General features: G+C 67.6%; 44 protein-coding genes, 1 tRNA gene and 1 riboswitch (2 of these 46 only partly in view). Of the genes, 25 read left to right on the top strand and 20 right to left on the bottom strand.

Going from position 1 to position 56,490, the window contains the following annotated elements:
• Positions 1 to 1,298, top strand: the 3' portion of a protein-coding gene (gene mnmE / locus BS74_RS05925) for a tRNA uridine-5-carboxymethylaminomethyl(34) synthesis GTPase MnmE (protein ID WP_038056919.1). The gene continues 1 nt to the left of window position 1, outside the view; 1,298 of the gene's 1,299 nt are visible here — the last part of the coding sequence; its start codon straddles the left edge of the window (only 2 of its three bases are visible, at positions 1 to 2); the stop codon is at positions 1,296 to 1,298.
• Positions 1,299 to 1,304: 6 nt separating this feature from the next.
• Here the strand turns inward: mnmE and metX are convergent, their stop codons facing one another.
• Positions 1,305 to 2,447 (bottom strand): homoserine O-acetyltransferase MetX, encoded by a 1,143-nt coding sequence (metX, locus tag BS74_RS05920; protein WP_038056917.1) that lies wholly within the window; start codon positions 2,445 to 2,447, stop codon positions 1,305 to 1,307.
• Positions 2,444 to 3,709 carry an O-acetylhomoserine aminocarboxypropyltransferase/cysteine synthase family protein gene (locus tag BS74_RS05915; RefSeq protein ID WP_038056915.1) on the bottom strand — a complete coding sequence of 422 codons (1,266 nt, stop codon included), beginning with the start codon at positions 3,707 to 3,709 and terminating at the stop codon, positions 2,444 to 2,446. Before BS74_RS05915 ends, metX begins: the two co-directional genes overlap by 4 nt.
• A 121-nt stretch (positions 3,710 to 3,830) precedes the next feature.
• A riboswitch (SAM riboswitch) is annotated at positions 3,831 to 3,967 on the bottom strand.
• A gap of 114 nt (positions 3,968 to 4,081) precedes the next feature.
• On the opposite strand from BS74_RS05915, the gene BS74_RS05910 reads away from it, so the two are divergent.
• The 6 genes from BS74_RS05910 to BS74_RS05885 all read left to right on the top strand — a co-directional run bounded on the left by BS74_RS05910 (position 4,082) and on the right by BS74_RS05885 (position 9,458).
• A tRNA-Pro gene (locus BS74_RS05910) sits at positions 4,082 to 4,158 on the top strand.
• 40 nt (positions 4,159 to 4,198) lie between these two features.
• Entirely contained in the window at positions 4,199 to 5,689 is a 1,491-nt protein-coding gene (locus BS74_RS05905) for a Na/Pi cotransporter family protein (protein WP_038058936.1), read from the top strand.
• Positions 5,690 to 5,699: 10 nt separating this feature from the next.
• Positions 5,700 to 6,215, top strand: coding sequence for an RsmD family RNA methyltransferase (locus tag BS74_RS05900; RefSeq protein ID WP_038056913.1), 516 nt, complete (start codon positions 5,700 to 5,702; stop codon positions 6,213 to 6,215).
• Entirely contained in the window at positions 6,216 to 6,701 is a 486-nt protein-coding gene (gene coaD, locus BS74_RS05895) for a pantetheine-phosphate adenylyltransferase (RefSeq protein ID WP_038056910.1), read from the top strand.
• 19 nt (positions 6,702 to 6,720) lie between these two features.
• Entirely contained in the window at positions 6,721 to 8,310 is a 1,590-nt protein-coding gene (locus BS74_RS05890) for an aldehyde dehydrogenase family protein (RefSeq protein ID WP_038056907.1), read from the top strand.
• The gene (locus BS74_RS05885) at positions 8,307 to 9,458 is read left to right on the top strand and encodes a WD40 repeat domain-containing protein (RefSeq protein WP_038056903.1); all 1,152 of its coding nucleotides are present in this window, start codon (positions 8,307 to 8,309) and stop codon (positions 9,456 to 9,458) included. Before BS74_RS05890 ends, BS74_RS05885 begins: the two co-directional genes overlap by 4 nt.
• A 2-nt stretch (positions 9,459 to 9,460) precedes the next feature.
• Here the strand turns inward: BS74_RS05885 and BS74_RS05880 are convergent, their stop codons facing one another.
• The gene (locus BS74_RS05880) at positions 9,461 to 9,895 is read right to left on the bottom strand and encodes a hypothetical protein (protein ID WP_038056901.1); all 435 of its coding nucleotides are present in this window, start codon (positions 9,893 to 9,895) and stop codon (positions 9,461 to 9,463) included.
• Between the two features lie 49 nt (positions 9,896 to 9,944).
• Positions 9,945 to 10,313 (bottom strand): chorismate mutase, encoded by a 369-nt coding sequence (aroH, locus tag BS74_RS05875; protein ID WP_038056899.1) that lies wholly within the window; start codon positions 10,311 to 10,313, stop codon positions 9,945 to 9,947.
• A gap of 68 nt (positions 10,314 to 10,381) precedes the next feature.
• Between aroH and BS74_RS05870 the strand changes: the two genes are divergently transcribed.
• Complete coding sequence (locus tag BS74_RS05870) at positions 10,382 to 11,035, top strand: PIG-L deacetylase family protein (RefSeq protein WP_038058933.1); 654 nt, start codon at positions 10,382 to 10,384, stop codon at positions 11,033 to 11,035.
• Here the strand turns inward: BS74_RS05870 and BS74_RS05865 are convergent.
• The 7 genes from BS74_RS05865 to BS74_RS05835 form a co-directional block, all read right to left on the bottom strand.
• Positions 10,923 to 12,299, bottom strand: a complete 1,377-nt coding sequence (locus BS74_RS05865; RefSeq protein WP_185747705.1) for a chloride channel protein — start codon at positions 12,297 to 12,299, stop codon at positions 10,923 to 10,925. The two genes, BS74_RS05870 and BS74_RS05865, sit on opposite strands and share 113 nt — an antisense overlap.
• On the bottom strand, positions 12,299 to 13,408 hold the full coding sequence (locus BS74_RS05860; protein ID WP_038056898.1) for an amidohydrolase family protein: 1,110 nt from the start codon (positions 13,406 to 13,408) through the stop codon (positions 12,299 to 12,301). Before BS74_RS05860 ends, BS74_RS05865 begins: the two co-directional genes overlap by 1 nt.
• The gene (locus BS74_RS05855; protein ID WP_038058928.1) at positions 13,389 to 14,171 is read right to left on the bottom strand and encodes a GNAT family N-acetyltransferase; all 783 of its coding nucleotides are present in this window, start codon (positions 14,169 to 14,171) and stop codon (positions 13,389 to 13,391) included. The genes BS74_RS05860 and BS74_RS05855 overlap by 20 nt, the downstream gene beginning before the upstream one ends.
• Positions 14,144 to 15,253: an o-succinylbenzoate synthase gene (gene menC / locus BS74_RS05850; protein ID WP_038056897.1), complete on the bottom strand. Its 1,110-nt coding sequence runs from the start codon at positions 15,251 to 15,253 to the stop codon at positions 14,144 to 14,146. Before menC ends, BS74_RS05855 begins: the two co-directional genes overlap by 28 nt.
• A complete protein-coding gene (gene serS / locus BS74_RS05845; protein WP_038056896.1) occupies positions 15,244 to 16,512 on the bottom strand; it encodes a serine--tRNA ligase in 1,269 nt (422 codons plus the stop codon). Before serS ends, menC begins: the two co-directional genes overlap by 10 nt.
• A 2-nt stretch (positions 16,513 to 16,514) precedes the next feature.
• The gene (gene gatC, locus BS74_RS05840; protein WP_185747704.1) at positions 16,515 to 16,784 is read right to left on the bottom strand and encodes an Asp-tRNA(Asn)/Glu-tRNA(Gln) amidotransferase subunit GatC; all 270 of its coding nucleotides are present in this window, start codon (positions 16,782 to 16,784) and stop codon (positions 16,515 to 16,517) included.
• A 132-nt stretch (positions 16,785 to 16,916) separates the two neighbouring features.
• A complete protein-coding gene (locus tag BS74_RS05835; RefSeq protein WP_038056892.1) occupies positions 16,917 to 17,660 on the bottom strand; it encodes a DUF554 domain-containing protein in 744 nt (247 codons plus the stop codon).
• Between the two features lie 130 nt (positions 17,661 to 17,790).
• Here BS74_RS05835 and BS74_RS05830 point away from each other — a divergent pair, with 130 nt between their 5' ends.
• The 7 genes from BS74_RS05830 to mnmC2 all read left to right on the top strand — a co-directional run bounded on the left by BS74_RS05830 (position 17,791) and on the right by mnmC2 (position 33,280).
• Entirely contained in the window at positions 17,791 to 18,279 is a 489-nt protein-coding gene (locus BS74_RS05830) for a hypothetical protein (protein WP_038056890.1), read from the top strand.
• A gap of 17 nt (positions 18,280 to 18,296) precedes the next feature.
• Positions 18,297 to 20,939 (top strand): NEW3 domain-containing protein, encoded by a 2,643-nt coding sequence (locus tag BS74_RS05825; RefSeq protein ID WP_038056889.1) that lies wholly within the window; start codon positions 18,297 to 18,299, stop codon positions 20,937 to 20,939.
• Between the two features lie 150 nt (positions 20,940 to 21,089).
• Complete coding sequence (locus BS74_RS05820) at positions 21,090 to 23,489, top strand: hypothetical protein (RefSeq protein ID WP_245606086.1); 2,400 nt, start codon at positions 21,090 to 21,092, stop codon at positions 23,487 to 23,489.
• A complete protein-coding gene (locus BS74_RS12415) occupies positions 23,420 to 23,767 on the top strand; it encodes a hypothetical protein (protein WP_245606085.1) in 348 nt (115 codons plus the stop codon). The genes BS74_RS05820 and BS74_RS12415 overlap by 70 nt, the downstream gene beginning before the upstream one ends.
• Positions 23,764 to 29,184, top strand: coding sequence for a hypothetical protein (locus tag BS74_RS05815; RefSeq protein WP_051946777.1), 5,421 nt, complete (start codon positions 23,764 to 23,766; stop codon positions 29,182 to 29,184). Before BS74_RS12415 ends, BS74_RS05815 begins: the two co-directional genes overlap by 4 nt.
• A complete protein-coding gene (locus BS74_RS05810) occupies positions 29,181 to 32,627 on the top strand; it encodes a DUF7933 domain-containing protein (RefSeq protein WP_038056888.1) in 3,447 nt (1,148 codons plus the stop codon). The genes BS74_RS05815 and BS74_RS05810 overlap by 4 nt, the downstream gene beginning before the upstream one ends.
• On the top strand, positions 32,627 to 33,280 hold the full coding sequence (gene mnmC2, locus BS74_RS05805; RefSeq protein WP_038056885.1) for a tRNA (5-methylaminomethyl-2-thiouridine)(34)-methyltransferase MnmC2: 654 nt from the start codon (positions 32,627 to 32,629) through the stop codon (positions 33,278 to 33,280). Before BS74_RS05810 ends, mnmC2 begins: the two co-directional genes overlap by 1 nt.
• On the opposite strand, the gene BS74_RS05800 is transcribed toward mnmC2, so the two are convergent.
• Positions 33,189 to 34,370: a polysaccharide deacetylase family protein gene (locus BS74_RS05800; RefSeq protein WP_038056884.1), complete on the bottom strand. Its 1,182-nt coding sequence runs from the start codon at positions 34,368 to 34,370 to the stop codon at positions 33,189 to 33,191. The genes mnmC2 and BS74_RS05800 overlap by 92 nt on opposite strands.
• A complete protein-coding gene (locus BS74_RS05795; RefSeq protein WP_038056882.1) occupies positions 34,361 to 35,527 on the bottom strand; it encodes an MFS transporter in 1,167 nt (388 codons plus the stop codon). Before BS74_RS05795 ends, BS74_RS05800 begins: the two co-directional genes overlap by 10 nt.
• A gap of 14 nt (positions 35,528 to 35,541) precedes the next feature.
• On the opposite strand from BS74_RS05795, the gene BS74_RS05790 reads away from it, so the two are divergent.
• A complete protein-coding gene (locus tag BS74_RS05790; protein WP_038056879.1) occupies positions 35,542 to 36,225 on the top strand; it encodes a glycosyltransferase family 2 protein in 684 nt (227 codons plus the stop codon).
• On the opposite strand, the gene BS74_RS05785 is transcribed toward BS74_RS05790, so the two are convergent.
• From BS74_RS05785 to BS74_RS05775, 3 genes are read right to left on the bottom strand one after another with little or no spacing between them, the layout of a single operon-like run.
• The gene (locus BS74_RS05785; RefSeq protein ID WP_038056875.1) at positions 36,164 to 37,375 is read right to left on the bottom strand and encodes a glycosyltransferase family 4 protein; all 1,212 of its coding nucleotides are present in this window, start codon (positions 37,373 to 37,375) and stop codon (positions 36,164 to 36,166) included. The two genes, BS74_RS05790 and BS74_RS05785, sit on opposite strands and share 62 nt — an antisense overlap.
• Before the next feature lie 7 nt (positions 37,376 to 37,382).
• Entirely contained in the window at positions 37,383 to 38,558 is a 1,176-nt protein-coding gene (locus tag BS74_RS05780; RefSeq protein ID WP_038056872.1) for a lipid-A-disaccharide synthase-related protein, read from the bottom strand.
• Positions 38,555 to 39,133, bottom strand: a complete 579-nt coding sequence (locus tag BS74_RS05775; RefSeq protein ID WP_038056869.1) for a pyroglutamyl-peptidase I — start codon at positions 39,131 to 39,133, stop codon at positions 38,555 to 38,557. Before BS74_RS05775 ends, BS74_RS05780 begins: the two co-directional genes overlap by 4 nt.
• A 60-nt stretch (positions 39,134 to 39,193) precedes the next feature.
• Here BS74_RS05775 and BS74_RS05770 point away from each other — a divergent pair, with 60 nt between their 5' ends.
• Together BS74_RS05770 and mfd are read left to right on the top strand one after the other, a co-directional pair.
• On the top strand, positions 39,194 to 40,030 hold the full coding sequence (locus BS74_RS05770) for a DegV family protein (protein ID WP_038058924.1): 837 nt from the start codon (positions 39,194 to 39,196) through the stop codon (positions 40,028 to 40,030).
• A gap of 25 nt (positions 40,031 to 40,055) precedes the next feature.
• Complete coding sequence (gene mfd / locus BS74_RS05765; protein ID WP_038056867.1) at positions 40,056 to 43,001, top strand: transcription-repair coupling factor; 2,946 nt, start codon at positions 40,056 to 40,058, stop codon at positions 42,999 to 43,001.
• Here the strand turns inward: mfd and BS74_RS12980 are convergent.
• On the bottom strand, positions 42,998 to 43,132 hold the full coding sequence (locus BS74_RS12980; protein ID WP_281173169.1) for a hypothetical protein: 135 nt from the start codon (positions 43,130 to 43,132) through the stop codon (positions 42,998 to 43,000). The genes mfd and BS74_RS12980 overlap by 4 nt on opposite strands.
• A gap of 123 nt (positions 43,133 to 43,255) precedes the next feature.
• Between BS74_RS12980 and BS74_RS05760 the strand changes: the two genes are divergently transcribed.
• From BS74_RS05760 to BS74_RS05750, 3 genes are read left to right on the top strand one after another with little or no spacing between them, the layout of a single operon-like run.
• Entirely contained in the window at positions 43,256 to 45,547 is a 2,292-nt protein-coding gene (locus BS74_RS05760) for a 3-hydroxyacyl-CoA dehydrogenase/enoyl-CoA hydratase family protein (RefSeq protein WP_038056865.1), read from the top strand.
• 13 nt (positions 45,548 to 45,560) lie between these two features.
• The gene (locus tag BS74_RS05755; RefSeq protein ID WP_038056862.1) at positions 45,561 to 46,754 is read left to right on the top strand and encodes a thiolase family protein; all 1,194 of its coding nucleotides are present in this window, start codon (positions 45,561 to 45,563) and stop codon (positions 46,752 to 46,754) included.
• 9 nt (positions 46,755 to 46,763) lie between these two features.
• On the top strand, positions 46,764 to 48,497 hold the full coding sequence (locus BS74_RS05750; protein WP_038056861.1) for an acyl-CoA dehydrogenase family protein: 1,734 nt from the start codon (positions 46,764 to 46,766) through the stop codon (positions 48,495 to 48,497).
• Positions 48,498 to 48,599: 102 nt separating this feature from the next.
• Here BS74_RS05750 and cysS read toward each other — a convergent pair whose 3' ends face one another.
• The gene (gene cysS / locus BS74_RS05745; RefSeq protein WP_038056859.1) at positions 48,600 to 50,045 is read right to left on the bottom strand and encodes a cysteine--tRNA ligase; all 1,446 of its coding nucleotides are present in this window, start codon (positions 50,043 to 50,045) and stop codon (positions 48,600 to 48,602) included.
• A 36-nt stretch (positions 50,046 to 50,081) separates the two neighbouring features.
• Here cysS and hslO point away from each other — a divergent pair, with 36 nt between their 5' ends.
• From hslO to BS74_RS05730, 3 genes are all read left to right on the top strand, one after another.
• Positions 50,082 to 51,107 carry an Hsp33 family molecular chaperone HslO gene (gene hslO, locus BS74_RS05740; RefSeq protein WP_038056856.1) on the top strand — a complete coding sequence of 342 codons (1,026 nt, stop codon included), beginning with the start codon at positions 50,082 to 50,084 and terminating at the stop codon, positions 51,105 to 51,107.
• Between the two features lie 12 nt (positions 51,108 to 51,119).
• Positions 51,120 to 51,533 (top strand): universal stress protein, encoded by a 414-nt coding sequence (locus tag BS74_RS05735; protein ID WP_038056854.1) that lies wholly within the window; start codon positions 51,120 to 51,122, stop codon positions 51,531 to 51,533.
• 140 nt (positions 51,534 to 51,673) lie between these two features.
• Positions 51,674 to 52,912 (top strand): O-acetylhomoserine aminocarboxypropyltransferase/cysteine synthase family protein, encoded by a 1,239-nt coding sequence (locus BS74_RS05730; RefSeq protein WP_038056853.1) that lies wholly within the window; start codon positions 51,674 to 51,676, stop codon positions 52,910 to 52,912.
• 165 nt (positions 52,913 to 53,077) lie between these two features.
• On the opposite strand, the gene BS74_RS05725 is transcribed toward BS74_RS05730, so the two are convergent.
• Positions 53,078 to 54,304 (bottom strand): aminopeptidase, encoded by a 1,227-nt coding sequence (locus BS74_RS05725; RefSeq protein ID WP_038056852.1) that lies wholly within the window; start codon positions 54,302 to 54,304, stop codon positions 53,078 to 53,080.
• Positions 54,305 to 54,336: 32 nt separating this feature from the next.
• Positions 54,337 to 54,465, bottom strand: coding sequence for a hypothetical protein (locus BS74_RS12975; RefSeq protein WP_281173182.1), 129 nt, complete (start codon positions 54,463 to 54,465; stop codon positions 54,337 to 54,339).
• A 75-nt stretch (positions 54,466 to 54,540) separates the two neighbouring features.
• Here BS74_RS12975 and nifJ point away from each other — a divergent pair, with 75 nt between their 5' ends.
• On the top strand, positions 54,541 to 56,490 hold the 5' portion of the coding sequence (nifJ, locus tag BS74_RS05720; protein WP_038056851.1) for a pyruvate:ferredoxin (flavodoxin) oxidoreductase. Its footprint extends 1,554 nt past the window's final position; only the first 1,950 of its 3,504 coding nucleotides appear in the window; it begins with the start codon at positions 54,541 to 54,543; the stop codon falls past the right edge of the window.

Genomic DNA, 56,490 nt, shown 5'->3' with positions numbered 1-56,490 from the left:
TGACCCTGAGGGAACCCATCTGCGCCATCGCCACCCCCCCGGGGAAGGGGGCCATAGGGGTGGTGCGCCTCTCCGGGGAAGGGGCCTTGGAGGTGGCAAGCCGGGTGTGGCGGGGGAAGGACCCGAGGGGGCTTGGGGGTGGGCGGTTCACCCTGGGGGAGGTGGTGGACCCGGAAACCGGGGAGGTCTTGGACCAGGCCCTTCTCCTGGTCTTCCGGGCCCCCCGCTCCTACACGGGGGAGGATGCCTGCGAGTTCCAGACCCACGGCTCCCCGGCGGTGCTCCGGCGGGTTCTGGAGGCCCTGGTGAAGGCCGGGGCCCGCCTGGCCGGTCCCGGGGAGTTCACCTTCCGGGCCTACATGAACGGGAAGCTGGACCTGGCCCAGGCGGAGGCGGTCTTGGCCCTGGTGGAGGCGGAAGGGGACCTGGCCCGCCGCCAGGCCCTGAGGAGCCTCGAGGGGGGGTTCTCCCGGAGGATCGCCGCCTTGGAGGACCGGCTCCTCTCCCTTCTGGCCCACATCCAAGCCCTTTTGGACTACCCCGAGGAGGGGGTGGAGCCCCTGGAGGCCCGGCGGGTCATCGGGGAGGTCCTTAAAGAGGTGGAGGCCCTCCTGGCCCAGGCCCGCTCCTCCCGCCTGGCGCAAAGGGGAGCCCGGCTCGCCCTGATCGGGGCCCCCAACGCCGGGAAAAGCTCCCTCCTAAACGCCCTTTTGGGCTACGAGCGGGCCCTGGTGTCCCCCATCCCCGGCACCACCCGGGACTACCTGGAGGCGCCCTTGGAGCTCTTTGGCATCCCCCTCTTGGCGGTGGACACCGCGGGGATCCGGGACACCTCGGACCCCCTGGAGCGGGCGGGGGTGGAGCGGGCCCTGCGGATCGCCCAGGAGGCGGATTTGGTGCTCTACGTGGCCGACCGCTCCGCCCCCAAGCCTTCCCCCCCTCCCTTGCCCCCTAGGAGCCTAAAGGTGGCCACCAAGGCCGACCTTCCCCCCCTTTGGGAGGACCCGGGGTTTATCCCCGTGTCCAGCGTGACGGGGGAGGGCCTGGAGCGGCTGAAGGAGGCCATCCGGGAGGTGCTTTTGGGCAAGGAGGAAGGGGAGTACCTCCTCAGCGAACGGCAGCTCGAGGCCCTCCATCGCGCCAGGGAAAGGCTTCGGGAGGCCCTCTGCCTTCCCGAGGACCTCATGGGGATGGCCCTAGAGGAGGCCCTCAGGGCCTTGGCCTCCTTAAGGGGCAGGCGGGAGGTTTCCGAGGAGGTGGTGGCCCGGATCTTTGAGCGCTTCTGCGTGGGCAAATGAGGCCCCTCAGGGCAGGAAGGCGTCCAGGATGGCCTCCACCTGGTCGGTCTCAATCAGGAAGGCGTCGTGGCCGTGGGGGCTTCGGATCTCCCGGTACCGGCCCCCGCTAAGCCGGGCCACCTGCCGCACCTCCTCCGCGGGGTAGAGGAGGTCGGTGTCGATGCCCACAAACAGGGAGGGCAGGGGCTTCAGCCGCTTGAGGGCCTCCTCCACCCCACCCCTTCCCCGGCCCACGTCGTGGGTGTCCATGGCCCGGGAGAGGACCAGGTAGCTTTCCGCGTGGAAGCGCTTTAGGAACTTCTCCCCCTGGTGGTCCAAATAGGTCTCCCCCTTTTCGGGTTCCTGGCCCCAGCGGGCCTCAAAGCCCCTGGGCGCCCGGTAGCTCATCATGGCGATGCCCCGGGCCAGGGCCATGCCCCGGGGGGCGGGATGGCCCAAGTGGTACTCGGGGTCTAAGAGGATGGCCTGGCGGCTTAGGTGGTTGAAGGCCCGGGCCCAGGGCCCATGCCTGGCGGGGGCGGCCAGGACCACCAGCTTCTTGACCCTCTCCGGGTACATGAGGGCGAACTCCAAGGCCACCATCCCCCCAAGGCTCCCCCCGATGACCACCGCCTTCTCCACCCCCAGGTGGTCCAGAAGCCTCGCCTGGGCCCGGGCCAGGTCGCGGATGGTGAGGGGGGGGAAGCCCTGGCCGTAGGGCCTCCCCGTGCGGGGGTCGGGGGAGAGGGGCCCCGTGGAGCCGTAGCAGCTTCCCAAGTGGTTGGCGGAGATCACGTAGTAAAGGGCCGGGTCCAGGATGCGCCCCGGGCCCACCAGGGAGTCCCACCACCCTTGCCGGCCAAAGGCCCTCTCCAGGGGGGAGAGGCTTTGGAAGGTGGCCTCGTCGTAGGTGCCCGCCAGGTGGGCGCTGCCGGTGAGGGCGTGGAAGACCAAGACGGCGTTGTCCCTTAGGCGGGAGAGCCTCCCGTAGGTTTCAAAGCGGAGGCGCACCTCCGGCAGGAACCCGCCCAGCTCCGTGTAGAACCCCTCCCGCCTGGGGAAAAGCACCGCGGTCCGGGGTTTGGGCGGGGGGATGGAGAGGGGGGAGCGGGGGGGCTTGAGGATGAGGGCCTCGTGCTCCCCCCAGGTTTCCAGGGCGATCTCGCTCATCGGAGGGCCTCCTTAAGCTCCGCCTTCAGGTCCTCCACGTGCTCGAGGCCCACGCTGAGGCGCACCATCTCCGGGCTGACCCCGGCCAGGGCCTGCTCCTCCTCTGAGAGCTGGGAGTGGGTGGTGGAGGCGGGGTGGATGGCCAGGGTGCGGGTATCCCCCACGTTGGCCAGGTGGGAGATGAGGCGAAGGCGGGAGATGAAGCGCTTGGCGGCCTCGTACCCTCCCTTAAGGCCAAAGGTGAGGACGGCCCCGGGTTTCCCCCGGAAGTACTTCTGGGCGCGGGCGTGGTGGGGGTGTTCCGGAAGCCCGGGGTAGTTCACCCAGGCCACCTCTGGCTGTTCCCGTAGCCAGTGGGCCAGGTGCAGGGTGTTTTCCACGTGGCGCTCGGCCCTTAGGGAGAGGGTTTCCATCCCGAGGAGCACCACCCAGGCCTCAAAGGGGCCCAGGGCCTGGCCCTGGTCGCGTAGCCCATCCACCCGGGCCTTTACGATGAAGGCCAGGTCCCCGAAGGCTTCCACCAGCCTGAGGCCGTGGTAGCCGGGCTGGGGTTCGGTGAGGAGGGGATAGCGGCCATTGTCCCAAGGGAAGTTCCCCCCGTCCACGATGCCCCCGGCGATCACCGCCCCGTGCCCGCCCACCCACTTGGTGAGGGAATGGGTCACCAGGGCGGCCCCCCATTCCAGGGGCCTCAGGAGGTAGCCCCCCATGCCGAAGGTGTTGTCCACGATGAGGGCCACCCCCACCTCCCGGGCGGCCTGGGCCAGGGCCTCGAGGTCCGGGAGGTTCAGGGCGGGGTTGCCGATGGACTCCACCCACCAGGCCCTGGTCCTTTCGTCGGTGAGGGCCAAAAACTCCTCCGGGCGTTCCTCGCGGGAGGTGAAGCGCACCTCAATCCCAAGCCGCCTCAGGGTGACCTTGAACTGGTTGAAGGTTCCCCCGTAAAGGTTCGGGGTGGAGACGATGTTATCCCCCGCCTGGGCCAAGGTGGTGAGGGCCAGGAACTGGGCGGCGTGGCCCGAGGAGGTGGCCAGGGCCGCCTTGCCCCCCTCGAGGGCCGCCAGGCGCTTTTCCAGCACCTCCACCGTGGGGTTCATGATCCGGGAGTAGATGTTCCCGAACTCCTTCAGGGCGAAGAGATGGGCGGCGTGTTCCGGGCTCTTGAAGACGTAGCTGGTGGTGGGGTAGATGGGTACCTGACGGCTCAGCGTGGTGGGCTCGGGTTCGTAGCCGGCGTGGAGCTGCAGGGTTTCAAAGCGCATCCTTGGCCTCCTTTCCAAGAACCCGCCGGGGGCGCTTGGAAGGGGCCAATAAGAAGGCCCCTTCCAGCAAGAGGCACCGTTCTCTCGCCTGGAAGGGGTTGGGCGTGGCGCTTACCCCCCTCTCTTATCGTCCCCGGGTGTTTCCCCCACCCGGGCCGGCCTTGGCACCAGCCCCACCCGCATCCGGTTATGGGACGGAAGGGGTGGGAGGTTGCCGCGGTTTCACAGGGCCGTACCCTCCACCGCTCTGGATAAGAGAACGGGCTGGTTTTCGCCGCGCCCCGGCGCGGTTAAGGGTTAGTGTAGGAGGAGGGCTCCTTTCCGTCAACCCTTTGACCTTTTGGCCCTCCTCCCCTATACTGGACTCCGCTACGGGGAGTAGCGCAGCCCGGTAGCGCACCTCGTTCGGGACGAGGGGGTCGCTGGTTCAAATCCAGTCTCCCCGACCAGAGGGCCGGCCTTAGGGCCGGCTTTTCGTATACTCCTGCCGTGGGCTTTCTGGCGGGCCTCGCCCTTTTGCTTTTGGGGCTCCACCTCATTGGGGAGGGGCTTGCCTCCCTAAAGGGAAAGCGGTACCTGCTGGCGCGGGCCTTTTCCAGACCGGGGGGCCTTTTGCTCTCCGGCTTCCTGTTGGGGCTCCTTTCGGGTAGCGGGACGGGCCTCTCCCTCCTGGCCCTGGGGCTTTGGGAAGGGGGGATCCTTCTCCTGGGGCAGGCCGCCCTCCTTTCCCTGGCGGCCACCGCCGGGGCTTCCGCCTGGGTAGGGGTGGTGGCCCTGGCCCAGAGGGAGGTGGCCGAGGGGTTTTTGGTCCTCGGCCTTCCGCTTTTCCTTTTCCAGGGAAGCCGGGGTGGGGGGCTGGTTCTCCTGGGACTCGGCCTCCTTTTCCTGGGCTTTTTGGAGATGGGCCAAGGGGCTAAGGCCGTTGCGCCCCTTCTGGGCCTTTGGGATCCGGGTCCTTGGGCCTTGTACCTGGTGGGGATCCTCCTGGCCTTCTTCCTGGGGACCGCCAACGGGGTGGCGGCTTTGGCCTTGGCCCTGGCGCCCCTCTTAGGGCTTCAGGGAAGCATGGCCCTGGCCCTGGGGGCCGGGGTGGGGGTTTCCGGGGCCCTCTTCCTGGCGGCCCTAGGGGGCAGGCGGGAGGGGTGGGCCCTGGGGGCGGTGCTTTTGGGGCACCGGTTTCTCCTCTCCCTGCCCTTTTTGCTCTGGCTTGGGCGGCTGGAGGGGGTGGGGGTGGTGGGGCTCCACCTCCTAAGCCACGGGGCCTACGCCTTGGCCTTCCTCCCCTTGCAAGGGCATTACCTGCGCCTGGCCGACCGGCTTTTTCCCCGTCGCACCGTGAGCCCCAAATACCTCTCCCTCGAGGCTTTGGAAACCCCCAGCCTGGCCTACGCCCTGGTGCAACGGGAGCTGGGCCGGGTGGCGGATGCGGTGCGGAACATGCTGGCGCTGGCGGTGCGCATCCTGGCCCAGGAGGAGGGCGGCGAGGCGGAGCTTTCGGCCCTGGAGGAAAAGGTGGACCGGCTTACCCGGGAGGTGGTCCTCTACACCGCCGAGCTTTCCACCCGTACCCGGGACGAGCGGGCGGTTCGCTTCTTCGTGGCGGCCTCGGAGCTTGAGCACCTGGGGGATCTGGTGCGCCGGGTGGTGCGGCAGGCGGAGAAGCTTTGGGCCCAGGGCCTCACCTTTAGCCCTGAGGGCAAGGAGGACCTCCTGGAGGCGGGAAGGCTGGTGCTGGGCCGCTTGGAGCGCATGGCCGCGGCCTTGGCCACGGGGGACAAGGCCTTAGCGGAGGGGGTTTTGGCCGAGGAAGGGGAGGTGGGGGCTTTCCTGGATCGTCTGCGGCGGGCGCACCTGAGCCGTTTGGAAAGCGGCCGGGCGGAGAGCCGGGCCACCACCTTGGCCCACCTGGATCTCCTCATCACCCTGGAGGAGGTTTCCAACGGGGTGGACAGGCTTTGCCGCTTGGTCCGGGAGCTTTAAGCTAAGAGGCGTGGTGAGGATCCTGGGCGGCAAGGCCAAGGGGGTGCCCCTGAAGGTGCCGGCTTCGGCCCGGCCCTCCCCGGTGCGCCTGAGAAAGGCCCTTTTTGACTACCTGCGCCTCCGCTACCCCAAGCGGGGCCGGTTTCTGGACCTGTATGCGGGGAGCGGGGCGGTGGGCCTCGAGGCGGCCAGCGAGGGCTTTGAGGCCACCCTGGTGGAGAAGGACCAGGAGGCGGTGGCCCTTCTTAAGGAAAACCTCCGCCGCACGGGGCTAAGGGCCCGGATCGTGCCCCTTCCCGTGGAGGTCTTCCTCCCCGAGGCCAAGGCCCGGGGCGAACGCTACACCGTGGCCTTCATGGCCCCGCCCTACCCCATGGACCTGGTCCAGGCCTTCCAGGCCCTTTTGGAAAGCGGCCTGGTGGAGAAGGGAGGGCTTTACATCCTGCAACACCCCAAGGACCTGCACCTTCCCTTCGGGGAGCGGCGGGTTTACGGGGAAAACGCCCTCACCCTGGTGGAGGCTTAGATGCACGTGGTCTATCCGGGAAGCTTTGACCCCTTGACCAATGGCCATCTGGACGTGATCCAGCGGGCAAGCCGCCTCTTTGACCGGGTCACGGTGGCGGTGTTGGAAAACCCCAACAAGCGGGGGCAGTACCTCTTCACCGCTGAGGAGCGGCTGCAAATCGTGCGGGAGGCCACCGCCCACCTGCCCAACGTGGAGGCCCACACCTTTTCTGGCCTCTTGGTGGATTTCGTCAGGCGGGTGGGGGCACAGGCCATCGTCAAGGGCCTAAGGGCGGTTTCCGACTACGAGTACGAGCTCCAGATGGCCCATCTAAACCGCCAGCTCCTGCCGGGCTTGGAAACCCTTTTCATCCTGGCCGCCACCCGGTACTCCTTCGTGTCCAGCACCATGGTGAAGGAGATCGCCCGCTACGGGGGGGATGTCTCCAAGCTGGTGCCTCCCGCCACCCTAAGGGCCCTCAAGGCCAGGTTCGGCCAGGGGTAAAATCCCCTTGGAGGTTGCCATGAAGGCTTTCCCCAGCAAGTATGGAAATGCTTTGGAGTTGGGCCACCTGATCGGGGGGGAGGAGGTCTTTGAAGGGAAGGTCTTGGAGAGGCGGAATCCCTCGGACCTCGAGGACCTGGTGGCCCGCTTCCCCGAGGGCACCAAGGAAACCCTAAGGAAGGCGGCTTTTAAGGCGCGGGAGGCCTTTAGGGAGTGGAGCCAGACCCCGGCGCCCGTGCGGGGGCAGGTGCTTTTCAACCTGGCCAAGATCCTGGAGCGGGAGAAGCCCACCCTGACCCGGCTCATGGTGCGGGAGGTGGGGAAGACCTTCAAGGAGGCGGGCGGGGACGTGCAGGAGGCCATCGACACCGCCCTCTTCTTCGCCTCCGAGGGCCGGAGGCTTTACGGCCAGACCGTGCCCAGCGAGATGCGAAACAAGGAGCTCTTCACCTTCCGCAGGCCCCTCGGGGTGGTGGGGATGATCACCGCCGGGAACTTCCCCATCGCCGTGCCCAGCTGGAAGCTGATCCCGGCGGTCCTGACGGGCAACACGGTGGTCTGGAAACCCTCCGATGACTCCCCCGTCCTTTCCTATGTCTTCGTCAAGCTCTTTGAGGAGGCGGGCCTGCCCCCTGGGGTGATCAACGTGGTCTTTGGGGGCGGGAAGGACTCCACGGGCCAGTGGCTGGTGGAGCTTATGGACGAGGGCCTCCTCAACAAGTTCGCCTTCACCGGGAGCACCAAGGTGGGGCGCTGGATCGGGGAGGTGGCGGGCCGGAACCTGATCCGGCCCACCCTGGAGCTGGGGGGCAAGAACCCCCTGGTGGTCATGCGGGATGCGGACCTGGACCTGGCGGTGGAAGGGGCCTGGTGGAGCGCCTTCGCCACCGGGGGCCAGCGGTGCACCTCCGCGGGCAACATCATCGTGGACGCCCCCATCTACGAGGAGTTCAAAAGGCGCTTCCTGGAAAGGACCGAGGCCACGGTGGTGGGGAACCCCCTTCTGCACCCCGAGGTCACCTATGGCCCCTTCATCAACGAGCGCCTGTTCGCGCGATGGCTGGAGCACTACACCTGGGGGCGGGAGGATGGGGCCACCTTGCTCTTCGGCCAGGGCCGGATCACCCGGGAAAACCCCTACCCCCGGTTCCTGGGGGACCCGGAGGCGGGGCTTTTCGGCTGGCCCACGGTCTGGGAGGCCCGGCCCGGCATGCGCCAGTTTGGGGAGGAGATCTTCGGCCCCACCATCAACCTGGTCAAGGTGGACGGCATCGAGGAGGCCATAGAGGTGGCCAACAGCACCCCTTACGGCCTTTCCAGCGCCATCTACACCCACCACCGCCACTGGGCCTACCTCTTCAAGGTGGGGATCCGGGCGGGGATGACCAGCATCAACAACGCCACCGTGGGCGCGGAGGCCCACCTGCCCTTCGGGGGGGTGAAGGCCAGCGGCAACGGGGCCCGGGAGTCGGGGATCTGGGTCCTCGAGGAGTACACCTACTGGCACGCGGTGAACGAGGAGTACTCGGGCAGGCTCCAGCTGGCCCAGATGGACACGGGCTACGTGAGCCCCAAGGCGCCCACGCCTTGGGAGGAGGTGTTGGGATGAGGGCGCTGGGTCTCCTCTTCCTACTCCTTCCGGCCCTGGCCCAGACCCTCGCCCCGGCCTTTCAACTGGACTGCCGCTTCCGGGGAGAGGCCAGGCCCGCCCAGGTCTTCTGGGACAGTAGCCTCTTGGGGACCTGCCCCCTCGAGGTCCAGGCCGCCCCGGGCCGCCACCTTCTCCGCCTGCGCCTCGAGGAGCCTGGGGGGACCTACCTGGCCTACGAGGCCCGGGTGGAGGTGGGGGAAGGGGGCCTGGGGGCCTTCACCGCCGAACTCCTGCGCTATGACCCCCAGGGGGAAGCCCTTAAGGGAGGAAAGGGCTTGGTCTACGCCTTGGCCTACGGTCCCCAGGGGGTCTTGGCCCTGGGGGATGAGGCCGGGCAGGTCCGCTTCCTCCCCCCGGGTCGCCCCCCCCTGGACCTCAAGGGGCACGCCTCCTACGTGCGCGACCTGGCCTTCAGCCCCGACGGCCGCTACCTCGCCTCGGCCTCGGGGGATGGGACGCTGCGCCTTTACGATGCCCAGGGCCGTTTCCTCCGGGCTTTGGGCAAGGGGCCGGCTTTCCTCAAGGTGGGCTTTGACTCAAGGGGCCGCCTCTTCGGCCTCCAGCTCCGCGGAAACCTCACCCTGTTTGACCCTGCCACGGGAAAGGTCCTGGCCACTCGCTCCTTAAGCCCTTACCTCTTCTCCGCAGCCCAAAGCCCCGGGGGGAGGGTTCTCGGCTTGGGGCTTTCCGTGGGCCGGGTGGAGGTGTGGGACCTCACCCTCCCAGGGAAGCGGGGGGAGATCCGGGTCCCGGGAGGGCCGGTCTACGCCCTGGCCTTCCGCCCCGACGGCCGCTACCTCGCCGTGGCTTCGGCGGACGGGGGGGTGAGGCTTTTGGACCTCCTGGCCCCGGGCGGGCCTGAACCCCGGCTCCTCTACGCCCACAAGGACCTGACCTTGAGCCTGGCCTTCAGTCCGGACGGCCGTTACCTAGCCTCCGGAGGGCAGGACCGGGAGGTGCGCCTCTACGACCTCGAGGCGGGCCTTTTGGAGCGGGTTTACGTGGGGCATACCGGTCCGGTGTACGGGCTGGATTTCCACCCCCAAACCCCCACCTTGGCCACAAGTGGGGGGGAAGGTCGGGTCCTCCTCTTCCGTCTGCCCTAGGCCTACTGGCCCGCCTCCACCGCCTGGGCCTGGGCTGCCCAGCGCTCGGCCTCGGCCCGGTCCCCGCGCTGGTTGGCGTAGAAGGCCAGGGTCCGGGCCACCTTGGCCGCCGCCTGCCTGGCGGCCTCGTCCCAGGTGCCCCCCTTTTCCCGATAGTTCATCCAGGCCTCCCAGGCGCGGATGGCCCACTGGGTCTCGGTGTAGATCTCGGCCAAAAGACGGAGGGCCCGGAGGTCGTTGGGGTTTTGCTTCGCCAGGGCCTCCGCGGCCTCCAAGGCCCGCTTCCAGGGCGCGAGGTCCACGAATCCTACGGGGTAGGCCTTCCGGGCTTCCTGCCGCAGGGCCTCCACCCTTTCCAGGGTGAGGCCCCCCGCATGCTGGGCCACTCCTAGGCTGAGAAGCGCCGCTATCCCCCAAGCCAGATATGCCTTTTTCATCCTGCACCTCCCTTTTTAGGGTACGCCCAAGGGGCCAGGGTGTCAAGGCTCATTGGGCGCTTTCCAGATCGGGCCTAAGCCGCACCGCCTCCCTTAAGTACACGTGGCGCACCTGGTCCTGGGGGGTGTCGGTGTTCCAAAGGGCCAGGACCCGGATCACCCGGGGCAGGCTTCCCGGCACCGGCACCTCCCGGGCGGAGAGGAGAGGCACCCGGTGCATGCCGATCTGGCGGGCGGCCTCGGCGGGGAAGGCGGAGCACAGGTCCTCCGTAACCGTGAAGATGATGGCCGCCAGCTCCTCGTGGCTTTGGATGCCGTTTGCCTCCAGCATTTTGAGGAGGAGCTCACGGGTGGCCTGGTGGATGGCCTCCGGCGTGTCCTCCTCCACGGTGATGGCGCCTCGGATGCCCCGGACCATAGTTGGGCCCCATGCTAAGGGGTTTTATCCCGTGGGGCAAGGAGGGTAGGCTAGGGAGCATGAACCTCATGGCGGTGTTCGCCCATCCCGACGATGAGATTGGGGCTGCGGGCACCTTGGCCCTTCACGCCCGGCGGGGGGACCGGGTGCTGTTGGTTTGGATGACAAGGGGGGAGCTGGCCAGCCAGTTCGGGGCCATGGCGGAGGCCCAGGTGGCGGAGATACGGGAGGGGCACGGGGCCCACGTGGCCCGGATGATCGGGGCCGAGTACCGCTTTCTCCCCTTTCGCGACACCTTTCTCACGGGGAGCAGGGAGGAGGCCCTGGCCTTGGCCCGGATCATGGCCGAGTTCCAGCCCGATGCGGTGGTCACCTGGGACCCCTTGGACGTCCACCCGGACCACAGGGCCACGCACCAGGCGGTCCTGTCCGCCCTGAAGTTCTGCCGCATCCCCAAACTCGTGGGGGAAGCGCACCGCAAGCCGGTCCGTCTCTACCACTACCCCCGCAGGGAGCTGGCCAGGCCGTGGCTTTACGTGGATACCACCGCCACCCAGGAGGTGGCGGAGGCGGTCTTTGCCTTTTACCAGGAGTTCTACCGCTGGCCCTTTACCCTGGAGGAGTTTCGCGCCCGCCGGCGGCTTCGGGGTCAGGAGGCGGGGGTTCCCTTTGCGGAGGCGTTTCAGACGGAGTCCTTGCCGGCGTGGCCTGCGCTTCCCTGACCCCCTCCGTGGGGTTGTGGGCGGGGGTGAGGACGTAGGCCAAGAGCACCGCGGGCAGGACCAGGGGTAAGGTGGCGTACCCGCCCCACTCCGCCGCCAAAACGGTGGCGGCGAAGGGGGCGCGGGCCACCCCTGCCAGCACCGCCACGCTTCCCGCCAAGGCCAGGGTTTCCGGGGGTAGGGCCAAGGGGCCTGGCAGGTGGGCCAGGAAGGCTCCCAGGAGCCCTCCCAGGACCAGGGCCGGGGTGTAGGGGCCCCCGTAGGCCCGTACCCCGCCCGCCAGGAGGAGGAGAAGGAGCTTGGCGAAGAGCAAGGAGAGCACAGCCAGGGGAGGCAGGAGGGGGGTGGTGGCCACGGCCACCCAGCCCAGGCCGCTCCCCAAGGCCTCGGGCAGGAAGAGGAGCGAAAGGGCTAAGGCCAGGCCCAGGAGGGCGTGCCGCCCGGGATAGGGGAGGGGGCGGAGGCGGTCCTCCAGCAGGCGGGACCCCTCCAGCCATAAGGCGGCCAGGGCGGCGGCCGCCAGCCCCACCAAGGCGCCCGCGGGAAGGGCACCCAGGTCCACCTGGACCTGGAAGAAAAGCAGGGGCGCGTAGCCGTAGAAGGCCCCGTAGACGGCAAAACCGGCCAAGGCCCCGATCAGGGCTGGGGTCAGGGCCCGGGCCTCGAGGAGCAGGCTCCGGTAGAGGATCTCCGTGGCCAAGAGGGCCCCGGCCACGGGGGCGTGGAGGCTGGCCCCAAGCCCGGCGGCCAGCCCGGCGAAGGCCAGCCCGCCGCCCAGGCGGGGGAAACGGCGGTCCAGGCCCCGGCCAAGCCAAAGCCCCAGCACCCCAAAGGGACCTTCCCGCCCCATGGGGGAGTAGAGGGAGAGCTGGAGCGTCCCCCCCAAAACCGCCCGCAGGTGGGCCAAGGGGGGGCTTGGCCGGTCCTCCCGGGCCTGGAGCAGGAGCGCGGCAAGCCCCTGCCCCGTTCCCAAGAAGCTGGTGAGGGCGAAGAGCAGGGGAAGGAGGAAGGCCAGGGGCCAGAGGGAAGGCCCCGTGAAGACCTGGACCAATCCCCCTTCCCCTGGGGGCTCGGGGGCCAGGTAGCCAAAGAAAAGGCCAAACGCCTCGGTCAAAACCCGAAGGAGGCCATTCCACAGGGCCACCCCCAGGCCGGCCAGGGCCCCGGTGAAGGCGCTGTAGAGGATGAGGGGGCCGGTGTGCCGGATCTCCTCATCCCAAAGGGAGGGGAGGCTGAGCTGGGGGCCGCGGCCCAGGGGGCGCATCAGAGGGAGTGTACCAGACGGGCGGGGCTTCCCCGGGTCAGGCGGGGGGTGGGAAGGCCCAAGGCCCGGTACCCTCCCCGGGTCAGGGCCCGCACCAGGAGCCTGGGCTCCGCCTTCCCCCAGAGGAACAGGGCCTCGCCCTTCACGTCCAGGTCGGGGCTGCTGGCCCGGGAGTCGGTGCCCAGGGCCACCTCCACCCCGTGGCGGGCGTAGAGGGCCAGGGGGGGCTCGCCCACCCCTAGCCCGGCGTTGGAGCGCGGGCACAGGACCACCTTGGTGCCCGTCTCCGCCAAGAGCCTCACCTCCTCCTCGTCCACCTGCACTCCGTGCACCAGGAGGGTGCTGGGCCCCAGGACCCCCAGGGCGTGGAGGTAGCGCACGGGGCTGAGGCCCGGGGGCGTCCAGGGGGTTTGGCTAAAGCGGCGGTGGACCTCGGCCAAGGGGCCTTCCCCCCTTAGGAGGAAGGCCACCTCCTCGGGGCTTTCCCCCGCGTGGACCATGAGGGGAAGGCCTTCGGCCTTGGCGTACTGGGCAAGCCTCCTCAGGAGGGGGGCGCTCACGGAGTAGGGGGCGTGGGGGGAGAGGCCCACCCTCACCCGGCCCTCCTTCCTCCTCCAGGCCTCCACCCTGGCCCGCACCCTTTGGAAGACCTCCTCCGCCACGCTGGGGTCCGGGGCGAAGACCTCGTAGAAGGCCACCCCGGGCAGGGGGCTTTCCTCCAGGAGGAAGTCCATCACCTCCTCGTGGAACACGATGTCGGCAAAGGCCCCCACCCCGGAGGCCAGAAGCTCCTCCAGGCCCCTCCGCGCCGCCTCCAGGCCCCGCTTGGCGCGGTGGGCCACCACGTGGGGGATGAAGCCGGAGAAGGGGCCCCGGTAGAGGGGGTGGAGGGAGAGGTCCAGGTGGGTGTGGGCGTTCACCGGGGGAGGGAAGAGGGCCTTTCCCTTGGGCACCACCTCCGCCTCGGGGAAGCGGCGCCTCAGCTCCTCCAGGGGGCCTTGGCCTACCACGTGCTTCCCCTGCACGGCGATGGCCCCCCGGAGCATGGGGGTGCCGAAGCCCGTGTAGACCACCTCGGCGGTCCAGAGCTCAGTCCTTAGCCAGAACATACCGGTTGGGTCCCCGCGCGAAGTCCACCGCCCGGTAGCCCCGGGCGAAGTAGTGGCCCAGGACCTGGCGGCTGTGCTCCCGCCAGCGGAGGGCGAGGTTTGGGTCCTCCCGCAGGATCCGCCCCCAGTCCTCGGGGATCTGGAAGAGGAGGCGGGGGGCCTCCAGGTCCAGCCGGGCCTCGAGGGGCACCTCCCCCTCCACCCGGTTGGCCTGGGGGAGGCCGTCCACCTGGGGCTCCTTGGGGGGGTCGTAGAGGCGGGCGTAGACCCGCTCGGCCAAAAGCTCCCACTCCGCCAGGAGCCGGTCCGAGGGGGCCCCGGCGTTGATGCCCGTCATGGGCCCGTAGTGGTCGGGAAGGTAGGTTTTGGCGGTGGCCCCAAGCTTCCTCAGGTTGAAGTTGGCGTTCACCCCCCTCAAGGGGTCAAAGGTCCAGACCACCCTCCTGATCCCCCGGGCCAGGCACCAGTCCCGCTGGAAGCGCTTGAGGAGAAGGGCGGCCCCCGTGCCCCGGTAGGCCTCCAGCACCCCCAGCATGTGGGAGTGTTGCAGGGTGGGGTCTTTGGTGGGGAACCCGAAGACGAAGCCCACCAGCCTCCCCTCCACAAACGCCCCCGCCACCAGCCCCCCCTCGTCCTGGACCGCGATGAGGAGGCCCCTGGGCACCAGGTCGCTTTCCGCGCGGCCCCAGACCTCCCGCTGGAGCTCCACCACGGCCTCCATCTCCTGGGGGCCCCTTAGCTCGCGGACACGTACCTCTGCCATAGGGTGATCCGCTCCACGAGGGGAAGCTTCAGGTGCACCCCGATGCCGGGCCCTTCCGGCACGGGCATGAGGCCCTCCTGGGCCTCGAGGGCCTCCTCCACCAGGTCCTCCTCCCAGTAGCGGCTGCTGGAGCTCACGTCCCCGGGCTTGGTGAAGCCGGGCAGGGTGGCCAGGTGCAGGTTGTGGGCCCTTCCCACCCCCGCCTCCAGCATCCCCCCCATCCAAAGGGGGATCCCGGCGCTTTGCGCCAGGGCGTGGACCTTGAGGCTTTCCCCGTGGCCCCCAAGCCGGGCGGGCTTGATGTTGAAGACCCGGCCTGCCCCAAGCTCTATGGCCTTCCTGGCCTTTTCCGCGGAGGTGAGGCTCTCGTCCAGGCAGATGGGGGTGGCCAGTTCCCGCCCGAGCTTGGCGTGGTCCAGGAGGTCGTCGTAGCCCAGGGGTTGCTCAAGGTAATCCAAAAAGAGCTCGTCCAGCCGCCTGAGCCGGGGGAAGTCCGAAAGGCGGTAGGCGCTGTTGGCGTCCGCGGTGAGGGTGGCCTCGGGGAAGGCCTGGCGCACCGCCTTCAGCACCTCGTAGTCCCACCCGGGCTTGATCTTGAGCTTGATGCGCCGGTAGCCCTGGGCGAGGTGCCGCTCCACCGCCTTTAGGGTTTCCGCCACCGAGGGCTGGATGCCCAGGGAAACCCCCACCTCCACCTCCTGCCGCACCCCGCCCAGCACCTGCCACAGGGGCTTGCCCAGGCCCTTGGCAAAGAGGTCCCAGAAGGCCATCTCCAGCACCGCCTTGGCCATGGGGTTGCCCCGGAAGGGGGCGAGGGCTTGGCCCAGGGCCTCAGGGTTGGGAAAGTCCTTCCCCAGCACCTGGGGCAGGAAGACCTCCTCCAACAGGTAACGGGCCCCCGCCACCGTCTCCTCCCGGTAGAGGGGTAACCTTTCCATCACCCCTTCCCCCAGGCCCTCCAGGCCCTCCCCGAAGAGCCTCAAGAGGAGGATGGTCCTCCTCGTCTGCACCCCGAAGCTGGTCTCAAAGCGGAACCTCAGGGGTAGCTCCAGGATGCGAAGCTCAGCCGCCTCTATGCGCACGGTTCCAACACCTCCTTGCCCATGTAGGGCACCAAGGCCTTGGGCACCCGCACCCGCCCGTCGGGAAGCTGGTGGTTTTCCAAAAGCATCACCAGGATCCTGGGGGTGGCCAGGGCGGTGTTGTTCAGGGTGTAGGCGTACTGCACCCTGCCCTCCCGGTCCCGGTAGCGGAGGTCCGCCCGCCGGGCCTGCCAGTCCAAAAGGGCCGAGCAGGAATGGGTTTCCCGGTAACGCCCCTCCGAGGGGACAAAGACCTCCAGGTCCACCTGCCGCCACTTCCCCGGGCCCATGTCCCCGGTGGAGACCTCCAGGAGGCGGTAAGGGAGTTCCAGAAGGTTTAGGATCTCCTCGGCGTTCGCCAAAAGCTCCTGGAAGGCCTGGTCGGAGGCCTCGAGGCTGGCCTCGGTGAGGACGTACTGCTCCACCTTGTGGAACTGGTGCACCCGCATGAGGCCCCGCACGTCCTTGCCAAAGCTTCCCGCCTCCGAGCGGAAGGCGGGGGCGTAGCCCGCATAGCGCTTGGGCAGTTCCTCGGCCCTGAGGATCTCCCCCATGTGCAGGGCGTTGAGCACCACCTCCGCGGTGCCCGTGAGGTAGAGGTCCGTGCCCGCGATGGGCCAGACCTGGTCCCGGGCGGCGGGGAAGTGGCCGGTGCCCACGAAGGCCTTCTCCCGGGCGTAGGAGGGGAGGGTGAGGGGGGTGTAGCCCTTGGCCGCCATGAAGTCCATGGCGAAGCGGATCAGGGCCAGCTCATAGAGGGCCAGGTCCCCCCGTAGGGCATAGGTGCGGCTTCCGGAAACCTGGCTGATCCGGGGCTCCCACCAGCCGTTTTTCTCCAGGAGGCTCACGTGGTCCAAGGGGGGGAAGGGAAACTCCGGGGGGGTGCCCACCCGCTTGATCTCCACGTTGGCGGAGTCGTCCGGCCCCACCGGGGCCCCGGGCCAAGGGGGGAGGGGGACCTGGAGGAGGAGCTCCCAAAGCCGGGCCTCCTTTTCCCGCAGGGCCTCCTCCACCCCCTTGGCCTCCTCCGCCAGGGCCTTGCCCTGGGCGATGAGGGCGGGTCTGGCCTCCGGGGGCGCCTTGGGCACCTCCTTGGCGATGCGGTTGCGCTCGGTCTGTAGGTCCTGGAGCCTTTGCTTGAGGCCCTGCACCTCCCGGTCCAGGGCCAGAAGCTCGTCCAGGTCCAGGGCCACCCCCTTGAGGGCGATGGCCCGGCGGAAGGTCTCGGGCTCGAGGCGGAGACGCTTCAGGTCCACCATGGCTACTCCAGCACCTTGGGCACCCGGAAAAACCCCTCCTCCGCCTCCGGGGCCAGCTTGAGGGCTTCCCCTTGGGGGAGGGAAGGGAGGGGCTCGTCCTCCCGCAGGCGGCCCGTGGCCGCTTCCTCCTCGAGGTCCTCCCCCTGGGGCAGGGCGTCCACGAACTCCAGGATGCGCCCTAGGTCCGCTAGAAGGAGGGCCTCCTCCTCGGGGGAAAGCCGGATTTTGGCAAGGCTTTCCAACTTGCGTAGAAGCTCCGGGGATAGCTCCATGCCCCGCATTTTACCGAAAGCCCTCAGTGCCCAAGCTTAGGGGTTGCCGCAAGGGCCTTCGCCCAGGACCCCTAGGGGGCGAACAAAGGCCCTGCCCCAGGTTTTTCTGGGGCGCACGCCTCGAGGGGGTGCTTAGGAGAGCCATTCGGCCAGGGCCCAGACCAAGGGGGCCAGGAGGAGGGCGGGGAGAAAGGAGCCCACCCGCACCTTGCTGAGGCCCAGGAGGTTGATCCCCACCCCCAGGACCATGAGCCCCCCCACCCCCGTCACCAGGAGGACCCGGGGGTCCGTTCCAGGGTCCGGTAGGGCTTGGGCCAGGGTGCCGGCCAGGAGCGCCACCCCCCCTTGGTAGAGGAGGATCACCAGCACGCTGAAGCCCACCCCCACCCCGAAGGAGCTGGTGAGGGCGATGGCGGAGAGGCCGTCCAGGGTGGCCTTGAGGAGAAGCAGGCTGGCATCCCCCGTGAGGCCGTTCTGGATGGACCCCAAAAGGGTCATGGGGCCCACGCAGAAGAGGAGGCTGGCCGCCACGAAGCCTTCGGTGAAGCTTCCCCCGCCCCTCACCGCCCGCTTGATCTTCTCCCCCAGGCCCTCGAGGCCCTCCTCCACCCGCCACCACTCCCCCACGATCCCCCCCAGGACCAAGGCCACGAGCCCCAAAACCACCCCGTCCAGTGCCCCCCCCTTGGCCTTGCCCAAGGCCCCCGCCATGGAAAGCCCGATGAAGAGGGTGGTGAGCCCCACCCCCTGGACCATGATGCGGGCCATGCCTTCGGGAAGCCTTCCCCGCAGGGCCAGGCCCAGGGCTGTTCCCAGGGTTACCGTGAGGGCGTTTGCCAGGGTGCCGGAGAGCTTTTCCAGAAGGCTCGGCTCCATGCAAGGCATTCTACCCAAGCTCCGGCACTTGTGGGGGCCTTTGCCTTTGAGAAAGTGAACCCATATAAGGGATAGCTTCTTTCACACCGTTTTCACAGGGTGTTGGCATCTTGGCAACAGGGAGGTGGGTATGCGCAAAGCGTCGGTAGTCCTCGCGTTCTTGGCCCTGGTCCTGGCCTTGGCCCAGGCCCTCAGCCTGGACCTTAGGCCGTACCGGGTCCAGGTGGTGGAGGGCAAGGAGGTCTACGAGGAGAACCCCTTAAGCGTCAAGCCGGGGGATGTTCTGGAGTGGCGCCTGGTGGCAGAAAACCGCTCCCAGGGCACCCTGCGGCAGGTGGTCTTGGTGATTCCCATCCCCAAGGAAACCTTTTACTTGGAAGGAAGCGCCAAGCCCTTGGTCCTCGGCTCGGTTACCGTCCGCCCGGAGTTCAGCTTTGATGGGGGGAAGACCTTCGGCTTCCCGCCCCTCAAAAAGCGGGTCCGGGTGGTGGAAAACGGAAAGGAGGTGGAAAAGGAGGTAGAGGTAAAGCCCGAAGAGTACACGCACGCAAGGTGGGTTGTCCCTGAGGTACCCAAGGGGACCAAGGTTCAGGTTTCCCTGCGCACAGCAGTGAAGTAAAGCAAGGAGGTTAGAGCATGAAGGGAATAGAAAGGCTTTTGGTCTTGCTCCTGGTCCTGGCCATGGGACTGGTCTTGGCCGCGGGTACCCCGGCGGGCACCGCCATCCAAAACCAGGCCAGCGCCAGCTACATTGACTCTGCCGGCCAGCCCAGGACCACCACGTCCAACCTGGTCACCACCATCGTCCAACAGGTCTACAGCTTTACCATCACGCCAAACGGCACCGAGACCAACCCGGGCCAGGTCCGAAGCGCCCTTCCCGGCGGGCAGGTGCTCTTCCAGTACACCGTCACCAACACCGGAAACGGCACCGACACCATCAACCTGAGCACCGTCCAGGGGACGGGCGATAACTTTGACCTTACCAACATCCAGATCTACCTGGACCCCAACTGCAACGGCAACGTAGACGCGGGCGAATCCCCCATCACCAGCGTCACCCTGGCCGCGGACGCCTCGGCCTGCGTGATCGTGGCGGCCACGGTGCCCTCCTCGGCGCAAAACGGCCAGTACGGCAACCTCAACCTGGCGGGCACCTCCAGCGGGAATCCCAGCGTCCAGGACAACGACAACTGGGCCCGCGCCAGCGTCACCACCGCCGCTGCCTTCACCGCCTTCAAGGCGGCTAGCCCCTCCGGGAGCGTCCAGCCGGGCGGCACCATCACCTACACCATCTCCGGCAGCAACACAGGGGGTAGCGCCGCTTACGGGATTCCCGTCACCGTGGACGGCACGTCCAAGACGGGCATCCTCATTGAGGACACCATTCCGAGCGGCCTTAAGGTGAGCGCCATGCCCACGGGCTCTGCGGGGGCTGGAAGCATCCGCTACGTCTACTACGATGGCACCAGCTGGGTGACCCTCAACTCCAGCCTGCTTCCCATCACCGGCGACGGCACCAAGAAGATCGGCATGCTGATTGAGGGTACCGGCGCCTTCTTCCCGCAAGGGGCCCAGTACAGCTTCAGCTTCCAGGCTCAGGTTCCTGCCAACGCCCCTGCGGGGACGAGCTACCCCAACGCCGCCACGGTGCGGTTTGACGCCAACGGGGATGGCGACGCCAACGATCCCGGGGAAACCATTCAGACCAACACCACCACCAACACCGTGGCCGCCACCTACCAGCCCGTGGTGGGCTACCCCGGGACGGTGACCCTGGGCAACGAGACCCAGACCGTGCCTAGCGCCTATGCCGGCGGGACGGTGAGCTTCACCAACGTGGTGCGTAACGGCGGCAACGCCCCCGACAGCTTCACCCTCACCCTCACCCTCACCTCGCCGGAGTTCACCTTCCCTCTGGGGACCACCTGCGCCATCTACGCCGCGGACGGCATCACCCCCATCTCGGGCCCCATTGGTCCCTTGGCCCCTGGGGCTACCCAGAACGTGGTGGTGAAGTGCCAGCTTCCCGCTAACTACTACGAGTCCCCTGTGGACGGACCCAACACCACCTACACGGTGGAACTTAAGGCCACCAGCGTGAACGACCCCAGCAAGTCGGACGTCACCACGGATAAGCTGGTGGACATCCTGCCGGGCTACGCGGTGGACCTGGCAGCCAAAGGGTACTCTAACGACGGCAACGCCGGAAACGACAACCCCGCAGGCCAATCCGCCAACCCCGGCCAGACCGTCTACTTCCCCTTGGAGCTCACCAACACCGGTAAGAACCCCGACACCTACAACCTGAGCGCCAACGTGCCCTCCGGTTGGAGCGTGGTCTTCTACCCCGACACGAACTGCGACGGCACCCCTGATGGCGCCCCCGTGACCAACGTGGGCCCGGTGAACCCTGACGAGAAGAAGTGCTTCGTGGCCGCGGTCAGCGTGCCGCAAGGGGCGGCGCCTGGTACGCAGAACGTGAGCTTCACCGCCACCAGCACCAGCGATCCCAACATCTCTGACACCGTCTCCAGCACGGTCACCGTGAACCTGGTGGCCCAAGTGGCCTTGGATCCTGACCGCCAGGGCACCGTAACCAGCCCGGGCACCCTGGTGTACACCCACACCCTGATCAACAACTCCAACGCTCCGGCGACCTGCACCATCTCTGGTAGTGGCGGGGCCTACGGCTGGGTCTACCAGTACTCCACCGATGGCGCCAACTGGTCTAGCTCCTTGAATAACGTAAACGTGGGCCCCAACGGCGGTACCGCCACCATCTACGTCCGGGTTCAGGTGCCCGCGGGCGAGCCCATCGGCCGGGTGGACGTGAACACCGTGTCGGCCAGCTGTGCGGTGGGTGCGGGTTCGGCCTCCGACTCTGCCACCGAGACCACCACGGTGGTGGGCGGGGAGCTCAGGCTGGAGAAGACGGTGGATAAGGCCACCGCTTACCCCGGCGAGACCCTCACCTACACCATCACCGCCACCAACATCGGCACGGGTGACCTGAAGAAGGTCATCGTCACGGACCCCCTGCCCGCCTACACGGACTTCGTGAGCGCCTCCGCCACCATCTCGGGCTTCCCCGCCGGGGCCAAGGTGCTCTACTCCACGGACGGCACCACCTGGAGCCCCACGCCCCCCACTTCCTTGCCCGCGGGTGGAAGCCTCTACGTGGCGGTGGACACGAACGGCGATAACACCATCACCGACGCCGACGTCATGCCCCCTGCGGCCAGCATCGTCATCACCTTCCAGGTGCAGGTGCGGTAGCCCTTGACCCCCGCCCCGGGGCTTCCCGGGGCGGGGCCCCCTAAGGGGGGGCGGAAAAAAAGAGAAGAATTTTCAGAGGCTTTTTAACGCGTTTTTGACAGCGTGCGCGGAGGATGGAGGCAGAGGAGAGGGGTGAAGGAGGTAGAGAAGGTGAGGGTGGCAAAAAGGCTGAAAACCTTAGTCCTGGGAATGCTGCTTAGCCTCCCCACCTTGGGCTTGGCCATGACCCCTGCCGGCACGGTGATCCGCAACCAAGCCGCGGCCTGGGTGGGTCCTGAGCGCTACCTTTCCAACGTGGCGGAGACCGTGGTCCGCCCCCTCTGCCTTCCCTCCCTTACCCCAAACGGCACCCCCGTGCTTCCCGGCCAAGAGGCGGGCATAAGCCCTGGGGGGTACGCCTACCTGCCCTACGCGCTAACCAATGCCGGGAACGCCACCTTTACCTTCTCCTTGGGGCATGCCCTAGGCCCCCGGGACTGGGAGCCGGAGGCGGTGGCCCTGTTCCCTGACCAGGACGCGGATGGCCTTCCCGATACCGCCACCCCTTTAGCCCAGGCCACCTTGGCCATGGGAGAAACCCTCCGCCTGGTCTTGGCCGTAAAAGCCCCGGCCGCCGCCACGGGCACCCTGCTCCTTACCCCCGTGGCCCGCTGCCCCGACGGACGGGAGGACGCCGACAACTATGCCCGCCTTACCCTTACCTCCGGGCCAGCCCTGGCGGTGGAGAAGGAGATGCCCCCGAGGGCCTTGCCCGGGGAGGAGGTCACGGTTCGCCTACGGGTGCGCAACCTGGGAACGGCCACGGCCCTGAACGTGATCCTTACCGATGAGCCCCTCCCCCTGCCCTTTGTCCCCGGCACGGCCCAGGCCCCTAAGGGCCGGGTGGAGTACTCCGACGGTGTCGGTTGGAGCCCAAGCGAACCCCCGGGGGTGAAGGGGATTCGCCTGGTGCTGGACCGGCTTTTGGTGGGGGAGGAGGCCACCCTGACCTTCCGCCTGCGGGTGCCCCCCGGTACGCCTCCGGGGCGGGTGGAAAACCTGGCCCGGGCGGAGGGGCCTGGGGGCCCGGCGGAGGGAAGGGCCACCTTAGAGGTACTTCCCTTGTACCAGCACCACCTGGGCCCCTTCCGCAACCCCCGGGCCCTTCCCGGTGGGGAAGGCTCCGCGGACGACCAGCAACAAGGCCTGGGCTTGGCGGGGCAACCCCTTTGCTTCCCCCACACCCTCGAGAACGCCGGCACGGTGCAGGATGCCTATGACCTCCTTCTGGAGGGCCTTCCCGCAGGGGTGGGCTACTCGCTGGTGGGGATGGACGGCGCCCCCCTGGCCCAGCCCCTGGTCTTGGGTCCTGGGGAGCAGGTGGACTTCCAGGTGTGCTACCTCTTTCCTGACGCCGGTGCCTTCCAGGTGCGGCTGGTGGCCGTTTCCAGGGGCACCGGGGCCAGGAACGCCACGGTGGACGCCGTGCAGGTGGCGCCCGCTGGGGCCTTGAGCCTCTTCAAGGAGGCAGATCCCCCTTCGGGAACCACCCTAAGGGTGGGGGAGGAGATCACCTACACCCTGCGGGTGTCTAACGGCTTTGCCCCCCTCACCCAAGGGGTGGTGGAGGATGCCCTAAGCCCCCACGTGGAGTTCGTTTCCGCCTCCCACGGGGGGGTTTACGACCCCGGGGGGCACAGGGTGGTCTGGCACCTGGATGCGCTACCCCAAGGGGATACGGTCCTCACCCTGAGGGTGAGGGTGCGGGCCGCGGTCCCCGACGATACCCTCGTGGAGAACGCCTTCTCCTTCAAGTCCCGGGAAACCCCCAACCCCATCCTCTCCAACACCACAAGGCACCCCGTTTTCAGCGTGAACCTGCTCTTGAAGAAGGAGGTGACCCCCAAGGAGGCCGTGGTGGGGGACCTTCTTACCTATCGCCTCATCCTGGAGAACCCCTCTGCGGCAGGCCTTACGGTGCGCATCACCGACACCCCTCCCCCTGGGACCCGCTACGAGCCGGGCACGGCCCGGGTCTTGCCTGGGTGCGAAGGGGAAGGGGAGGCCCTGGAGCCCCGGGTGGAAGGCGGCCAGCTCATCTGGGAAAACCTTCCCCTTGGGGGAAAGGGCAGGCTCTGCCTCATCTACAAACTCCGCCTCCTGCCCGGGGCGCCCAAGGAGCTGGTCAACACCGCCCAAGCCCTGGGGGTAAGCGAAAACGGGGCGGCCACGGCCAGCGGGAAGGCCCAGGCCCTAGCCCTGCAACGGCCCGGTCCCTTTGCCCTTGAGGGGGTGCTGTTGGGCCGGGTCTTCCTGGACCTGGACGAGGATGGGCGCTTCGGCCCTGGGGACATCCCCCTCCCTAACGCCCGGGTCTTGCTGGCCAACGGGGTGCAAGCCCTCACGGATGCCTCCGGGCGGTACGCCTTCCGCGGCCTTTCCGGCCTCCATCAGGTGATGCTGGACCCCGCCTCCGCCCCCTTCCCCCCGTACCCCTTCCCATGGACCTCGGGGAGGGGTACCGCAAGCGGGTGGTGGTGCAAGGGGCCACGGTGGTGGACTTCCCCTTGAAACCGCCCAAGGGGCTCATCCGGGCCCTGCGCTCCACCACCTTGAGCCTGGGGCCTTTCCGGGTGGAAAAACGCATCCTGGAGGTTAACGGGAAGCTCCTGGTGGAACTGAGGCTTAGAAGCGACGAAAGCCTCCCCGACCTAACCCTCACCGATCCCCTGCCCCAAGGTGGGGAGAAGGCCTTCCACTTCCCCGCCTTCCAAGGGGAGGAGGTCCTGACCTATGAGTTGAACGAGGCCTTCCTGACCGATCCCGAGGTGCGCTGGAGGTACCCATGAGGCTCTTTTCCAGGTTGATCCCCCTTTGGTTTGCCCTAGTTCTCCTTTTTTCCCCGGCGGGCCATGCTCAAGGCGAGCTGACCCTGAAGGCCACGGTGGTGGGCCTGGACCTGGGGTGGGAGCTCGAGGGTTTTGAAATCTGGCTGGTACCCCAGGCGCAAACGGGCCGGATCGTCCTTTACTCCCCGGGCCTGGACCCTGAGGATTACCGCAGCGCCCTGAAGGGGAAGGCGGAGCTTGGGGATGAGCGGTACGACCGTGGTTTGGGGACGATCCGCACGGTCTTCCAGCTCTACCAAGGTTCCAAGCTCCTCAAGGAGATGGAGTTTGGCGTGGAGCCGCACCGGGAGGTGGTCTTCTTTGAGGGCCCCTTGACCGGAGAGCCCCTTCTCCTTAGGACTCGGATGGAGGGCTTGGGGAAGAATGCCTTCCTTATCCGATCGCAGGGGTTTACCCCCTACCTGGACGGGCAGATCCAGGTGGTGGACGTGCGCTATGGCGCAAGCCCCACCTTCCGCCAGCTGCCTGGGGAGCGAGGCCAGTTTGTGGAGCTTTTCTCCCTTCTGGCCAAGGAGGTACCCTTAACCCTGGCCTTCTACGATGAAGACGGACCCGAGGAGCTCCTTTCCCGGGTGGTGGAACCCGATGGCCGGGCGGTGGACCGGAAGGTTTCGGGGGATCGGGAGTGGGCGGAGTACACCCTGCGGCTTCCCGGGCTATACCGCTTCCTCTTTACCCAACCCCCTTTGGCCAAGCAGTACTCCAACACCCTGGCCCTTAGGGTGGGGGCCTGCGTGCGGGTTGGGGAGACCTACCTGGAAGCCGTTCCTCCTGGTCCCCGGGAGGTCCGGGTGGAGGATCCCCAGGGGAACACCTTGCCCCTAAACCCCAGCGTTTCCCAGTCCGGCCTTGTCCTTTTGGACCTGCCTGCGGGATACCGGGTTCTGGAGGTGCGGACGAGGGGCGCTGTGATCCCGGAGGGTGAGCGTTGGCGGATAGGTTGCCCTGGGGGCGAGGTGGTGTACGTGGTGGAGCCGCCCAGGGCCGAGCTCCAGGTCCAGGTCATCCTGGACCTTCCGGGCGAGGAGCGGCCCGGGGAGGCTCAGGTGGAGGTGGGGCAGGAGGCCCGGAGGGTGGTGGGCCAGGCCCTCTTTTCCCTCCCTCCGGGGGTTTATCCCCTGAGGGCTTGGGCGGAGGGGGCTTCCGTGGAGGGCCCGAAGGAAGTTCGCCTCCTCCCTGGGGGCCGGGCGGTGGCGGTTTTCCGCCTCCGTCCCCGGGTGGAGCTCTCCCTGACCCCGGAAACCCAGCGCCACCCCCAAGGGGATGCGGCGCGCCTGGTCCTGAGGGCCACCACCCCTTATCCTGGCCTGCTTCCCGCAGAACTCCTCCTGGAGCTTCCCCCGGAGCTGGAGCCCCTTGGCCCTACCCGCATAACCGGGCCTTTGGCCCAGGGGCGTCCCCTGGAGCTGGTGGTGGAGGCCAAGGGCCCCGCGGGCACCTACGCGGTGCAGGGGAGGCTTGAGCCTTACGGCCTGAGGGCCTCGGGAAGCGTGGAGTTTTACCGCAAGGCCAGCTTCACCCTCAAGAAGGAGGCCCTTACCTCCAAGGTGGCCCAGGGGGAGGAGGCCCGCTTCCGCCTCACGGTGGTGAACGAGGGGGATGAGGCAGGGGTGGTGCGGCTACGGGACCTGGGTGGGCCGGGGCTTGTTGGCCAGGGCTTGGACCAGACGGTGCGCCTCGAGGCCCGCCAAGGCCGAAGCTACGAGGTGGCCTTCAAGGCTACGGGGGAAGGCGTCTTGGTGAACCGGGCGGAGCTCCTTTCCCCGGAGGGCGAGGCCCTGTACCGGGCCGAGGCCTCCGTGGAGGTGCTCTTGCCCAAACCCGACCTCGCCCGGGAGCTCCGCTTCCGCCGCTACCTGCCCGGGGAGGAGGTGCAGCACCGCCTGGTGGTGCGCAACCTGGGGGAGGCGCCCATGCCCTACGTCCTGAGGGACGTCTGCCCAGACTTCTTGGAACCCAATGAGGCCCGCTTTGAGGGGGTTCTCCCTCCTGGGGGCGAAAGGGTGCACACCTACTCCGCCCGGGTGCGCTTCGGCCCGGAGGCGGAGGGGGTTTGCCAGGCGGTCTTGGAGGCTAGAGGGGAGAGGCTAACCGCGGAGGTGGCCTTGGCCCGGGTCCTCCTCGCCCTGAAGAAGGAGGCCCGGCCGGATCGGGTGCTGGAGGGCGGCGAGGCCACCTTCTTCCTCACGGTCAGCAACCCCGCGGACCATGCGGTGCGCGTCCGCCTTCTGGACACCCCGGCCAAGGGCCTTCCCATGGAGGGCCTGGACATGGAGCTTCCCCTGGAGGCTGGGGAAAGCCGTACCTTTGAGCTTCCGGTGAAGGCGGTGCCCACCGGGGTCCACCTGAACCGGGCCAGCGCCTTCCTTGGGGAAACCCCCGCGGCCTTCCCTGCTGAGGCCAGCCTGGCGGGCCTGCCCCTCTTGGTGCCCGAGCGGCTTTCCGAGGTGCGCTTGCCCTACCGGGTGGAGGCCCCCCAAGGGGAGGGGCTCCTGGTGGCCCTGCCCCTTCCCGAAGGGGCCACCTACGTGCCGGGTAGCGCCCAGCTCTCGGGCCTCCCCCTCGAGGACCCCCTCGTCTACTCGGAAAACGGCAAAGAGGTCCTTTACTGGAGGTTGCCCTTTAGCCAGGAAGGGGAGGTGCGCCTCCTTCTGCGCCACGAGAGGGCCCTTCCCCCCTTGGGGGCGCCGGGGCTCACCCTGATCGCCGGGGGGAGGGAGGTGGCGCTCCAAGGCACGGCCAGCCTCGAGGCCTACCGCAAGGCCAAGCCCCTCAGCGTGCACCGGGTGGGGGTGATCCGCGAGCCCAGGGACGGCCAGGTTTTCCGGGAGCGGGACGCCATCACCGTGGTCCTGGAGGGGCCCTTGGGTCCCCTCACCCTGCGGGTGAACGGGGAGGAGGTGGGCAAGGAGCGCCTGGGCAAGGCCGAGCTGGATGAGGGCCGCGGCTGGCAACGCCTGGAGTACTACGGGGTCCCCCTTCGGGTGGGCAGGAACGTCTTGGAGGTGGCGGGGGTGGCCCAGGACCGGGTGGAGGTCTTCCGGGCGGGGAACCCCGTGCGCCTCAGGCTCTCCCTCCTGGAGGCCAAGGTGGATGGCCGCACCCCCATCAAGGTCTTGGTGGAGGCCCTGGACGAGAACGGCCTTCCCGCGGGCTTCGGTCCCCTCACCCTGGAAACCGACCTGGAGCCCCTCAACCCTGACGCCTTCCTGGACATCTCCGGCTACCAGATCCTCCTCAAGGACGGCCGGGCCGAGCTCCTCCTCAAGCCCCTCCCCGCTCCCCGGGAGTTCGGCGTGCGGGCGGAGTTCAACCGTATCCAGGCCCAAGCGCGCTTCTTCGCCGGCGAGGGGCAGGAAGGGCTTTGGTTGGCCCAGGGAAGCGTGGGGGTGGTCCTGGGGAACATGCAAAGCGGCTTTAGCCTCGAGGCCCCCCGCCTCTTCGGCCTGGCCCGGGCCTACGCGGAGGGCCCCCTGCTGGAGGGCCGGGGGCAGCTGGCCCTGGACACCGCCGGCGGGCTCGCCACCAAGCCTTCCTTGGAGCGGTTCCCCATCACCGGGGCGGCCACCGAGGCCCAGCGCCCCCTGACCTCCGATGACCCCATCGCCTTCCGCTACGACCAGGAGGCCTTCTCCATCACCTACGAGCGGGCGCCCCTGGGGGCTGGCCTCCCGGAGGCCACCGCCTTGCGCTTCTCCACCCGGGGGGCTACCCAGCTTCAGGCCTTCCTGGGGCTTCTGCCCAGGGAGAGGGTGCAGGAGCGCATCCTTCCGGACGGCACCTCCTATTACCGCCTCTCCCAGCCGGCCAAACCCGGTACCCTAAGCCTCCTCCTGGTGGAAGGGGCCAAGGAGACCAGGCTCGTGGAAGGGAAGGACTTCGTGGTGGACGAGTTGGGGAACCTCCAGCTTTCTAGGCCCCTTTTCCCCACCACCCCGGGCCTGGCCCCCGTGTACCTCCTGGCGGAGTACGCCCCCCTTTCCGCCCCGCGGGACCTCCTGGCCTATGGGTTGAGCGCCACTCATGAGGAGGGGGGGGTCCGCTTTGGGGTTTCCGCGGCCTACCTAGGGGCTTGGCGGTATGGCCTGGAGGCGGGTTATGCCCAAGGGGCCGACCGCTTAGGGCTTAGCCTCGGCTACGCCGAGGACCGCTTCCGGCTGGCCTTTGGCGCCGAGGCCCGGCTTGGGGCTTTCCGCCTCAAGGGGGACCTGCGCACGGAAGACCTGTCCCAGGGCCTGGCCGGGGTCCAGGGCCAGGCCCGCCTGGCCTACGAGGAGGAGGGGGTTCCCCTGGGGGTGGCCCTGGAGCATGCCACCCCTGCCCAGACCGCCCTGCTTCTGGAGTACCGGCCTAAGCCCTTCACCGTGGGGGCGGGCCTGGGTTACCTCTGGACGGAAAACGCCTGGGCCTTCCTGGGCCGGGCAGGGTATGAAGAAGGCGGGGCCAAGGCCCTCCTCACCCACACCCAGGCGTTTGGGTTCGGCAAGGCCCTAAGCCGCCTGGACGCCACCTTGCCCCTGGACCCCAACCTATCCCTGGAGGCCGGCCTTCTCTACACCTGGGGCGAGGGCCTCTCGGGCACCTTGGGCCTTCGGCAGAAGCTGGCAGGTGCCAACCTGGCCCTTTCCTACCAGCTCCCCACCGCAAGCGGGGAGGGCAACCGGGCCCGCTTTGGGCTGGAAGCCCCCTGGCCCCTCACGGACACCCTCAGCCTGAACCTCACCGCAGGGCTGGAGAGGAACCTGAACACCGGCCAGGGCCTCACCGCCTTCGGCCTGGCCGCCCGGTACCAGACCAAAGCCCTCTCCGCTACCCTTGGGGGCGAGGTCTCCTTAGAGGAGGAAGCCAAGCTGGTCTTGAAGGGTGGGGTGGCGGGAAGCCTTGACCAGGAGAACACCCTTGCCGCGGACTTCCTCTACCGCCCCCTGGAGGGCAAGGGCCGCTTCAGCGTGGCCTACGCCCTCTTCGCCCCCGAATGGAACCTCCTCACCTACCACCGCTTCCTGGCCGAGGCGGAGCCCCTTTGGGAGGGGGAGCTGGCCCTGGCCTACCATCAGCCCGCCTTCCAAATCCGCCCCGGCTTCGCCTACCGCATCAAGCCCCAAGACGCCTTGGCCAACACCTACCAGGTCTCCTTGGGGGGCAACCTCTACCTGGGGCGCACCTTGGGCCTGGGCGGGGCCCTTTACTACCTGTTCCAGCCTAGGACCGGTGGGGATCGGCTGGCCTACAGCGTGGAGGGAAGCCTCCGGGTGCTGGAAGGCCTCTGGGTCAATCTGGGCTACAGCTTCGGGGAGACCCTCCTGCAACCTGAGGGTCTTTACCTGCGCCTGGACTTCTTTGGAGGTAGCCGATGAAGCGCTGGATGTTTGCCTTGTTGGCTCCTTTGAGCCTCGCGCTTGGCCAAGTGGTAACGCCCTTTCAGCCAAGATTCGGCCCAGTGAACGAGCGGGGGGATATTCTCCTCATTGGCAACACCTTGATGTGTATGTCGGCATGGCCCTTTACCAGTTGTGATACAAACTGGATGGGGAACCCCAACTCAAATAACACAGCAATCTCCGGTGGTCAATTTGACCCCAATCGCCGGATGATTTTCGTTAATGCGGATCCAGCAAACCCTACTTGGCCCTCTGGCAGGGGTGGATCAAGCTCGGCAACCCTGACCCTTCCCTCCGATGCCGAGGTGTTGTGGGCTGGTTTGTACTGGGGTGCTCGGGCAAGGGAGAATGATGCGGGTAGAAACACCATATACCTGAAAGCTCCCGGAAGTAGTCTGTACCAAACCATTACAGGCACAGTGCTTGGCACGATTACTACTAACTTTGTCAGCGGTAACAACACCTATCGTCCTTACGTGGCCTTTGCCGACGTCACATCCATTGTGCGCACTTCCGGGGTCGGTACCTACTGGGTGGGTGGGATTCGGGCCCAAACGGGGAATGACCTCTTGGGCTACTACGCGGGGTGGAGCCTGGTGGTGGTGTACAGAAGCCCCAGCGCCACCTTCAAGAATCTTGTTGTATACGATGGCTTAGCAGTTGTATCGTCACTCGAGGGGTTCCCTTCTGCAACGATTACACCTTCTGGTTTCCTGACCCCCCTTGTGGGCCCTGTCACCGCGCGCCTAGGAGCGGTGGCCTTTGAAGGGGATGGGGGTATTACGGGGGATCAGCTAAGGGTCAATGGGTCTGCCCTCAGCGACAGCCAGAACCCCTCTAACAATTTTTTCAATAGCTCCGTATCTGATTTGGAAGTGCGCTTTACGAACAAAAGCCCGGACTTTTTGAACCAGCTTGGAATTGATGTGGACCGGGTTGACGCCACAGGGAAGATTCCGAACGGGGCAACCTCGGCCAACCTGGAGTTTTACTCCCAAGGAGATGCCTTCTTTCCCGCGGTGCTAACCTTCGCCGTGGATCTGTACTTGCCCGATCTAATCACCACTTTTACTAAGAACGCAAACGACTTGAACGGTGGGCAGGTTTCCGTGGGTGACATCCTGGAATACACCATAAGCTTCACCAATACGGGCACTGACGGCGCCACAAACGTGACGGTGCTGGATCCCCTCCCCGCCGGAACCCAGTACGTTCCTGGAAGCCTACAGGTGGTGCAGAACGCTCCTGGGGCTCCCACGGGGGGCATGACAGACCAAAGCGGGGACGACATAGCGGAGTACAGCCCATCCTGTCCCGAGCTTTCCGGCAGTCCTCCTTGCGTGCGCTTCCGGTTGGGGACTGGGGCGAATGCCAGCCAAGGTGGCGTCTTCTTGCCTAGTCAAGGGGCCGAGGTGCGTTTCCGGGTTCAGGTGCTTCCCAGTGCTGCCGGGCAAAATATCCTCAACACTGCGCGGGTGGACTACAACAGCCTTACCTTGGGCACCAGCTACAGCCAGACGGCCCAGGCCCAGGTGAGCGTGACCGTGGAGCCCCCTCAGCCACCCAGCCTTTCCAAGGCTTTCTCCCCGGATACCATTGCGGTGGGAGGTGTCAGTGTCTTGACCCTCACCCTGAGCAACCCCAACAACTATCCGGCCACCCTCACCGCTGACTTGGTGGACCAGCTGCCCAATGGGCTGGTGGTGGCGAACCCCGCCAACGCCTCCACCACCTGCCCCGGAGGCGTTCTAACCGCTAACCCGGGGAGTGGAACCATTACCCTTCATAGTGGGGCTCAAATACCTGCGGGCGGTGCGTGTACCCTCACGGTAGAGGTAACTTCCAACGCTCCCGGCACCTATACCAACACCTTGCCTGCGGGGGCTTTGCAAACAGATCTGGGGAACAGTCAAAGCCCAGCTTCCGCTGTCCTCAGCGTGACAGGTTATGCCGTGACCGGTTATCTCTACCACGACACGCAACCAAACGGTATGCGGGACCCTGGGGAGGACTGGCAGACCGGGACCACGGTGTGGGTGAAGCTGGTCCAGGGGAGTGTGGTGGTGGCCGTGGCCCAGGTGGACCCTGGCACGGGGACCTTCCAGTTCCAGGGGGTGGCTCCGGGCAGTTACCTTCTGTTGGTAGACGACAACAACGACGTGGGCGACACCGTGCCCACCCCGCCCTCTGGCTGGCTTTTCGTGAACCCCCCCACGGGCAGCCTTTCCCTCACGGTGAGCGGCAATACCTCAGATCTCCTCTTCGGCCTCTTCCACGGGTCAGTGGTGCAAGGCCGGGTGTTCTGGGACCACGGGCTGGGCGGGGGCACGGCCAACGACGCCTGGCAAAACGGCGGGGAGCCGGGGGTGGGGAATGTGGAGGTGCGGGCCACGGACGGCACCAACACCCGCATCACCCTCACGGACGGGACGGGCTACTACCGCCTCTACCTCCCGGCCAGCTGGGGCACCGTTACCCTCACCCATCCCCTGCGCCCGGCCACGGGTTACAACGACGGGAGCACGGCCACAAAGGTGGCAAGCTGGCAGGCGGCCACGGCCCCCAACTCCCCTGGGGCCACGGTTTCCCTGGGCCCGGCCTCTTCCCTGGCGGGTGGGGTTAGGGAGCGGAACTTCGGGGTGGTCGGGGATAGCCGCTTCTATCCCGATGGCTCCGGACAGACCTCTTCCCCCGGGGTGTACACCTTCAGCCACTGGTACCGCCCGGGCACCCTTGGGGACGTCACCCTGGACCTGGCCTCCCCACCCACTCCCCGCTACACCTACCAGGTCCGGGTGGATGGGGACTGCGACGGTAGCTTTGGCCCAGGGGAGGACTGGACCTCCTTGCCTTACACCTTCCCTGTGGGGGGTTCTTGGCCCCGGGAGCCCGAGGGCAGCCTGAAGGCCTGCCGGGTGGAGGTGCGGGTCCTGGTGCCGGCGGGGGAGCCCATGGGGGCCACGGATATCGCCCTCGTGGAGGCCAGGCTTGCGTGGAGTGGGAACCCCGGGGTCCAGGAGCCTGACTCCCTCACGGACACCGTGCAGGTGACGGGGGGTGAGGTCCGCCTGGAAAAACGGGTGCGCAACGTGACCCAGAACACCCCCTTTGCCGCCACGGGGCAGGGAAAGCCTGGGGATGTGCTGGAGTACTGCATCGCCTACCGCAACCTGGGAACCCAGCCCGTTGGCCTCTTCACCCTTTCCGACCCCGTGCCCTTCTTCACCGACCCCCTCACCAGCGTGGCCGACTACGGGGGCAAGGCCATCCGCTGGACCCATGCGGGTGCCACCCAGTACCTTACCGCCCAGACGGGGGATGATGCCGGGGAGATGGCAGGCGGCCTGGTGAGGGTGGAGGTGGGCAGTGTGGGGCCAGGGGAGTCGGGGGAGGTGTGCTACCGGGTAAAGGTGCGCTGATGCGGCTTGCCTTCACCCAAGACGGCACGCCGACCCTTTTTCATCCCGGCTACGGGGAGGCCTACCATCCCCGGCAGGGGGCGCTTCTCCAGGCCCGCAGGCTCTACCTGGAGAAGACCCTCACCCACCTGCACCCCGCCCCGCGGGTCCTCGAGGTGGGCCTGGGGCTTGGGGTGAACTTCCGGGTGACCCTGGAAAGCGCCCTGAGCCGGGGCGTGCGCCTCCGGTACCTGGCGGTGGAAAGGGAGCCCCTTTCCCCGGAGCTCCTGGCCAAGGTCCGCCTTCCCCTCCCCTTGGCGGAGGAGGTTTTTGAGGGGCTTCTAAGGCTTTGGCCTAGGGAGCGCTTCTCGGGCCCCTGGGGGGAGCTTTGGGTGGTTTTCGGGGACGTGCGGGAGGCCCCGCTTCCCCGGCGCTGGGCCACGGCGGTCTACCTGGACCCCTTCAGCCCCCGGGTGAACCCCGAACCCTGGAGCCTCCCCGTGCTCCGGAGGCTTTTCGGGGCCACCCGGCCCTTGGGGAGGCTTGCCACCTACTCCGCTCAGGGGGCCTTCCGCCGGGCCCTCAAGGAGGCGGGGTTTGCCCTGCACCGGGTGCCGGGGGTGGGGAAGCGGGAGTGGACGGTGGGAATCGCCTTAGGAGCTCCTCGCGGCTGAGGTAGCCCAGTTGGGCCCAGGCCCGGTCCCACCTCAGGAGCTCCCCGCGGTACAGCCAAAGGAACCAGGCGCTGGCCAGGGTAGCCACAAGCCTGGGCCAAGGGGGCAGGGGTGAGGTTTGGAAGCCGAAGAGCCTGGCCCCCTGGGCCAGGTAGCTGTAGCCGTAGACCAGGCGCACCTCAGGGTCTTCGGCCACCCGGGCGGCCACCTTCTTCAGGCTTTCCCTTACCTGCCGGATGGTCTCCGAGGTGGAGAGCTCCATGACCCGGGGGCTTTCCAGGTGGAGTTCCAGGGCGGGGGTGCCCCTGGGTAGACCCGGAAGGTCGGGGCCGGGGAAGGGCTTTTTCTCCACGCGGAAGAGGTCAAAGGGGCCGTAGCCCGCCCGCTCCACCCCGTGGGCCTGGTTGTAGCGCTCCTCGAGGCCTTGCAGGCCCCGGATGAGGGCCAGCCGGGGCGTGAGGGGCCGGGGGGCGAGGTCCTCCAGGGTCACCGGCCGGTAGCCCAGGGCCAGCATCCGCGGCAAGGCCAGTTCCAAAAGCCTAAGGGTGCGCTCGGGGCCGTCGTGCAGGAGGACGATGGACCCAGGGCGCAGGTAGTAAAGGAGCCTTTCCGCCAAGGCCTCGGGGGGAAGGTCCAGCCAGTCCTTGCTTTCCAAGTCCCATAGGGCGATGCGCTTGCCCAGCAGGCGAGCGAAAAGCCGGGTGAAGGGCGTGTGAAGCCCATGGGGCGGGCGGTAGTAGCGCCCCGGGTTCCGGCGCATGTGCGCCCACTCCAGCCAGGGCAGGAAGAGTTTCCAGGCCTGGTGCCACTCCCCGTGGTCCTCCACCTGGTGCCCCTCCCGCCTTAGGGCCTCCACCAGGTCGGGCCGGGCCCGGGCCCTCTCCCCGGTGAGGAAGAAGGTGGCCTTGACCCCGTGCCGCCTTAGGAGGTCCAGGAGGGCTTCGGTCCTCTCCGAGGGGCCGTCGTCAAAGGTGAGGGCCACCTTGGGGGTGCGCCTCGAGGCGTGGGCGTAGGCCCCAAGGCCCAAAAAGCGGAAGAGGAGGTCCGAGACCCCATAGAGGAGGAGGATTAGGCCCAGGATCAGTTCCATCGCATTCTCCAGAAGAGGGCGGCGTAAAAGAGGCTAAGCGCAAGGAAGATGGCGCTACCGAAAAGCAAGGGGGCCCTTATGCCGAAGGTCTCCCAAAGGAGCCCTCCCACCGCAGGCCCCAAGGCCACCCCCAGCCCCTCCACGGTCATCAGCCCGCCCCAGATGGCGGCCCGGTTTTCCTGGGGCAGGTTTTTGGCCAGGAAGCCATTCCAGCCGGGTAGGAAAAGGCTGAAGCCAAGGCCGCCCAGGGCGGCGAGCCACAAAAGCTCCCAGGGGCTCGTGGCGAAGGCCAGGTGCGCCATCACCAAGGCCAGGAGGAGAAGGCCGCTCACCAGGGCAAAGCGGTAGCCCCGCCGGTCCACCTGCCGGCCGGTAAGGGGCAGGAGGCCAAAGGCGAGGCCCCCGCCCAAGAGGAGGAGCCCTCCTAGGGCGATGGGCTCGAGGCCCAGCTCCTCCTTGGCAAAGCGCAAGATGAAGAGGGAGACCAAGGCGGGGGCGAAGGTTTGGCCGAAGGCGGCGGGGAGGAAGAGAAGAAGCCGGTGGAAGGGGTAGGGTTCCCGTGCCGTCTTGGGGATCGGGATGCGGAACGGGAAAAGGCTAAGGGCGAGGAGCAGGACCAAACCCTGGGCCAGGATGAGGAGGGTGAGGGCCGTTTCCGAGTCCTTCTGGGCCACCTGCCCCACCCCCACGAGGCCGATGCCCACCCAGGGCATCACCAAGGTCAGGGTAAAGGATAGGGCCCTGGCCTCCCGTCCGGGAACGGCGATGCGGCTGGCCAGGGTCATGAGCCCGGGGTACAAGGTGGACATGCTAAGCCCCCAGAGGACGGCGAGCCCCCATAGGACCCAGCCGGCATGGGCCATGGGGGTAAGGAGGAGGGTGAGGAAGCCGATCAGGGCAGCCAGGCTTACCGTGCGTCCAAACCCCACCCTTTCCGCCAGAAGCCCGCCAAAGGTCTTGGAAAGGTTCTCGGAGAGCTGGTGGAAGGTAAAGGCCAAGGTGAAGGTGGTAGGCCCGAGCCCCAGGTGCTCCGGGGCGTAGAAGGGGAGGAGGCCAGCGAAGAAGCCGCTCCGTACCCCCTCCATAAGCCCCACGGCTAGGACCAGGCGGAGGAAGACGGAAAGCCCCTCCTTGGCCCACGGGAGAAAACGAAACACGCTAAAGTATACCCGTGCGCATCAGCGTGGTGATCCCTGCCCACAACGAGGAAGCCCTGTTGCCTGGCGCCTTGCAGGCGGTTTTGCAACAGACCCTTCCCCCCTTTGAGGTGATCGTGGTGGACAACGCTTCCACCGACCGCACCCGGGAGGTGGCGGAGGCCTATGGGGTACGGGTGGTGCACTGCGCCAAGAAGGGGGTGGCCCACGCCCGCCAGGCGGGGCTTCTGGCCGCCCGGGGGGAGTGGGTGGCCATGACCGATGCCGACTCCCTGCCCATCCCCGGCTGGCTCGAGGCCCTGGCGGAAAAGGCGCAGGGGGCGGTGGCCCTGTACGGCCCCTTGCGCTTCTATGGGGTTTCCGCCGGGGAGGCCCTGCTTTCGGAGTGGGGCTACCGCGCCTTCCTCCACCTCATGGCCCTCTTTGGGCGGCCCAACCTGGCCGGGGCCAACATGATGGTGCTCAAGGAGGCAGCCCTGCGGGTGGGGGGGTTTCCCCAGGTGGAGGCCCGGGAGGACGTGCTTTTGGGATGGAAGCTCCTCGGGCAAGGCCCGGTACGCTATGTGCCCCGGGCCTTGGTCCTCACCTCGGCCCGTAGGCTCAAGGGGGGGTGGGGGAGGTTTCTCCTACGGCAGTTCAGAAACCTCCTGGGCGATCCTCGAGGCTATTTCGGGGAAGACGGGGGAAGGGGAAGATGAGCCTCTTCGGCTCCACCCGCAGGATCTCGCCCGCCTCGTCGTAGACGGCCACGATCCTTTCCGCGATGCGCTCCGCCGAGCGCTCCAAGGCCCAGGCGCGGGCCTGGAGGCTGAAGCGCTGCCGCTTTTCCTCGTCCCGCAAAAGGTCCGAGGCCTTGTCCGCCAAGGCTTTAAAGTCCCCGGGGGGCACCAGGTACCCCGTCCTCCCGTCCTCCACCCCCTCCAGCACCCCTTCCGCCCCCACGGCCACCACCGGCACCCCCATGGCCTGGGCCTCCCAGATCACGAGCCCTTGGGTTTCCGTTTCGCTGGCGAAGAGGAAAAGCTCGGCCAGGCGGTAGTAGCCCCCGATCTCCTTGTAGGGCACAGGACCCAGGAAGCGCACCCGCTCGGCGATGCCCAGCTCCCTGGCCAGGCGCTCGAGGGGGTGGAGCTCCGGACCCTCCCCGATGTGCACCAGGAAGACGTCCTGTTCCTTGGCCAGTTCCGCCACCGCCTTCAGCACCACGTCAAAGGACTTCTCCTTCCCCAGGCGCCCCACGGTGATGAGGCGACGCTTGCCCTCGGGCCAGGGGGAGGGGGAGGGGAGGGGGGCCTCTTCCAGGAGGCGGTTATCGATCCCCGTGGGGATGACCCGGATGGGGCGCTCAATGCCGTAGCCCTCTGCCAGCCGCTTCACGGGCTCCGTGGGGGCGATGACCACCTCCACCCGGTTGTAAAAGGCCTTGGCCAGCCTAGGGATGATGCCCGTGTACTTGTCCAGTATGGCCAGCCCTGGGACGTAGTGGGCGTACTTCTCGTAATGGGTGTGGAAGGTGGAGACGTGGGGCAGGCCCTTGCTCCGGGCGATCCTTAGCCCCCAGACCCCCAGGGTGAGGGGGGTGTGGGTGTGGATCAGCTCAAACTCCGTGGGCAGGTGGCGCGAAGAGGGTAGGGCGATTTGCTGCCCCTCATAGAAGGGGTAGGCCACGGAGGGGACCCGGACCACCCCCTCCTCCCGTTCAGGAGCTTCCGGGTGGTGGGGAGCCACCACCCAGGCCTCGTGCCCCATTCGCCGAAGCTCCCTTAGGAGCAGGTAAACGCTGGTGGTCACCCCGTTGGGGTTGGGAAAGTAGACGTCGGTGAAGAGGCCTACGCGGTAGAGGCGCATGCGGGGCTTAGCATACCGCATGGAACGAACCTATGCGGTGCAGGTCCTCCCGGATATGGCGGGCCGCTCCCTGTATGCCCCCAGGGGGGCCTATGCGCTCCCTTCCGGCTAGGCTGGCTCGGGCGTAGAGGTCCTCGTTCTGCAGCAGGCGTTGGGCGGCGGCCGCCACCTGGTCGGGCTGGGCCTCCGTGAGATGGAGCGCCTCCCCGAGGAGGCGTTTCTGCCTGGAGGCGAAGGCTCGGGTGAACTGGGGGCCGGGGGTGGGGAAGGCTACCGCGGGAACCCCTAAGCCTGCCGCCTGCTCCGTGGCCGTGCCCGCGGTGGCCAGGGCCAGGCGGCTTCGGTGGAGGATGGCGGAGAAGGCCCCTCGGAAGACCCAGGCGGTCTTGCCGTCCCTTTCCAGCCGCAAGGCCTCAGGGGCAACCTCTTGGCTTTGCCAGCCCGGCAGGGGGGGAAGCGCCTCCCATCCCTTGGCCCAGGCCACCGCCGGGATGAGGGGAAGCCGTAAAGCGGCCTCCAGCATGAGGGGAAGGCTGAAGGCCTCGTCGCCCCTGGTGCCTGGGAGCAGGGCCAGGAGGGGTTCCTCACCCACCCAGGGAGCGAGGTCCCGCTCCGGTGGGGGTAGGAGGTCCATGGCAAAGCTTCCGTACCAGTAAGCGTGGGGGACGCCCAGGCGGCGAAGCCGCCTGAGGCTAGGTTCGTCCCGTACGAACACCGCTTGGGCCTTGCGGTGGAGGAGGCGCTCGTAGGGGGTGAAGTCGCTTCCCCCCCAGTCCAGAAGGAGCTCTAAGGGACGAACAGCCTCCAGGTAGTGCGCGGAAACCAAGGGGTTCACGTGGTACAGGGGTTTGCCCCGGGCGGCCAGAACCCCCACGCTGAGGGCATAGGCGTCCCCCACCACCACCACGGCGTCGGGCTGGAAGGCCCAGGCGGCCTGCCACTGGGCGAGGCTCATGGAGAGGAACCCTGCCTTCAGGTCGGCCACAAGGTTGGCCAGGCTGCCGAAGAGGAACCCCCCCGAAGGCATCTCCTTCCTGGGTCCTAGGACCTCTTGAGCCACCCCCTGGTAGGCGTTGCCACGGCCCACCAGGGGAAGGGCCCAGATGGCGTGGCCAAGCTGGGCGGCGATGCGGGCGCCGATGGCGTCCTCGGTGGGCCCGTTGGACACGAACAAAACCCTCATAGCAGTTCCAGCAGAGTGTACACTGCCCGGGCTTGTTCCCTGAGGGGAAGGTAGGCCCCGCCCCTTTCCAGGGCCAGGGTTTCGTCAGGGGGAAGGTGGATGAAGGCCACGGGGATCTCCGGGGGTAGGTGAAAAAGGGACAGGTAGAAGGCCTGGTTGCAAAGGTAGCTCCCCGCGGACAGGCTTTGCTTGGCGGGGATCCCGGCTTCCCGCAGGCGGCGAAGGGCCTCCTTCAAGGGAAAGCGGGCCTCGAGGGCCAGGGGTCCTCCGGGGACCACGGGGATGTCCGCCAGCACCCTTCCCCGGTTGTCGGGGCGCTCAAAGTCTAGGAGGTTCACCGCAAAGCGCTCCAGGCTGATGAGGGGCCGGTTCTCCGCCAGGCCCAGGTGGAGCACCGCCCTGGGCCCCCGCGCGTAAAGCGCCTCCAGGGCCTGGGCGAGCGCCAGGGCGTCCACGGGGAGCACCACCTTCAGGAGGGGCTCCCCTTTCCCCGTGTCCGGCAAGAGGCCGAGCAGGGCAGCGGAAGGGTTGTGCCCCATGCCGGCAAAGGGTTCAAATCCGGTGATCAAGACCATGGTCTAAACCCGCTGGGCATTATAGCCCCTAGACCTTTGACTCGGTTTAAGATGGGGAACGTGGAGCTGGGACTTGTGACCGACACCGCGGCGGACCTTTCCCCTAAGGTGCTCCAGGAGGAGGCGGTGGGCTTGGTGCCCATTTACGTGCACCTCATGGGCCGCCGGTACAAGGATTGGCAGGAGCTTACCCCCGATGCCCTTTACCAGGCCATGCGTGCGGGGGCGGAGCCGGTGACCGAGCCCCCGGGGGTGGAGGACTTCGCCGAGGTGTACGAGCGCCATCTGCAGGTGTACGACCGCCTGCTTTCCATCCACGTCTCGGGGGAGCTTTCCAAGACCGTGGAGCGGGCGCGGGAGGCCGCCTTGAAGGTGGCCCCCACCCGCATCCGGGTGGTGGACTCGGGGATGGTTTCCGCGGGGCTTGGGGCCATGGTGCTCCGGGCGGTGGAGATGCTCCGGCGGGGGGCGGAGGAGGAGGCCGTGGTGCGGGAGATGGAAAGGCTCAGGCGCTCCAGCCTCTACTTCAGCGTGGCGGACCTGTCCCACCTGGCCAGGAACGGCCGCCTGCCCCGCTTTGGCGAGGTGGTGGGGAACCTCCTGGGCCTGAGGCCCATCCTGCGCATAGATAAGGGGCACATCCGCTTCCTCAAGGTGGCCCGGGAAAGCGCCGTGCCCGAGGTGCTGGCCCGCTTGGTGCTGGAGGAGTTCCGAGGGCGCACGGCCCGCATCACCATCGCCCACACCGACGCCAAAGGTGAGTGGCTGGAGGGGCTGAAAAAGGCCCTGGAAGGCGCCCTCCGCCTGGAGCGGGGCCGCATCACCCGCTCGGGGGCCACCATCGCGGCCAACGTGGGCCTTGGGGCTTTGGCGGTTCACGCCTATGCGGTAGAATGAGCTTTGGCCTTCGGGCCGCAGGCCCATGGAAGTTGCCCTGGAAAGGCTTTACGGCCACCGCCTCCCTCTGCCCCAGGTGGTGGCGGCCTTGCTTTTTGCCCGGGAGCGGCCCCCAGCCCTCCTCTTGGTCCCTGAGGAGCGCCTGAGGCGCTACCGGGACCTTGGGGCGTTGGGTGTGCCGGTGTACGTGAACCCGGGCCTCGAGGCCTGGGAGGAGCGGGCCCTTTTCGTCTTCTCCTACGAGGAGGCGCTCGCCCCTTTCCCCGAGGACCCTTCTGCCTGGCGCCTGGTGCTGGAGGTGGGGCGGAGCTACCCAAGGGGGGAGCTTTTGGACCGGCTCCTGCGGATGGGGTACGCCCGGGACGAGGACTACCGGGTGCTGGGGGGGGTGCTGGAGTTTCCCGAGGTCCGCCTGGAGTTCTATGGGGAGGAGCTGGAAAGGCTTTTGGTGGCAGGGGAGGCCAGGCGGCGCCACGTCCTCCTGCCCAAGCCGGGAAAGGCGGAGGGGTTCACCTCCAGGAAAATCCTCCACTTCCCCGGCCCCGTCTACCTGGACACCCCGGCCCTGGCCCCTAGGGAGCTCTGGCCGCTTCTTGCGGGGCGGCCCTGGGTGGCCTTGGGGGGTGGGGTGGAGCTTCCCCTCTTGGATTTGGGCGTGCGTCCCCTTCCCCCCTACCGGGGAAGCCTTAAGGCCTTGGAAAAGGACTTGGCCCGGTGGCTTGGGGAGGGGAGGCGGGTAAGCCTCTTCGTGGCCCACGAGCGCACCCTGGACTACCTGAAAAGGCGGCTTGCCCCCTTCCAACCCCGGGTGCTGGAGCGCTTTCCCGGGCCCAAGGGCCAGCTTTCCCTCTTCCGGGGAGCCTTTGAGGGGGGAGGGGAGTGGGGGGAGGAGGTTTTGCTGACCGAGGCCCTGATCTTCGCCACGGGGGCGGTGCGGGCCAGGGTGAGGGTGGGGGAGGGGCTTGCCGACCCTGGGGCGCTTGCCCCGGGGGATTTTCTCATCCACCCGGAGCACGGCGTGGGCCAGTACCTGGGCCTGGAAACCCGGGAGGTGCTGGGCGTTAGGCGGGACTACCTGGTTCTCCGCTACAAGGGGGAGGGGAAGCTCTACCTGCCGGTGGAGCAGCTCCCCCTTCTCAAACGCCATCCCGGCACCACGGATGACCCGCCGGAGCTTTCCTCCCTGGGCAAAGGGGAATGGCAACGGCTTAAGGAAAAGGCCAGGAAGGATGTGGAGGAGCTGGCGGCAAGGCTTCTCGTCCTTCAGGCCAAGCGCAAGGCCACCCCGGGCCGGGCCTTCGCCCCCTTGCCGGACTGGGACCCTCTTATTGAGAAGGGCTTCCCCCACCCGCTCACCCCGGACCAGAAACAGGCCTTGGAGGAGGTCCTGCGGGACCTGGAGGCCCCTTTCCCCATGGACCGGCTCATCTCCGGGGACGTGGGCTTCGGCAAGACGGAGATCGCCCTCCGGGCCGCCCACCGCGTGGTGGGGCACGGGGCCCAGGTGGCCTTCTTGGTGCCCACCACCCTGCTGGCGGAGCAGCACGGTAAGACCTTCCGCGAGCGCTTTGCCGGGCTTCCCGTGCGCATCGGGGTGCTTTCCCGCTTTACCCCGGAGAAGGAGGAGGAGGCCATCCTAAAGGGTCTACGGGAGGGCACCGTGGACATCGTGATCGGCACCCACCGCCTTCTCCAGCCCGACGTGAGGTTTAAGGACCTCGGGCTTTTGATCGTGGATGAGGAGCACCGCTTCGGCGTGGCGCAGAAGGAGCGGATCCGGGAGCTGAAGGCCGAGGTGGACACCCTTTACCTCTCCGCCACCCCCATTCCCCGTACCCTCTATTCCGCCCTGGTGGGCCTTAAGGATCTTTCCAGCATCAAGACCCCTCCCCCGGGCCGGAAGCCCATCCGCACCTTCCTCGCCCCCTTTGACCCTCTATTGGTACGGGAGGCCATCCTCCAGGAACTGGAAAGGGGGGGCAGGGTCTTCTACGTGCACGATCGGGTGGCCTCCATAGAGGCGAGGAGGCGTTACCTGGAAAACCTGGTGCCCGAGGCCCGGATCGGGGTGGTGCACGGCAAGATGCCCGAAGGGCTTGTGGAGGAGACCATGCTCCTCTTCGCCGAGGGAGCCTACGACGTCCTTTTGGCCACCACCATCATTGAGTCGGGCCTGGATGTGGGCGAGGCCAATACCATCCTCATTGAGCGGGCCGACCGCCTGGGCCTGGCCACCTTGTACCAGCTCCGGGGCCGGGTGGGGCGGCGGGAGCAGGAGGCCTACGCCTACCTCTTCCACCCGCCCCGGCTCACGGAGGCGGCGGAAAGGCGCCTTAGCGCCATCGCCGATCTTTCCGACCTGGGAAGCGGCCACCTTCTGGCGGAGAAGGACATGGAGATCCGGGGCGTGGGCAACCTCCTGGGCCCGGAGCAGCATGGGCACATCCGGGCCCTCTCCCTGGAGGTCTACACCGAGCTTCTGGAGGAGGCCATCCGGAAGCTTAAGGGAGAGGTTAAGGAGGTTAAGGGGGAGAGGCGGCACGTCACCCTGGACCTGGCCCTCTCCGCCCGGCTTCCCGCGGAGTATGTGCCGAGCCTGGAGGGCCGCAGCCGCTACTATAGCCGCCTGGCGGAGGCCAAGACCCTGGCGGAGATTTCCCGGATCGCCAGGGAACTGAAGGAGCGGTATGGCCCCCTGCCCGAGGAGGCAGAAAACTTCCTGGCCCTGGCCCGGCTGCGCCTGGTGGCGGAGCGCAAGGGGGCGGTTTCCCTCACCGAGGACCTCACCCATCTCCAAGTGATCTTTCCCCGCTGGCCCTTGGACTACGACGCTCGAGGCCTGAAGGGACTTCCCTTCCGGGTGGAGCTCACCCAGTACCCCCCGGGCTTCCGCCTGGAGAAGAAGGGTTTAAGGCCCCGGGAGTACCCCGAGGCCCTGATGCAGGTCCTTTACCTCTTCGCCGACCGCTAGGGGTTAGGGATGAGGTTGAAGAGCTTCAGGCGGAGGCTTACCTCCCCTTGGGTTAGGGTGTAGGCCACCTTTTCCCCGCTTAGGCTCAGCCGGGCCCCAATGCGGAAGCCGCCTGTCTTCACCAGGGCCATCCCCACCCACCGCTATGCCCCCATTCCCTCTGATGCCCTCCGGATAGGGCCTGGCGTCAAGGAACCCCTTTGACAAGCTCCGCCCTTCTGCCGTAAACTTTGACTCAGTATAAGGAGGTGACCATGATCAAGAAGGTGGGCGTGGTGGGCGCGGGGACCATGGGAAGCGGGATCGCCGCCCTGGTGGCCAGCGCCGGGATCCCCGTGGTCCTCCTGGACATCCCGGGCAAGGAGGACCGGAACGAGTTGGCCAAGCGGGGTTTGGAGCGGGCCCGAAAGGCCAAGCCTGCGGCCTTCATGGACCCGGACCTCTCCCGCTACGTGGAGATCGGCAACACCGAGGACCACCTGGACAAGCTCCGGGACTGCGACTGGGTGGTGGAGGCCATCATTGAGAAACCCGAGCCCAAGCGGGCCCTTTATGAGCGCCTCGAGGGCCTTCTGAAACCCACCGCCATCGTAAGCTCCAACACCAGCGGCATCCCCATGCGGGTGCTCTTGGAAGGCCGCTCGGAGGCCTTCCGCCGTCGCTTTTTGGGCACCCACTTCTTCAACCCGCCCCGCTACCTGCACCTCTTGGAACTGATCCCCACCCCGGAAACCGATCCGGAGGTCCTAAGGGAGATCCGGCGCTTTGGGGAGCGCATCCTGGGGAAGGGCACGGTCTTGGCCAAGGACTCCCCGGGCTTCATCGCCAACCGGCTCGGGGTCTACGGCATGGTCCAGGCGGTGCGCCTCATGGAGAAGCACGGCCTCACCATAGACGAGGTGGATGCCCTCACCGGGCCCCTCCTGGGCCGCCCCAACTCCGCCACCTTCCGCACCGCCGACCTTACGGGCCTGGACGTGCTGAAGCTGGTCACGGAGGAGCTGGCCCAGGCCACGGGAGAGGACTTCGCCCTGCCGGGCTGGGTCCTGCGCCTCGTGGAGGAGGGGCGGCTTGGGGAGAAGGCGGGGGCGGGGTTTTACAAGCGGGTGGACGGGGAGATCCACACCCTGGATTACCGCACCCTGGAGTACGTCCCCCGGGCCAAGGTGGAGCTGCCCGAGCTGAAGGCCCTTCGGGACCTGCCCCTGGCCGAGAGGCTTCCCCGGGTGATGGAGCTTCCCGGCAAATACGGGGCGTTCCTTAAAGAACTCTTCGCCCGCACCGCCCACTACACCCTGGAGAAAGCCCCCCAGATCGCCTACGACCTGGTCTCGGTGGACCAGGCCCTGGAGTGGGGCTTTGGCTGGGAGGAGGGGCCCTTTAAGAACATGGACGCCTTGGGCCTCGAGGGGCTAAGGCGTCTTTTCGCCGAGCACGGGCTTCCCGAACCCGAGCTCCTAAAGAAGGCCCAGGGAAGCTTCTACCGCAACGGCACCTACCTGGGCTTTGACGGGGCCTACCACCCCCTGCCCAAGCGGGAAGGGGTCCTCTCCCTCAAGGCCCTGAAGGCCGAGGGCAAGACCCTCCTGGAGAGCAAGGAGGCCGCCCTTCTGGACCTGGGGGACGGGGTGGCCCTTCTGGAGTTCCGCACCAAGATGAACGCCATCGGGGAGGGCGTGATCCGCATGCTCCAGAAGAGCCTGGAGTACGTGGAGGAGAAGGGCTATCTGGGCCTCGTGATCGGCAACGAGGACCCCAGGGCCTTCTCCGCTGGGGCCAACCTGGCCCTGATCCTCTCCTCGGCCCAGGAGGGGGACTGGGACGAGCTGGCCCTGGCGGTGCGGCAGTTCCAGAAGGCCTCCATGTCCTTGCGCTATAGCCCCTTCCCCGTGGTGGTGGCCCCCTTCGGCCTCACCTTGGGGGGCGGGGCGGAGTTCACCCTGCACGCCGATAGCGTCCAGGCCCATGCGGAGCTCTACATGGGCCTGGTGGAGGCGGGGGTGGGGCTCCTCCCGGCGGGGGGCGGCACCAAGGAGATGCTCCTCCGCTTCACTGGGGAGCTTGCCCCCTACGAGGAAGCCGATCCCTTTGAGGGGGTGAAGCGGGCCTTCAACCTCATCGCCTTGGCCAAGACCTCCACCAGCGCCCTCGAGGCCCGCAAGATGGGCTTCCTCCGCGACCGGGACCGGATCAGCATGAACCGGGACTTCCTCATCGCCGACGCCAAGCGCCGGGTTCTGGAGCTCGCCCCCGATTACCGCCCGCCCCTGCCCCCCCGGGTGCGCGTGCTGGGGAGCGAGGCGTTGGGGAACCTGCGCTATGCGGTTTGGGCCTTCCGCGAGGCGGGGGAGATCACCGACCACGACATGCGGATCGGCCTGGAGATCGCCTACGTGCTCTCCGGGGGCGAGGGGGCGCCTAGGGAGGTTTCCGAGTGGGACCTTTTGGACCTGGAGCGGGAGGCCTTCTTGAAGCTCCTCGGCACCCGGAAGACCCAGGAGCGCATCGCCTACACCCTGAAGACGGGCAAGCCCCTGAGGAACTGAATGAGGTGAAACCATGCGGGAAGCGGTAATCGTCAGTGCGGTTCGTAGCCCCGTGGCCCGGGGCAAGAAGGACGGGGCCTTGGCCGCCCTCCACCCGGTGGACCTTTCCGCCCAGGTGATGCGGCAGGCGGTGGAGCGGGTGGGCCTGGACCCCAAGGAGCTCGAGGACGTCCTCTGGGGGTGCGCCATGCCGGAGGCGGCCCAGGGGCTCAACATCGCCCGGCTGGCCCTCCTGCGGGCGGGTTTCCCCGTGGAGGTGGCGGGGGCCACCGTCAACCGCTTTTGCTCCTCTGGCCTCCAGACCATCGCCATGGCCGCCCAGGCGGTGATGACGGGCATGGCGGATGCGGTCCTGGCTGGCGGGGTGGAGATGATGAGCCAGGTGCCCATGTCGGGCTTCCACACCCGCCTCCACCCCGACCTCACCCCCACGGAGTGGAGCCCGGAGGGCTATTCCACCTACATCGGCATGGGCTTCACCGCCGAGAGGGTGGCGGAGCGCTTTGGCATCAGCCGGGAGGACCAGGACCGCTGGGCCCTAAGGAGCCACCAAAGGGCGGCGAAGGCCTGGGCGGAGGGGCGGTTCACCGAGGTGGTGCCCATCCGGGTCCCGAGGGTGCGCTACGAAGGAACCAAGAAGGTGGTGGAGGAGGCGCTTTTTGAGCGGGACGAGACCGTGCGGCCCGAGACCTCCCTGGAGGCCTTGGCCAAGTTGCGGCCTGCCTTCAAAAAGGGCGGCACGGTAACCGCGGGGAACGCCAGCCCCTACTCCGATGGGGCGGCGGCGGTGGTGGTCATGAGCCGGGAGAAGGCGGAGGCTTTGGGCCTAAAGCCCCTTGCCCGCTTCGTCAGCTTCGCCGTGGCGGGGGTGGAGCCCGATGTGATGGGCATTGGCCCCGTCAAGGCGGTGCCCAAGGCCTTGGAGCGGGCCGGGCTTTCCCTGGAAGAGATCGACCTCATCGAGTTCAACGAGGCCTTTGCCGCCCAGGTGCTGGCGGTGATGCGCACCCTGGGAATGCCGGAGGAAAGGACCAACGTGAACGGCGGAGCCATCGCCCTGGGCCACCCCTTGGGGGCCACCGGGGCCAAGCTCACCGCCCAGCTCATCGCCGAGCTGGGGCGGCGGGGCGGGGGGTATGGCTTGGTGACCATGTGCATCGGCGGCGGCATGGGGGCCGCCGGGGTCTTTGAGGTATACCCAGCTTAGGAGGAGGCCATGACCGAGGAAAAGAAGCTTTGGCACAGGGGCGGGGGTTGGTTGCTGGAGGCTCCTGAGCGGATCTACACCCCCGAGGATTTTGACGAGAGCGTCAAGGAGATCGCCCGTACCACCCGCACCTTCGTGGAGAAGGAGGTCCTTCCCCTCTTGGAGCGCATGGAGCATGGGGAGCTGGAGCTGAACGTCCCCCTCATGCGAAAGGCGGGGGAGCTGGGGCTTCTCGCCATTGACGTGCCCGAGGAGTACGGGGGGCTGGACCTGCCCAAGGTGATCTCCACGGTGGTGGCGGAGGAGCTTTCCGGTTCGGGGGGCTTCTCCGTGACCTACGGGGCCCACACCTCCATCGGTACCCTGCCCTTGGTCTACTTCGGCACCGAGGAGCAAAAGCAAAAGTACCTTCCCAAGCTGGCCAGCGGGGAGTGGATCGCCGCCTACTGCCTTACGGAGCCGGGTTCGGGCTCCGATGCCCTTTCGGCCAAAACCCGGGCCACCCTTTCCGAAGATGGCAAGCACTACGTCCTGAACGGGGTCAAGCAGTGGATCTCCAACGCCGGCTTCGCCCAGCTCTTCACCGTCTTCGCCAAGGTGGATGGGGAGCATTTTACCGCCTTCCTGGTGGAGCGGGGCACCCCCGGCCTCTCCTTTGGCCCCGAGGAGAAGAAGATGGGCATCAAGGCCTCCAGCACCCGGCAGGTGATCCTGGAGGACGTGAAGGTGCCCGTGGAGAACGTCCTGGGGGAGATCGGCAAGGGGCACAAGATCGCCTTCAACGTCCTCAACGTGGGCCGCTACAAGCTGGGCGCCGGGGCGGTGGGCGGGGCCAAAAGGGCCTTGGAGCTTTCCGCCAAGTACGCCAAGGAGCGGCACCAGTTCGGCCGGCCCATCGGGAGCTTCGGGCTCATCAAGCAGAAGCTCGGGGAGATGGCCTCCCGCATCTACGCCGCCGAGAGCGCCGTTTACCGCACCGTGGGCCTGATCGATGAGGCCCTTTTGGGGAAGAAGGGCCCTGAGGCGGTGATGGCGGGCATTGAGGAGTACGCGGTGGAGGCCAGCATCATCAAGGTGCTGGGCTCGGAGGTGCTGGACTACGTGGTGGACGAGGGGGTGCAGATCCACGGGGGCTACGGCTACTCCCAGGAGTACCCCATCGAGCGGGCCTACCGGGACGCCCGCATCAACCGCATCTTTGAGGGCACCAACGAGATCAACCGCCTCCTCATCCCCGGGATGCTCCTGAGGCGGGCCCTGAAGGGGCAGCTTCCCCTCTTCCAGGCGGCCATGAGGCTCCAGAAGGAGCTCTTGGAGCCCAGCTTTGAGGAGCCCGAGGACCTGGAGGTGCACCAGGTGCAAAACCTCAAGAAGCTGGCCCTCATGGTGGCGGGCCTGGCGGCCCAGAGGTACGGGGAGAAGCTGGAGGAGGAGCAGGAGGTCCTGGGGGTGGCGGCGGACATCCTCATCGACACCTATGCCGCGGAAAGCGCCCTCCTCCGGGCCCGCAGGCTTGGGGGCGTGGCCCAGGCCATGGCCCGGCTCTACCTGCTCCAGGCCCTGGACCGGGCCCAGGCCTCGGCCCTTTCCGTGCTGCCCCGCCTGGTGGAAGGGGATGAGGCCCGGGTGGTCTACTCCGCCGCCCGCAGGCTCACCAAGCACGAGCCCGCGGACCTGGTGGCCCTGAGGCGGGAGGTGGCGGAGAGGGTCCTCGAGGCGGAGGGCTACCCCATCCCCCGTTAAACCTAAGGGCCTTACCCCGCCGGGGCTTGGCCCCGGCGGGGTACTCCTATGCCCCAGAAATCCAGCTAAGGTGGGGTTACCCCAGGGAACCCCTTGAGCGGGCTACTCCAGGGCGAGCCGCCACTTGGGGCCTTCCTTGGTGTCCTCCACGATAACCCCTAGCGCCTTAAGCCTTTCCCGGATCAGGTCGCTTTTGGCGTAGTCCTTGGCCCGCCGGGCCTCCTCGCGAAGCTCTAGAAGCAGGGCGATGAGGCCCTCCAAGAGGGGGCCTGATACCTTTTCCTCCAGAACCCTTTCCGGGAAGAGGCCCAGGATGCCTTCCCCCAGGGTGTGGAAGACCTGGGCGGTGCGCCTTAGGGTGTCCCCCTTGGCCTCGGGGAGGAGCCTGTTCAGCTCGGGGAGGAAGGTGAAAAAGGCGGCCAGGGCCTCCGGGGTGCCGAGGTCGTCCTCTATGGCCTCCAGGAAGTCCCTTTCCAGAGCGTCCAGCGCCCTTTCCAGCTCCGGGGTGGTGCCCGGGCCTGCCGTCTTCAGATGGGTCCGGACCTCGCGGTAGGCGGTGAGGAGCCGGGCATACCCCCGCTTGGCCGCCTCGAGGCCCTCCCAGGTGAAGTCCATGGGGCTGCGGTAGTGGGTCTGCAGGAGGTAAAACCGCAGGGCCATGGGCTCGTGGGCCCTTAGGAGGTCGTGGAGGAGGACCAGGTGCCCCGTGCTCTTGGCCATCTTTTCCCCTTCCAGGAGCACGTGGTTGTGGTGCATCCAGTGGCGGGCAAAGCGGTAGCCCGCCGCTTCCGCCTGGGCGATCTCGCACTCGTGGTGGGGAAACTGGAGGTCAATGCCCCCGGCGTGGAGGTCAAACCCCTCCCCGAGGTACTTGAGGCTCATGGCGGTGCACTCGATGTGCCAACCCGGGTAGCCCTCGCCCCAGGGGCTTTTCCAGCGCATGAGGTGGCCGGGCTCGGCCGCCTTCCAAAGGGCGAAGTCCAGGGGGTCCTCCTTCTCCTCCCGCACCTCCACCCTGGCCCCTGCCCGGAGTTCTTCCAAACGCTTTCCCGATAGCTTCCCATACTGGGGGAAGGCCCTTACCCGGAAGTAAACGCTTCCCTGGCGTTCGTAGGCGAAGCCAAGCCGCAGGAGCCTTTCCGTGAGCTCAATCTGTTCCGGTATGTGGCCGCTGGCCCTGGGGGCGATGGAGGGGCGGAGCACGTTCAGGGCGGCCATGGCGTCAAAGTAACTCCAGGTGTACTTCTCCGCCACCTCCATGGGCTCGAGCTGTTCCAGTTTGGCCCGCTTGAGGATCTTGTCCTCCCCTTGGTCGGCGTCGTCGGTGAGGTGGCCCACGTCGGTGATGTTGGAGACAAAGCGCACCTTGTACCCCTGGTGGAGGAGGTAGCGGCGGAGCACATCGTAGACGATGGGCCCCCGGGCGTGGCCCAGGTGGGGGTCGGAGTACACGGTGGGGCCGCACACGTAGATCCCCACGTGCCCCGGGGTGGCAGGGGTGAAGTCCACCTTGGCCCTTTGCAGGGTGTCGTAGATGCGAAGGCCCATGTGGGCCATTATAGGCCCGTGGCATAATGGCGGGGTATGGGACGGATCCTTAGGGGCTTGGCGGGGGAGGGCCACCTGCGGGTGGTGGCGGCGGAGACGGGGGATGTGGTGGAGGAGGCCCGCAGGCGGCATGGCCTTTCCCCCACGGCCACCGCCGCCTTGGGCCGGGCCATGACCGGGGCCCTCCTCCTGGCCCAGCTTCTCCTCAAGACCCCCAAGGAGCGCCTCACCCTGCGCCTCGAGGGGACCGGGCCCCTGGGGGGGCTGGTGGTGGAGGCGGACGCCCAAGGCCACGTGCGGGGCTACGTGCAAAACTCCCGGGCGGAGGTCCCCCTACGCCCCGACGGGAAGCTCAACGTGGGCGAGCTGGTGGGCGCCGGGGTCTTGCGGGTGGACCGGAGCCTCCCGAATGGGGAGATCTACACCAGCACGGTGCCCCTGGTCTCCGGGGAGATCGCCGAGGACCTGGCCCATTACCTTTGGCAGTCGGAGCAGATCCCCTCCGCCGTCCTCCTAGGGGTGCGGGTGAAGGGGGAAGGGGAGGTGGACGTGGCGGGGGGCGTGGCGGTGCAGGTGATGCCCGAGGCCCCGGAGGAGGTGCTGAAGCGCCTGGAGGACAACCTTTCGGGCCTCACGGGCCTCACGCCCCTCCTCAAGGAAAGGGGCTTGGAGGGAGCCCTGGAGGTGCTCCTGGCGGGGCTTGGGTTTGAGCGCACGGACCTCCGGGCCCTGGGCTACCCCCTGAACGAGATCCCCGCCCGCTTCCGCTGCCGGTGCAACCGGGAGAAGGCCCTGGAGGCCCTGGTCTTCTTCACCCCCGAGGAGCGGGAGGACATGATCGTGAAGGAGGGGGGAGCGGAGGTGGTCTGCCACTGGTGTGGGGAGGTTTACCGCTTCTCCCCGGAGGAGATCCGCTCTTTGGTGGCGGAGGTGCGCTGCCCCGACTGCGGCACCCTTTGGCTTTACCCTAGGGCGGACGGCACCCTTTTCCGCATTGAGGGGAATACCTGCCGCTGTGGGCGCAAGGTGGAGATCCCCTCGGAAGGGCGGGCCCAAGCTTGATAAGCTGAGGCCATGTTCAAGACCATCCTCCTGGCCTATGACGGTTCGGACCACGCCAAGCGGGCGGCGGATGTGGCCAAGGCGGAGGCTTTGGCCCACGGGGCCAGGCTGGTGGTGGTGCATGTCTACGAGCCCGTCCCCGATTACCTGGGGGAGCCCTTCTTCCAGGAGGCCCTGAAACGGCGCTTGGAGCGGGCGGAGAAGGTGCTGGCGGAGGCCAGGGAGCGGACGGGGATCCCCCAGGAGGATGCCCTGCTCCTCGAGGGCCGCCCTGCGGAGGCCATCCTGGAAGCGGCCTTGGGGGAAAGGGCAGACCTGATCGTTATGGGCACGCGGGGCCTTGGGGCCGTGGGAAGCCTCTTTTTGGGGAGCCAAAGCCAGAAGGTGGTGGCGGAGGCTCCTTGCCCCGTGCTCTTGGTGCGTTAGGACGTCTGCCCGGCTTCCCGAGAACGGCCTAAGCGCAGGCGCGCCTCTCCACCTGCACCTGGGTGGCCGATGCCCTCAAGGCCCTCGAGCCTCTTGCTGGAAAGATTTCTGGTGGCCCAGGAAAGGGTAAACTGGGGGGTATGAACTACGAAACCCTGGCGGTGCGTGCGGGGCTACCTGAGGATCCCCATGGGGCGGTGGGGCTTCCCATCTACGCGGTGGCCGCCTATGGCTTTAGGAGCCTGGAGGAAGGGGCGGAGCGCTTCGCTAGTGGGGAGGGCTACGTCTACGCAAGGCAGAAGGACCCCACCGGCAGGGCCTTGGAGGAGAGGCTAAGCGCCTTGGAGGGGGCCATGGAGGCCCTGGTCTTCGCCTCCGGCCAGGCGGCCACCTTTGCCGCCCTCATGGCCCTCCTCCGCCCAGGGGATGAGGTGGTGGCGGCCAAGGGGCTTTTCGGCCAGACCATCGGCCTTTTCCAGCAGGTCCTGGTTCCCATGGGCATAAGGGTGCGTTACCTAGAGCCCGAGCCCGACCGGGTGCGGGAGGCCCTCACGGAGAAGACCCGGGTCCTCTTCGTGGAGACCATGGCCAACCCCGCCCTGGTGGTGCCGGACCTGGAGGGCCTGGCCGCCCTGGCGGAGGAGAAGGGGGTGGCCCTGGTGGTGGACAACACCTTTGGCGCCGCCGGGGCCCTGGCCAAACCCCTGGCGTGGGGGGCCCATGTGGTGGTGGAAAGCCTCACCAAATGGGCAAGCGGCCACGGCTCCGTCCTAGGGGGTGCGGTCCTGGTACGGGATAGCGGCATCTGGCAAAACTACCCCCAGTTCCTGGAGAGGGACGCCAAGGGCCAGGTGCCCTGGGAGGCCCTTGGGCCCAGGTGCTACCCGGAGAGGGTCCGCACCCTGGGGCTTTCCCTTATGGGCATGGCCTTATCCCCCTTTAACGCCTACCTCCTCTTCCAGGGCCTGGAGACCGTGGCCCTTAGGGTGAAGCGCATGAGCGAGACGGCGCTTCGCCTGGCCGAGGCTTTGAGGGACCACCCCAAGGTGCAGCGCCTCCGCTACCCCGGCTTGCCCCAGGACCCCGCCTACCCCATGGCCCGGAAGTACCTGGCCTCGGGGGGGCCCATGCTCACCCTGGACCTGGGAAGCCAGGAGGCGGCGGGCCGCTTCCTTAGGGCCATCCCCTTGCCCAAGGCCGCCAACCTGGGGGACGCCCGCACCCTTCTGGTCCATCCCTGGACCACCACCCATAGCCGCCTTTCGGAGGAGGGGCGGCGGCAGGCGGGGGTCACGCCCGGCCTGGTGCGGGTCTCCGTGGGCCTCGAGGATCCGGAGGACCTCCTGGCCTGGTTCCGGGAGGCCCTGGAGGCGGTTTAGGGGGGGAAGGATTTCCCTAGCCGCTTACATCGTGAATGTAGTAACAAAAGGGCCCCGCAACCGCAGGGTCCCCTGAGGTTAGCCACGAGGCACGGGGTCTTGTCCCAGACGGGTGGCTAGGGAATAAGGGGCATCCCCAAGGCTTTTCTGGGACTCCTGGGGTGCTTAGACCACCCAACGCCCCTGCCGCATGAGGGGTACCCGGGTGCCATCCTGGTGGAGGCCGTCCACATCCACCTCCTCGGAGCCGATCATCCAGTCGATGTGCACCAGGCTCTCGTTGCCCCCGCGGCTACGGAAGGCTTCCCCCGTGGGGCGGCCTTCCAGGTTCTCCGCATAGGCCTGGCCGAAGGCGATGTGGCTGGCGGCGTTTTCGTCAAAGAGGGTGTCAAAGAAGACCAGGCCCGTCTTGGCGATGGGGTTATCCGCGGCCACCAGGGCCACCTCCCCTAGGCGTCGGGCCCCCTCATCGGTGGAGAGGACCCTGAGAAGGACCTCCTCCCCCTTTTCCGCCCCCACCTCCACCGCATACCCCCCTTCAAACCGGGCCCAGATGCCCTCCACCAGCTGGCCACCCAGGGCCAGGGGGCGGCTTGCCCGCACGATCCCCTCCACCCGCTCCCGATGGGGGGCGGTGAAGACCTCCTCCGTGGGCAGGTTGGGGTTGCAAAGAAGCCCCTTCTTGGTGGGGGTGGCCCCGCCCTGCCACAGGTGGCCCTCCGCCAGGCCCACCCTGAGGTCCGTGCCCGGCCCCCGGAAGTGCAGGGCGGCGAAGCGCTGGGCGTTCAGGAAGGCCACCTTTTCGTGAAGGCTTCGGTTATGGGCCTCCCAGGCGGCCACGGGGTCGGGGGTATCCACCCGGGTGGCCTGGAAGATGGCCTGCCAGAGCCTGGCCACCGCCTCCTCCTCGGGAAGGTCCGGGAAGACCGCCCGGGCCCAGCCGGGGTGGGCGAAGGGGACGATGGTCCAGTTGGAGACGAACTCGGTGATGGCCTCCAGGGCGGGTTTGTAGGCCCGGCTCTGCGCCTGCTGGGCCCGGCCTATGCGTTCTGGGGGGAGGCCCTCCAGGGCCTTGGGGTCGTTGCCGGAAACCGCGAGCCGAGCGGCCCCCTCCCGGAAGGCCTTGGCCATGCCCTCGTAGAGCCAGGCCGGGGCCTTGTCCAGGCCTTCCTCGGGCGCCAGGGAAAGCCGCTTGCGGGCTATCGCGTTGTCCCCATAGATGACCGTGAAGAGGCTGGCCCCGTGCCCATAGGCTTTTTCCGCTAGAAGGCGGACAAAGTCCACGGCCTCGATGGGGGCGGTGGCGATGACCTCCTGCCCCTTCTCCAGGTTCAGCCCCACGCGGATGGCCAGGTCGGCCAGCTTCTCCAGGTTTTCCTGAAACGCGCTCACGCCCTAAAGTCTTCCCTCCGGAAGGCCTTCCGTCAAGGCCGGGGGCAGGTTTTGGGCCGGCCGAGCAGGAGGGCAAGGCCCGCAAGCAGCAGGAAAAAGGGCCTGTAGCCCTCCAAAAGGAAGGCCGCCACCAGGAAGACCGCAGCCAGGAGGTACCGCATGGACATGCCTCCAGGGTACACCAGGGGGACATTCTTCACCCCAGGGGGCGCTATGGTGAGAGGGAGGTGAACCGTATGCGTCCCATCACCGTGGACGGCAACGAGGCGGTGGCCCGGGTGGCCTACCGCTTGAGCGAGGTGATCGCCATCTACCCCATCACCCCCTCCAGCCCCATGGCGGAGCTTTGCGACGAGTGGGCAGCCAAGGGGGAGCCCAACCTGTTGGGGCTGGTGCCCCGGGTGGTGGAGATGCAGTCCGAGGGTGGGGCGGCCGGGGCCCTCCACGGAGCCCTCCAGCAAGGGGTTTTGGCCACCACCTTCACCGCCAGCCAAGGCCTCCTCCTCATGATCCCCGACATGTACAAGATCGCCGGCCAGGCGCTGCCTGGGGTCATCCACGTGGCCGCCCGGGCCCTGGCCACCCATGCCCTCTCCATCTTTGGAGACCACCAGGACCTCTATGCGGTCAGGCCCACCGGTTGGGCCATCTTGGTCTCGGACTCCGTCCAGGCGGCCCAGGACCTGGCGGCCATCGCCCACCTCACCGCCCTGAAGGCAAGCCTCCCGGTGCTTCACGCCATGGACGGCTTCCGCACCTCCCACGAGGTGCAGAAGATCCTGCCCCTTTCCGACCGGGAGCTTAAGGCCCTCTTCCCCTTCGGGGCCCTCGAGGCCTACCGCCGGCGCGCCCTCACCCCTGAGGCCCCGGCCATCCGCGGCACCGCGCAAAACCCCGACCACTACTTCCAAAACCGGGAGGCCATCAACCCCTATTACCTGCGCCTGCCCCAGGTGGTGGCCGAAACCATGGAGCACTTTGCCCAGGTAACCGGACGCCGCTACGCCCCTTACGAGTACGTGGGCCACCCGGAGGCCGAGCGGGTGGTGGTGGTCATGGGCTCGGCCTCCTTGGCGGTGGAGGAGGCGGTGGAGCACCTCCTGAGGCGGGGGGAGAGGGTGGGGATGGTGCGGGTCAGGCTCTACCGTCCCTTCCATGCGGAGGCCTTGCTCAAGGCCTTCCCAGAGACGGTGAGGAAAGTGGCCGTCCTGGACCGGGGCAAGGAGCCCGGGGCTGTGGGAGAGCCCCTCTTCCAGGAGGTGGCGGCGGCCTTTGCCCTTCGGGGAGGCCCGGTGCCCCTTTTGGTGGGCGGGCGCTACGGGCTTTCCTCCAAGGAGTTCACCCCGGCCATGGCCCTTGGGGTTTTCCAGGAGCTCAGCAAGGATCGCCCCCGCCACGGCTTCACCGTGGGGATCGTGGACGATGTCACGGGCACAAGCCTTTCCTACCCCGAGGTGGACTTTGAGGACCCGGCCTCGGTGCGGGCGGTCTTCTTCGCCCTGGGGGCCGACGGGACCGTGAGCGCCAACAAGAACACCATCAAGATCATCGGGGAGGAGACCCCCCTTTACGCCCAGGGGTACTTCGTCTACGACTCCAAGAAGTCGGGCTCCCGCACGGTGAGCCACCTGCGCTTTGGCCCCAACCCCTTAAATAAGCCCTACCTGGTGCAGAAGGCGAACTTCGTGGGCATCCACCAATGGAGCTTCTTGGAGCGCCTTCCCATGCTGGGGGTGGCGGAGGAGGGGGCCACGGTCCTCATCAATAGTCCCTACCCCAAGGAGGAGGTCTGGGACCGCCTGCCCCGGCCCGTGCAGGAGGAGATTCTCAAGAAGAACCTCAAGGTCTATGTGGTCAACGCTTACGAACTGGCCAGGCGGGTGGGCCTGCCCGGGCGCATCAACACCATCATGCAGGCGGCCTTCTTCAAGCTCTCTGGGGTGCTCCCCGAGGAGGAGGCCAAGGCCCGCATCAAGAAGGGCATAGAAAAAAGCTACGGCAAGCGGGGGAAGACGGTGTTGGAGCGGAACTTCCAGGCGGTGGAGCTGGGCTTCCAGGCGGTGGAGCCCCTCCCTGTGCCCGGGAGGGTTACCTCGGAAAAGGACCTGGTGCCGCCCATGGTGGGCCACCCCCCTGCCTTCGTGCGGGAGGTGCTGGGGCCCATCGCCCTGGGCCTGGGGGACGCC

The organism is Thermus amyloliquefaciens, from assembly GCF_000744885.1.
Lineage (GTDB): Bacteria > Deinococcota > Deinococci > Deinococcales > Thermaceae > Thermus > Thermus amyloliquefaciens.
The sequence above is the reverse complement of the archived record's forward strand: the minus strand, read 5'-3'. Positions and strand labels throughout refer to the sequence as shown.

What these genes read in the sequence shown, in the direction of transcription:
- BS74_RS12975 (WP_281173182.1), bottom strand. Translation starts at nt 54,465, where the DNA reads ATGCGGTACCTCCTGGCTGCGGTCTTCCTGGTGGCGGCCTTCCTTTTG.
- BS74_RS05785 (WP_038056875.1), bottom strand. Translation starts at nt 37,375, where the DNA reads ATGCGCCTCTACCGCGTAGGCCTCTTCACCGACGTCTACTTTCCCAAC.
- BS74_RS05815 (WP_051946777.1), top strand. Translation starts at nt 23,764, where the DNA reads ATGAGGCTCTTTTCCAGGTTGATCCCCCTTTGGTTTGCCCTAGTTCTC.
- BS74_RS05800 (WP_038056884.1), bottom strand. Translation starts at nt 34,370, where the DNA reads ATGGAACTGATCCTGGGCCTAATCCTCCTCCTCTATGGGGTCTCGGAC.
- metX (WP_038056917.1), bottom strand. Translation starts at nt 2,447, where the DNA reads ATGAGCGAGATCGCCCTGGAAACCTGGGGGGAGCACGAGGCCCTCATC.
- mfd (WP_038056867.1), top strand. Translation starts at nt 40,056, where the DNA reads ATGGAAGTTGCCCTGGAAAGGCTTTACGGCCACCGCCTCCCTCTGCCC.
- BS74_RS05750 (WP_038056861.1), top strand. Translation starts at nt 46,764, where the DNA reads ATGACCGAGGAAAAGAAGCTTTGGCACAGGGGCGGGGGTTGGTTGCTG.
- BS74_RS05885 (WP_038056903.1), top strand. Translation starts at nt 8,307, where the DNA reads ATGAGGGCGCTGGGTCTCCTCTTCCTACTCCTTCCGGCCCTGGCCCAG.
- BS74_RS05870 (WP_038058933.1), top strand. Translation starts at nt 10,382, where the DNA reads ATGGCGGTGTTCGCCCATCCCGACGATGAGATTGGGGCTGCGGGCACC.
- serS (WP_038056896.1), bottom strand. Translation starts at nt 16,512, where the DNA reads ATGGTGGACCTGAAGCGTCTCCGCCTCGAGCCCGAGACCTTCCGCCGG.
- BS74_RS05835 (WP_038056892.1), bottom strand. Translation starts at nt 17,660, where the DNA reads ATGGAGCCGAGCCTTCTGGAAAAGCTCTCCGGCACCCTGGCAAACGCC.
- BS74_RS12415 (WP_245606085.1), top strand. Translation starts at nt 23,420, where the DNA reads ATGGACCTCGGGGAGGGGTACCGCAAGCGGGTGGTGGTGCAAGGGGCC.
- BS74_RS05755 (WP_038056862.1), top strand. Translation starts at nt 45,561, where the DNA reads ATGCGGGAAGCGGTAATCGTCAGTGCGGTTCGTAGCCCCGTGGCCCGG.
- BS74_RS05855 (WP_038058928.1), bottom strand. Translation starts at nt 14,171, where the DNA reads ATGGCAGAGGTACGTGTCCGCGAGCTAAGGGGCCCCCAGGAGATGGAG.
- hslO (WP_038056856.1), top strand. Translation starts at nt 50,082, where the DNA reads ATGGGACGGATCCTTAGGGGCTTGGCGGGGGAGGGCCACCTGCGGGTG.
- BS74_RS05860 (WP_038056898.1), bottom strand. Translation starts at nt 13,408, where the DNA reads ATGTTCTGGCTAAGGACTGAGCTCTGGACCGCCGAGGTGGTCTACACG.
- BS74_RS05780 (WP_038056872.1), bottom strand. Translation starts at nt 38,558, where the DNA reads ATGAGGGTTTTGTTCGTGTCCAACGGGCCCACCGAGGACGCCATCGGC.
- gatC (WP_185747704.1), bottom strand. Translation starts at nt 16,784, where the DNA reads ATGGAGCTATCCCCGGAGCTTCTACGCAAGTTGGAAAGCCTTGCCAAA.
- BS74_RS05890 (WP_038056907.1), top strand. Translation starts at nt 6,721, where the DNA reads ATGAAGGCTTTCCCCAGCAAGTATGGAAATGCTTTGGAGTTGGGCCAC.
- BS74_RS05865 (WP_185747705.1), bottom strand. Translation starts at nt 12,299, where the DNA reads ATGCGCCCCCTGGGCCGCGGCCCCCAGCTCAGCCTCCCCTCCCTTTGG.
- BS74_RS12980 (WP_281173169.1), bottom strand. Translation starts at nt 43,132, where the DNA reads ATGGCCCTGGTGAAGACAGGCGGCTTCCGCATTGGGGCCCGGCTGAGC.
- BS74_RS05830 (WP_038056890.1), top strand. Translation starts at nt 17,791, where the DNA reads ATGCGCAAAGCGTCGGTAGTCCTCGCGTTCTTGGCCCTGGTCCTGGCC.
- BS74_RS05915 (WP_038056915.1), bottom strand. Translation starts at nt 3,709, where the DNA reads ATGCGCTTTGAAACCCTGCAGCTCCACGCCGGCTACGAACCCGAGCCC.
- cysS (WP_038056859.1), bottom strand. Translation starts at nt 50,045, where the DNA reads ATGGGCCTTCGCATCTACGACACCCTGCAAAGGGCCAAGGTGGACTTC.
- BS74_RS05735 (WP_038056854.1), top strand. Translation starts at nt 51,120, where the DNA reads ATGTTCAAGACCATCCTCCTGGCCTATGACGGTTCGGACCACGCCAAG.
- BS74_RS05825 (WP_038056889.1), top strand. Translation starts at nt 18,297, where the DNA reads ATGAAGGGAATAGAAAGGCTTTTGGTCTTGCTCCTGGTCCTGGCCATG.
- mnmC2 (WP_038056885.1), top strand. Translation starts at nt 32,627, where the DNA reads ATGCGGCTTGCCTTCACCCAAGACGGCACGCCGACCCTTTTTCATCCC.
- BS74_RS05730 (WP_038056853.1), top strand. Translation starts at nt 51,674, where the DNA reads ATGAACTACGAAACCCTGGCGGTGCGTGCGGGGCTACCTGAGGATCCC.
- aroH (WP_038056899.1), bottom strand. Translation starts at nt 10,313, where the DNA reads ATGGTCCGGGGCATCCGAGGCGCCATCACCGTGGAGGAGGACACGCCG.
- BS74_RS05760 (WP_038056865.1), top strand. Translation starts at nt 43,256, where the DNA reads ATGATCAAGAAGGTGGGCGTGGTGGGCGCGGGGACCATGGGAAGCGGG.
- BS74_RS05810 (WP_038056888.1), top strand. Translation starts at nt 29,181, where the DNA reads ATGAAGCGCTGGATGTTTGCCTTGTTGGCTCCTTTGAGCCTCGCGCTT.
- BS74_RS05880 (WP_038056901.1), bottom strand. Translation starts at nt 9,895, where the DNA reads ATGAAAAAGGCATATCTGGCTTGGGGGATAGCGGCGCTTCTCAGCCTA.
- coaD (WP_038056910.1), top strand. Translation starts at nt 6,216, where the DNA reads ATGCACGTGGTCTATCCGGGAAGCTTTGACCCCTTGACCAATGGCCAT.
- BS74_RS05775 (WP_038056869.1), bottom strand. Translation starts at nt 39,133, where the DNA reads ATGGTCTTGATCACCGGATTTGAACCCTTTGCCGGCATGGGGCACAAC.